The sequence below is a fragment of the Paenibacillus sp. S28 genome (assembly GCF_016624415.1).
GTDB lineage: Bacteria > Bacillota > Bacilli > Paenibacillales > Paenibacillaceae > Paenibacillus_AQ > Paenibacillus_AQ favisporus.
This window is the reverse complement of sequence record NZ_JACVTM010000017.1, coordinates 57,672-115,342: the sequence shown is the minus strand read 5'-3', so window position 1 is coordinate 115,342 and position 57,671 is coordinate 57,672. Positions and strand designations below refer to the sequence as shown.

Here is a 57,671-nt window from a genome sequence, read left to right as displayed (position 1 = left end):
ATCTAAGGAAGGATCGAAGTCTTTGGCATGGATCAATCCCGTAAAGCCGAACGAATTCGTTTTGTAGGAAATCAGCTGCGCCTTTACCGGGTCCAGTTGACTCACGCTACCGTTCAGTAAAAGGTAGGATTCAATAAACTCTTCTTTCACGGCACTGTTGATGATTTTTCCGTTATGGATATAGGTAATGTAATCCGCGCACTTTTCCAAATCCGATGTAATATGCGTTGAGAACAGGATGCTGATTTCACCCTCTGCGACGAGCGATTGAAAAAGATCGAGCAGATCGTCCCGGGCGATCGGATCCAGCCCGCTTGTCGGTTCATCGAGAATCAGAAGCTTTGCGCCATGGGATAAGGCAAGAGCCAAACTGTACTTTACTCTCATCCCTGTTGACAACTCGACGATTTTTTTGTTTTCATCCAATTTGAATCTTCTTAAATAATACGAATAAATTTCATCATCCCAGTTGGTATAGAACTTTTTGACCACTTCCGTCAAGGCTTTTATTTTGCTCCGCGTATAAAAGTCGATGCCGCCAAACGCATATCCGATGTCCTGCTTCAATTCGATTTCGTGTTCGGCAATGTTCTTGCCGAAAATCCGCACTTCACCACTGTCGATATGAATCAGATTCAAAATCGATTTGATCGTCGTCGTCTTTCCCGCCCCATTGGCGCCGATAAATCCCATAATATAACCTTTTTCCAGCTGAAACGTCACGTCATTCAACTGGAAATTCGGATAGGTTTTGCTTAAGTTTCGAATGTCTAATGCCAGCATACCGTTCCTCCTCGATAAATTGTGTATATCGTGTATGCACAATATATCATCACAGCATTGCTCAAGTCAATGGATGGAAAGCGGAATGTTAAAAGTTTTTATCCAAAAGGCATGAATTTAAAACCGCCCGGCGTTCTCCAGAGGTTGTATCGCATACAAAAAAAAGAAAAGCATCGCCGCGTCGGCGCTGCTTTTCTTTGGGTCTAAAGGGTTAATATTGGCCGCTCCTTGTTCTGGACTGGTGAGAGGAAGGATACGGCGGAATGGCCGGAGTTGCTTTATTTGGACGGTAAAAACTCGGTGGTAAATACGTTGGCGATCGGCTCCGCTTCCTTCAAAACGCCGACTTCGACGAGCTGCTTCTGCACCTCTTCCCACCGCTCCTTCGTCATGGTACCGACGCCCTGCTCCGCCCCGTCACCGCCGAATACGAGATCCATCTCCTTTTCGGCGCTGTACTTCATCATATCCAGATCCATATCCGGGTTTTGCTCGTGGATGGCTGGATTGACTTCCTCGGCGTGGTTCTTGTAGTAATCCCACCCTTTTACCGTTGCTTCAACGAACGCTTTGACTTTGTCCGGATGCTCCTTGATCATCTTCTCGGTCGTAAAATAGACGTTGGCGTAAAGGTTATACCCGGAATCCGCGATCAGCAGCGTGCCGGCGTCAACTCCCTGTTTTTCCAAAGTATAAGGCTCGGATGTGATGTATCCCTGCGTCAAAGCGTTAGGGTCGTTCACAAAATTGACCAACGATCCCGTATACTTCAGCTCCTTGACCTGATCCAGCTTATATTTGCTTTTCATGTACAGCCAGAAACTCGCCGTCGGAGCGACGTAAACCGCATGTCCGTTCAGGCCGGAGAAGTCCTTGATTCCCGCTTCCTTGTGATAAATCAGCACCTGCGGGCTCTTCTGAAACGAGGCGGCGATGGCTACGATCGGAATGCCCTCCTGCCTTGCGACCAGAATATCGTCGCCGTTCGCGATGCCGAAGTCGGCTTTGCCGGAAGCTACGATCTGTGTGGAGGATACTTGCGGACCCCCGGGCGTCAGCGTCATGTCCAGCCCCGCGTCCTTATAAAAGCCTTGCTGGACGGCCGCGAAGTTGCCGCCGTGTTCCGGTTCGGCGAACCAGTTGAGAACCAAGGTGGATTTCTCCAGCTTCGGCTCTGCGGAAGCCGTCCCCGTCTTTTCCCCGGAGGATGCTGTTTCCGGAGCTGCCGTTTTCCCCGAACAGGCGGCCAGCATTCCCGTCATCAATACGGCGCATAAGGACAATGCCATCATCTTCTTAACACTGCGTTTGTTCGCTGTCATTTTCGTTGCCATGTTACCCATCCCCCTTAGGACTTGACTTTCTATGCCTATCATAGGAGATACGTCAAATTAGCGTCAACAAATATGCCGTCGTTTTGTAATCACGAACAAAAAATCGAATTAAATGTGTAACGGACGCCTATCCCCTAACATAACCACCTTTAATTTGTGAATTATTCTTACATGAACCTAACTAAATTGTATCTGTCTTCACCCGCCCGGGCCCGTAAATTCCAAAATTCCATTGGCACAATCAAACAAAGCCGTTTGCGCTTTTTGACACCCTTAGTCGAAAGGCAAACGGATGGATGGCGCCTGAACCTAACCCACTCGCGCTTCTTCATACGCGTCTAATGCCGCCCGCACCGCTTCACCTGCTGGTAGCTTTACGCCGTTCCGGAGCAGTACCGCCTCCAGCGCACCCAGCAGGTGCAGGATATTTGTCTGCCTGCAGCTGTATCCCATGGTGCCGATCCGCCAAATCTGACCCGCGAGCGGTCCAAAGGAGCTGGCAATTTCGATGCCGAATTGGTGCAGCAGCATCGCACGTACCATCTCCCCGTCTACGCCCTCCGGAATTTGCACGCAGGTCACCATCGGCAGCTTGGACAGCGGGTCGCCGTACATGGACAGTCCCATCGAGGTCAGCCCGGCCATCAACGCGGATTCGTGCAGGCGGTGCCGCTTGAAACGCGCCTCCAGTCCCTCGGCCAGCACCAGGCGAAGCCCTTCATGAAGCGCATACAGCATGGAAGTCATCTCCGTATGATGGTTCAGCCGCTTGGGACTCCAGTAATCCTGCAGCTGGGCCAAATCCAGATAATTGCTCTGGATGGGACTAGGCCCAGGCGGAGCCTCCTGTAGCGGGAGGGAAGCGGCATTGCTGCGCAGTCCCCGCTCAATGCGTTTGCGGGCAACAATTTTCCGCTCTGCGCGGTCGTTATACGTTATCGGCGCCATGCCTGACGGAACGGACAGGCACTTTTGCGTGCCGCCGATGACCGCGTCGAGCTGCCAGGCGTCCGTATCGACCGCCGTGCCGCCAATGGTTGCTACGGCGTCGACGATCAGCAGCGCGCCGTGGCGACGACAGGCTTCGCCGATCCCGGCCAGCGGCTGCATCCGGCCCGTGGAAGTCTCCCCGTGCACCATGGCGACGACATCCGGCTGCTCGCGGCCGATGGCTTCGATCAATTCGGCAGGGTCGAACACAGTCCCCCACGGCTTCTCCTGTGTAATAACCCTGCCGCCGCACCGCTCGGCGATTTCGTGCAGCAGGTGGCCGAAACGCCCGTAGATCGGAATGAGCACCCGGTCCCCCGGCTCGATCAGGCTTGCCATCACGGCCTCAATCCCGGACCTCGACGTACCGTCTACGGGATACGCCCACCGGTTGTCCGTACGAAACAATTCGCGAAGCATTCCCATCGTTTCATTCATCAGCTCCGTAAATGCCGGATCGAATTGACCAAGAATCGGATAAGACATGGCCCGCAGCACTCTCGGGTCGGCTTCTACCGGTCCCGGCGTCATAATGATGCGCGAAATCGGCACAAATTCATTCCAGCTTCCCCCGGATACCCTATTCATCATCCATCCACTCCTGTCGTATAGGCAAGCTCATGCAGGCAGGCTGCTAAAACTGCCGCTCCTTCCGCAAGGTGAGCCGGCTCCGTGTATTCCTCCTTGGCATGGCTGATCCCGCCCCGGCTCGGAACGAATAACATGGCCGCGCGGCTGACGGCGGCCATCATTTGCGCGTCGTGTCCCGCGCCGCTGACCATGCGCAGGTACGGCAGACCCGCCTCCATGCACAGCCGCTCGATCCGTCCCGCCAGTGTACCGTCCATCGGGACAGGCTCTGTCTTCAGCCAGCAGTCGGTCTTTACCTGCAGCTTTCTTGCTGCGGCTATCTCTTGGAACGTTTCAAGAGCGGACTCGCCGAACTCGTTCAGCATCCAACTCTCGGTATGACGGATATCCAAGGAGAAGCGTACCTCACCGGGAATGACGTTCGGAGTATTGGGCCAGGCTTCGATCCGCCCGACGGTCGCTACCACTCCGTTACCGGCCCGCTTCGCCATTTCCTCCACCCGGACGATCATGTCGGCCGCTCCGGCCAGCGCATCGGCACGATAGGACATCGGCGTCGTTCCCGCATGGTTGCTGTTTCCCGTCACCGCGATTCCGTACCGGCGCTGTCCGACGATCGATTCGACCACGCCGATTCGCCGTCCGGCTGCCTCCAGCACGACGCCCTGTTCGATGTGCAGCTCAACGTAATCGCCGATGTCCCTCCGGCGGCAGTCGGGTTGGCTCCCGTGTCCGAAGCCAGCTGCTTTCATGGCCTCATCCAGCGATATACCCTCCGCGTCGTAAATGCCGGTTCCATCGCCGATCCGGTAGCGGCCGCCAATACTGCCCGAGCCCCAATACGTTAAGGGGAATCGGCTGCCTTCTTCCTCGCAGAAGGAGACCACTTCGAGCGTACGGACAGGCATCCCGAACCGCCGCTTCAAATAGGACAGCGCGGCGATACCGGCGGCGATGCCTCCGGCTCCGTCATAGTCTCCACCGGCGCGGACGGTATCCACGTGGGAGCCAGTCAGAACCACGGGTAGATCGGGACGGGTGCCCGGCAGCCGGCCGTAGAGGTTCCCGACCCGGTCATAACGCACCTCCAGCCCCGCATCTGCCATGCGGTCGGCCAGCAGCCGCTGCGCCTCCTGCCAGGACGGCGAATACAGCAGCCGGGTGACGCCGCCCCCGGGTTCGCGCCCGATTCGGCCCAGATCTTCCAGCAGACGCATCATATCGGCAAAAGCACCAGATTCAGCGGCAATATTCATGGCGCCACAACCTCCCCGCTGCGGCCGGCAGTGTGCGGCTTGAGCGGTGTCAGCCGCCGGCCGGCACCCGGACTCACGATTCCTCCCTCCGACGTATAGACCAGGCGGCCCCGGCAGTACGTCGCAGCTACGGAGCAGCTGAAAACCCTGCCGATATATGGGCTGTGCCGGTGGCGCTGCAGCAGATCCTCTCTGTGCAAGACGTGCGGAGACGATGGCTGAATCAGCACCAAATCGGCATCCATTCCCACCTGAATTTTGCCTTTGCGGCGGCCAAGGCCAAATCTTTCGGCCGGACGTTCCGACAACAGCTTCGAGAGCTGCGGAAGCGGAATCCCCCGCTTGATCCAACCTTCCTCCAGCATTAGCAGCAGGGTGCTCTGGGCACCCGCGATGCCGCCCCATACTTCAAAGAAGCCGCCGCCTTCGGTCACGGCCTTCATCGCTTCCGGGCAGGGTGAGTGGTCGGAGGCAATGAAATCAATCGCACCCGCCTTAAGACGTTCCCACATGCCTTCTATTAAAAAGGCCGAACGGAGCGGCGGCGCACATTTGGCCGCCGGTCCGATGCGGATCATATCCTCCTCGCTCAAAGTCAGATAATGCGGGCAGGTCTCCAACGTTACGTTAAGGCCGCGCTGTTTGGCATCCTGAATCAGATCGACCGCTTCAGGGCTGCTGATGTGAACGAAATGCAGGGGGCATTCCGTCTCTTCCGCAAGGGCAAGTGCGGAGGCTACCGCCTCGAGTTCGGCTTCGACCGGGCGGGTCAACGCATAAGCTGCCGCATCGGTCCGCCCTGCGGCAAGGGCCTCGGCGGTCAGGCGTGACGTCATTTCGTCGCTTTCAGCATGCAGTGCAAGGAGGCCACCGAGACCGGCAATGCGCCGCATCCCTTCCCTCAGTTCGTCCGCCCCTACCTCACGGAATCGTCCCTCCCCTTCCCCGCCGGGATTTGACATGAACGCCTTGAATGCGATGACGCCAGCATCGGCCAGCGCTCGCAGCTGGTCCATTCGCCCCGGCACCAGTCCGCCCCACAAGGCATAATCCACCGCCGACCGGCCTTGCGCCAATCGTTCTTTGTGCCGCAGCGCATCCAGCGTAACCGTCGGCGGGTTTCCGTTCAGCGGCATATCCGCGTACGCCGTGCAGCCACCGGCCGCGAGCGCGGCAGAGCCCGTCTCAAACCCCTCCCAATGTCCAAAGTTTGGCTCATTGAGATGGACATGCATATCCACCACGCCGGCCATAACGATCTGGCCGTCCGCTTCTACAATTTTCGAAGCGGACATCCCCGAGATGCGGTCTTTGATTTCGGTGATCTTTCCATCGCGGATGGCGATATCCATCTTTGCGACTTCGTCCTCAAGCACGACGTTTCCGCCGCGTATGATCCATTCTTCGTGCGCATCCATGCTTCGCCCACCCCTTTTCTATCAGCTTCCGCGGTACGTGCTGTACCCTCCCGGCGCCAGCAGCAGCGGGATATGGTAATTTTCATCGCCGTTAGACACCCTGAACCGGATCGGAACAAGATCCAGAAACGAAATCTCGTCGGCCGCCGCCTGTTGACGCAAATAATCGCCAACCCAAAACGTCAGCTCATATTCGCCCCCGGGTACCAAATCGCCGTCCCACAGCGGCTTCGAAAGACGCCCATCAGCTCCCGTTATACCGGTTGCCAGCAGCCGTCCCCCTACCGCTTCCAGCAGCCGGAGTTCTACCTTAAGGCCGCTTGCAGGCACCGCGCGGGACGTATCGAGCACATGTGTCGAAATCCGCCCGCTCATCCGGAACTGACGGTGCCTTCAGCCGGCTCCGGTGCGGCAATTAGATCTTCCCGGGTCATCGAAAAGCCCTGAAAGCCGAATGGCGGGCGCGGTTCGGTAAAGACCCCGGATGACAAGCCGTCCGCAGGTTCCACGACCGTCTCCCATGTCCGGTTGCTCGTTTCAAACCGGACTTCGGCCAGCTGCGGAAACCGGATCAGAATCCGCTGCCCGATCAACCAGATCAAATGCTGGATCGACGGGGTCGCGAATTCATAAAAGACGTTCTGGGCAATGTCGCGTATCTGCTGGACGGGCACATGCTTGCCTGCCTCCGGATGGATCGCATCCTGCGGGTCGTCATATCTCCAGCGGATATCGAGAAATATAAAGAGCGGCCGGTCATAGGCATCAGGCAGCGTCGTGTATTCATCGCGTATAAAGCCATAGAATGAACTGCCGCTGACTTTGATCAGCTGCAGGTCCGACAAGCCGCTCCACGCCTCGTCGAGATCATACCCCTCGGCGCCGCGCGCCAGCTTCATCTCCGCGGCGGCATGATCGTTATAGGAACGCCTGTACACGAGACGGTTATCCAGAAACCCTCCCGGGCCCGGCACCGGCAGAGGAAGAAAGGGAATCCGGTTGGCTGACAGCCGCACGGTGTCGATATGGCCGTAAGTCTCCATAAACCGTACGGCCAAAAAATGCAGCAGCGCTTCCGTCGTCCCTCCTTCAAAGGTTGCAGCTTGGCGCAAAATAAAATTTTTCATGGAATCGGTGGCCACCAGCTGCGCGTTGTCCCCGTCGGTGAACGAAGTCAGCAGAGCGTCACCGCTGACCGCAAAACGGATGTTATGGGCAAACAAAATATTATCCTCCCCGACAAAGGGAGATTCCGGTATTGGGGCCGCTTCCAACGGCTCTGCGTAAGTCCTGTAAACAAGGACGTCTCCTTTTCCGTAATAAAGCGTGCGTCCGGAGTTTATTTTTAGCATGATTAGGTCATCCTTTCTGTTCGTGGCTGCGATCCGTGACGATCCGCCCCAGCCTGATTCGCGTAATTCGGGCAATCTCGTGCAGCGCTTGCGTCCATTCGCGCTCCGGATCATGATCCATTCTTTGCCGCATCGCTTGCGCGATGTCGTCTTTGGTGCATCCGGTTACGGCCATAATGAAAGGAAAACCGAATTTGCTTACATACTGCGCATTCATGGATGCAAAGGCTTCGTATTCCTCCCCGGTCAGCTGATCCAAACCCGCGCCCCGCTGCTCTTGAGCCGAAATTGCTGTGACTTGCATGCGCGTGGCAAGGTCGGGGTGCGCCTTAAGCAACGCCAGCACCTGAGAGTCAGACGCTGCGTACACCTGCTCCATCATCCGCTCATGCAGCTCCGCAGCCGATGCGAACGGCCGCAGCTCCCATACCTGCTCCGCCACCCAAGGCGAATGCTCGAAGACGCCGCCCAGGTGCCGGACGAACGTTTCGGCCGTCCCTTCGTTCAGTTCGTTGATCGTGATCATATGCGCGCATCCACCTTCCCTCCGGGGCCGAGCCTTTCCCGGATGATCCGTTCCGATGCTCTCCGGACCGACCTTAGAATCGCCGCGTATCCCGTACAACGGCACAGATTGCCGGACAGTGCTTCCTCTACCTGTTCCTGCTCCGGATCGGGATGTTCATCAAGCAGCGCAATGACGGTCATGATCATTCCCGGCGTGCAGTAACCGCATTGAAAGCCCCCTTCCTCCAAAAAGGCCTGCTGCACGGGATGGAGTCCATCCCGTCCGATGCCTTCGATCGTCGTAATGGACCGGCCCTCCGCTTGATACGCAGAGACCAGGCAGCTATTGACCGGCACGCCGTCCATTTGCACCATGCAGGCGCCGCACCGACCGATGTCGCATGACCGTTTCGTCCCGGTCATGCCCAAATCGTCACGGAGAATGTCGAGGAGCCGTCTGGACGGCGATATGTTCAACGACACCCGCCCGCCATTGATCTCGCAGGTCCACGGCTTCAGCCGGATACGATCCTTTTCGGATTTCATACCGTCTCCCCCTTTCTCCCAAGGAAGGATGCATCTTGCAGCAAAGCCGGATTCGCAGGGAGTTTCTCCAGCCAAATTCCCGTCGCCTGCCGGACAGCCGCTGCGATGGCCGGCGCAAGCCCGACAGAGCCGATCTCGCCGATTCCTCTCGGCCCGTGCTCGTCGCCTTCCGGCAGATCCTCGATCGGCAGCACTTCGACGGGACCAGTTAAGTCGGCTGCGGTCGGAATGAGATAGGTGTCGAGGTTTCCGGTTTTGTATATCCCCTCCTCCATGACGGCATCCTCGCTCAGCGTAAAGCCTAGCGCCATCCCACTCCCTCCTTCGATTTGGCCGAGATAGCCCTGCGGGTTCATGACCGGGCCTGCGGCCACGGCATGGAACTGGTCCAGCAGTCGAATGCGCCCGGTCAACCGGTTCACCTCGATCCTGACACAAACCGCGGCATACGAATATAAATAGTGAGCTCCGATCCGCGTGGTAGGGGACACAGGGTATGCAAAGCTCGTTTCGGCACGGATGGGATCCTTCCCGGCGGCGGCCAGTTCCTGGTACGTCATCACCTGCTTCTGCGTGTAAATGTCGTAAATACCTCCATTACCGATCCGGAGACATTCCGCCGACACACTCGCAGCTTCGGCAGCGGCGGCAAGCAGCCGTTCTGTAAACGGCTTCTGCATACGCTTCAGTGCTTGCCACATCATGCTGGTCACGCGGGACGCAGTGCTGGAGCCGCTGTCCGGCACCGCATCGGTATCCCCGATGACGATCCTGAGATCGAAAGCGTCCAGACCGTACATCTCGACCAGCATTTGCTCCAGCGTCGCGAGCAGCCCCTGTCCGCATTCTTCGAAACCGAACGCGACTTCCACCTTCCCGTCTTGCGCGAGTAGAAGCCGGCCGCCCGACGGGTCGGGAATGCCATAACCAAGGCCTGCACCATGCATGACGAAAGCAGCTCCGACGCCGGTCTGAATCCAGGGCGGCCGGTTCCCGCTTTCCGTGAGATGTTCCCGTTCCTGCCACAACCGTGATTCCTTCAAGGCATTCCATACTTTGAGTGCCCCGCCAGTCACCGAAATCGGCTGACCGAAGGGTCCGGTCCCGTCCGGCGGAAGCAGGTTGATGCGGCGGAATTCCCATGGGTCCATCCCGAGCGCCTCGGCGAGACGGTCCATCTGGCCCTCCAAAGCAAAAAGCGCCTGATTGCCGCCAAATCCCCGAAACTCGCCGGACATGCCGTTGTTTGTGAACACCGAGATGCTTACGGCATCGACGGCGCCGAAGGCATAAGAACCAACGGCATGCTCCGTCGCAAAGTTCAGCACCTCCGCACCCAGCGTGGCGTAAGGGCCCGTATCGGCCAGAACCCTGACCTGATGGGCAAGGATACGTCCCGATGCGTCCGCGCCAGTTTTCATGCGGATGGTCATCGGATGGCGCTTCAGGCCGGCCCGTACCGATTCCATGCGGGATTGGTGAATCTTCACCGGTTTGCCCGTCACCCTGGCGAGAAGCGCCCCGTACGGCTGGACGTTTAATTCGTCCTTCCCGCCGAAGGAGCCCCCGATCGGGCTGGACACGACTCGGATCGACTCCGGCGGGACCGCCAAAATCCGCGCCAGCTGCAGCCGGTCCATCAGGCCGTGCTGTGTAGGAGAGTAGACGGTAAGTCTCCCATCTTCTCCCGGAACGAACAGCCCGCCTTCCGTTTCCATATAGGTGTGCATCTGGCGCGGCGTCCGGTAGGTCGCCTCCACGATATGAGCACACATCCCGAACGCCTCGTCGGCATCGCCACGGCGGTACTCGCTCCGGTGAAGCAGGTTGCCTTCCTGATGAAGCTGCGGCGCACCTTCGGCCAAAGCTTCATCAGGCTCGGTAAGCACCTGGAGCGGCTCGTAATCCACCTCGATCAGCTGAAGGGCGTATTCAGCGACTTCCGGCGTAGCCGCTGCGACGGCCGCCACGGCATCGCCCGTATACCGGACACGGTCCTCGCAGAAGACCGGCTGATCGGCGCGAGCGATGCCGAAACGGTTCAGCCCGGGCACATCCTTCCAGGTCAGGACCGCCTCCACGCCGGGCAGCGCCAACGCCCGTTCCGTCCGCACGGACCGGATGGCCGCATGCGGATAAGCCGCACGCAGCACCCGGCCGTATAGCATATCCGGCGCGCTCATGTCGGTCAAATACTTGAGCTGCCCCGTCACTTTATCCGGGCCGTCCGGACGCACCCTCCAGCGCGTTCCGCTGCTGGATCGGTTCAGCATAGCGTCTCCCCTCCTTCGGATGCAGTCTGTTGAAGCAGCTGCCACAAATCTACGGTGATCAGCGATGCTGCCGTCTTGCGGCGGTAGGATTCTCCGGCGAATATATCGCCAGCCGGTCTGTACTCTTCCATGACCCGTTCATAAACGTCCGTAAGCCGGCTCAGGTCTGCCTTGCTCCCTTCCAGCCATTCTTCAAGAGCGCCAAGGCGGGCTGGCTTTGCTTTCCCACCGCCTGTCGCGATCTTCACCTGCCGGAAACAGCCGGCGGCATCGATTTCCGCAGACACTGCCGTCGTAACGAGCGACGGGGAGAAGGCTTCGCGTCTCCCTACTTTGTGGTAGACCGCGGTCCGAAGCAGCGAAGGCAAGCCGTTATCGCCGCCCGATGCCTGTTGGATCCCGGTCACATCCGCCCTTGCAGGAAGCCTGATCGTCAGCAGGATCCGGTCAGGGTCCAAGGCATCGGCGGCACGAAGCTCCAGCCATTCCGTCAAAGGCAGCGGCGCCACGGGGCCGTGTTCATCCTGCCATTCCAACTCTGCGTCATAGAGGAGCAGCGCCGGCAGTACGTCCCCCACGCCAGAGCATACGTTACCTCCAAGCGTCGCCACGTTTCGTACGGACGACGCTGCCGTGCTGCGGATGGCTTCACCCACCAATGGGTAAAGGCTGGCTAGGCTCGGATGTCTCCGGCATGTCCCGAGGGTCACCTGGGAACCGATGCATAATCCTCCGGCCTGCATGAACACCTCCCGTAAGCCGGTCACACGCTGTAGGTCGATCCAATGCGGGGAAATACTCCGTGTTCCGGCCTCCCATTCCGAACGGAGGAGTGTGCCGCCAGCGACATAGTCCGCTTGCTGACCAAAACGGCGTTTCAGCCAATAGGCTTCCCGGGCATCTGCCGGATGCCATACAGTCGGTGCACTCATCACCGGGTTGAAGGCAGCATCCATGGCCATCTCTCCTTTGCAGTGTCTTGAATGCATCCTGGTGTTTAAATGGAATCGATTGGTTGGTTTTTCACACTATACGCCGCCACCTTGTTTGTGTAAATAAACTTAACTTCGATTTAGGAGTCATGCACAATCACGTTCGTTCGCGTTGTGCCCGATGCCAAAATTGGGCATGACCCATCAGATTTATGTCATCATTTCTTACACATGGGGAGATGCTGGTTCGTCTGAAGCGTCCATATTCGTTTTGCCTCCGCCCACTCTTCCAGCGTGTCGATATCCAGTACAAGCAAAGGATCGGCAGGGGCCAAGCGGAGCCCTTGAAACCGCGAAGAATCCAGAAGGCGCTTCGCCCCCTGATCCCCTTTCAGTCCGGCAGCCGCCTCAAACATCGTCGCCGACAGCACCGCAGGCGGCATCGCCTCCCTTCCCGCCTCGCTCATCACATAATCCAGCCCGGGAGCTGATCGCCACGCGTCGATCAGCTGCATCAGCCAAGCCGGCGACACATACGGCTGGTCGGCCAACGCCACAAGCACAGCATCGGCACCTGCATCGGAAGCAGCACGGATGCCGCACTGCAGCGAGAGCGCCATGCCTTGATCCGCTTCCAGGCAGACAGCGACGGCAATGCTAGGGCCGTCCGCTTGGTCTGCAAGGAGACCGGCGTCCAGCCATACCAGCGGATCTTCGGGATGAACGACTACGATCAACCCGCTCAGGCCGCTGTCCCGAAGCGCCGCCAAGCCGCTGCCGGCCAGATGCATACCTGGTGCAAGCTCCAAGGACTGCTTGCGGCAGCCCATTCTCCGGCTGCTTCCCGCCGCAAGGTATACGCCCATGATGCTCATGCATGCCGCCTTTCCCGAACAGCCGCCTCAGCGCCGCTCTTCCACTTCACCAGCCGGGCCGCGATGCTGACGGCGATTTCGGCGGCGCCTTCCGCGCCAATTGGAAGACCTGCAGGGGCATCCACGAAGTCCGGGATCGGCAGCTCACCAAAGAGCAGCCCGATCCTCCGAGCGGAGCCGATGACGCCGACGTACTCCGGCTGCAGCGGGAGAAGGCGCTGCAGCATCTCTCGGTCGCGGCGCAAATGATGGCTGGCAAGGACGACGTAATCGCGGATGCCGATGCGCAGCTCCTCAACGATCCTGCCGGCATCGCCAACAACCGTTTGGGCCAGCGGGAACCGCTCCCTGCTGCACCAATCCTCGCGCCAATCCGCCACCGCTGTCGCAAATCCGATGGAGCGCGCCATCGCCTCCAGCGCCGCCGCTTCCTCCCCGGCGCCGAAAATGATAAGCCGGCGGCTCGGAGCCAGCCGGGTCGCATAGAAGAACACTCCCCGACCTGCAACCGATTCCTGTATGGGGCCATCTTCCTCCAGCCGGTAATCCATCTTTTGATCCGGGCGGAGTTCCCGAATGAGCCGGACAGCCGTCCCCTGTAGGACGATTTTGGCCGCTTCCAGAAGCAACGCTAGAAGGCGGCCTTCGATCGGCTCCAGCAAAATGACCATCTCACCTCCGCAGCCCATGTCCTCTCCCCAGATCGGGTCGACGCCAGGCTCGGTATTATAGCTCACCCATTCGAACCGGCCGCGCTCGAGAATCCAGGGAACCCTTGCAGCGAGATCCGCTTCCAGACAGCCGGGGCTGATGCTGCCGATGCGGTGTCCATCCGCGGCCATCAGCATCATGGCTCCGGACTTGCGGTAAGCATGGCCGCGCACCGATACCAGGCTCGCAAGCACGGCCGTCCCCTCTTCATTCTGCACGTACCGGAGAATGCTTTCCGTCTCCATCCGAACTCCTCCTTACATGCATTTTCCTAAAAATACAGCGATCCTCTTCCTTGAAGAAGGATTACAATCTATGGAGCAGCTTTTGCAAGGCCCGGTTCGCTCCGGCGAGTACCCGCGGCTTATCCAGGGTCAGCACCTGCCTTCCTTCCATCACAACTTGACCGTCGATCATCACCATTTCAACATCCCCGCGGGTGGCGGCGTAGACGACCCGTGAGAACCAATCCGCGTCAAAGGAAGGATAGACGTGATAATCTTCCAGGTCCAGCAAAATCAGGTCTGCAAGTTTCCCCGTCTCAATGCTTCCGATCTTCCGTTCCATGCCAAGCACTTCTGCTCCGCCAATCGTGGCCATTCGCAGCACGGTCCTCGCGTTCATGACCGTCGGACCGTGACCCACCTTCTGCATGTATGCGGATAATCTCATTTCCTGAAACATGTCAAGGTTGTTGTTGCACGGGGCTCCGTCCGCGCCAAGGCCGACCGGGATACCGCTTCGCATCAATTCCGGCACTTCTGCAATCCCGGATGCCAGCTTCAGGTTGGATCCCGGACAGTGGGTGACTTTGACGCCGCGCTCGCGGATAATCCGCTTTTCCTCGTCATCGAGCCAAATGCTGTGCGCGAGCACAAGATTCGGTCGGGCAAGGCCGATATGCTCCAGATAAATCACGTTCCGCATCCCCCGTTCGGCCTCGACCATGGCGATCTCGCCCCGGTTTTCCGACGCGTGCGTGTGCACCAGAACACCGTAATGCTCTGCCAAATCCCGGACTTCGGTCAGCAGGCGCTCCGTGCAGGAGACGACAAAACGCGGGCAGAACGCATAACGGATCCGCCCCCCGGCAGCCCCGTCCCACTCTTGCAGCAAATCGACGCTTTCCCGGAGGGAACGATCCGTATCCTCCTGCAGCGCCAGGGGTACCTCATCGCCGTGATCCATCATCACTTTGCCGGAAAACGCCCGAATGCCGCTTTCCTCGATCGCCTGAAAAGCCATAGAGGTATGGTGCACGGTCTCCATATCGAGAATGGTCGTCGTCCCGCTGCGGATCAGTTCGCCGAGGCCAAGCAGAGCCGAATAGTACACCGACTCCTCGTCATGTGCGGCTTCGAGCGGCCAAATTTTTTGTTTTAGCCAATCAATCAGCTCCAGGTCGTCGGCCCGTCCGCGAAAGAGCGTCTGGCATAAATGGATGTGCGTTTGCACAAAGCCGGGCAGCAATACTTTGCCCCCGGCTTCAATCACCCGGTCGGCTTCGCTCGGCGCGCCGGGTCCAATATGAGTAATGCGGTTGTCCTCAATCCGAACATCGCCATGGATAATTTCGTCGGCCGGATTCATTGTCATGATGATGGCATTGCGTATGATCGTCGTTGTCAAAGGCGCTTCCCCCTTCTTGTACGGAAAGTCCGGGAGCTGCCGCACGAATGCCGCTTCTCACGGACACGATTCTTCCTTCGCATTGCCCGGCTGCTCAGCCCATTTTCCCCGGATTCAGGAGGCCGAGCGGATCGTTATGCCTCTTACGTTCCTGCATGCCGGGTATTGCCCCGCGTCCACCATTGTCCAGCAGCCAGGTATGGGGATCATAAATTTCCACGCCGATGGACCGGCAGGTGTCTATGATATGATACAGCCGTTCTTCCGTGCTGTAGCGGACGACGGGCAGGCCGTTCGGCTGGAGTTTGCCCCTCGAGCGGATCCATTCAAAATGCAGCAGCATTTCGTCCCCGAACATCGATTTCAGCGTCCGGATCTGCTCCAAGTAGCAGTCCTGCTTGAAACCTGCTTGCAGGTAGGTATAAGCCGGATCACGCTTCAGCGCCCAAAGCGTCGTATGGTTCCAGGTAAAATCGGACAGACCGATCGATTTGCGGTACTTCTCGGGGTCAATGACATAGCCGATTTCCCCGCCGTAAGCTGCGGCAAGTGCCGGCAGCGCTTCGGCAGCATGCCCGGCGATTTCGGTAAAAACCACCGATTTGCCGTGTGCGATCACTTTTTCCAGTGGCTTGAAGAAGGAGGGAATCGGCCACTCCATCGGCGTGATCAGCCGTTTGGGGATGGCTGCTTCCTCCGCCAGCGCTTCCCCGAATCGGACCGCATCTTCCAGGCGATCGAAGTTCACCACCACCTGTGCCCACTCGGTCCGGGGTGCCAAAGGGATGACCAGCTCGGTGACGATGCCCGTCGTCCCGTAGTTATGAATATAGTCCTTGAGATCCTCGCCGTGGACTCGGAGAACCTGCGGCTCCTCTTCCATCGTCAGGACGGTCGCCTCCAGCACGTTGCCGTCCCACAGGTCGCCCCAGGTAATCGACCCGACGCCCCCGGAGCCGCCGCACACGAACCCACCGACCGTCGCCTTGGCGAAAGTGCTCGGATAAATCCGCAGCTCCTGCCCCTGCTCCCGGGCCGTCTTCTCCAGGACGCCGAGCTTGACGCCGCACTGTACACGGGCATAGCCGCTGCCAATCTCCAAGATTTCGTTCATGCCGCTGAGGTCCAGCACCAGGCCGCCTTCGAGCGGGATCGCCTGTCCGTAGTTCCCGGTTCCCGCTCCGCGGACAGTGACGGGAATCCGATGCCGGTAAGCAATGCGCAGCGCTTCACGGATTTCATCGACCGTAGCGGGTACGAGAACGGCATCCGCTTTTTTGTCCTTCAGTTTTCCGCTCAGCACGGGGGAATACCAATAAAAATCCTTCGACAGCTTTTCGACCGCCGTTTCGTCGGTAAGCAGCTTCAGTGCGCTGAACGCTTCAGGCATTTCAGGCTTCCATATCATTGACATGAGGAACCACCCGCTTTCTTTGGATTCACAGCTAACTCCATATAGAAGAACATTTCGTGAGGACAATTTTTCGATTTCATAAAATGGTGCTAATCCGTTCCTGAACGACCGGATTCCGCAGGGGAAGCAGGGAGCCGATCCGGCATTCGGCCGTATCCCCATCCTGGATGTCTACCGATCCCGGTGTCCCGGTCATGATGATATCGCCGGGATAAAGGGTCATCATCCGCGAGAAATACGAGAGAATCAACCATGGGGAATAGATCATGTCGGATACACAACTTCTGTACCGGACCGATCCGTTAAGCACGGTCTGTATATCCAGTGCATCCAGGTCCCCGATTTCGTCCATGCCGACCAGCTCCGGTCCGAAACTGAAGAAGGTGTCATAACTTTTCGAGCGGCCAAGAAACCGCGGGTTGCGGGCATGGATGTCCTGGGCAGTCATATCCAGCGTCGGAACGATGCCAGCAAGTACGTGCGGCGCCTCTTCGGGGCTGACGTGCTTGCAGGTCTTACCGATCACCAGACCGATCTCCGCCTCGGCGGTAATGCGTCCGGCCCCGTCCGGAAGAAGAATGGCCTCGCCCGGGCCGATCATCGTGCTTGCTGGCTTCAAGAAGCAGATAGGCTCTTGCTCCGGCGGCACCACGGCCATATCCGCGGCCTTTTTCCGGAAATTCGCGCCAACGCCCCAGACATTGACCGCACCATGATACAAGGGGCCAAGATGTGCCTGCTCCAGGGGAACGGAGGGGATGGCGGTCAGCACCTCCTGCCCTCGTTCCCGCAGCCATCCGGACAGCGCCGCCGCCTCGCCGGTCCGCAGCAGTTCCAGAACGGTCGTCGGCCAAGCCGTTCCAAGCGATTCATTGATCCCGGTTAAGGGAAATACCCGATTGCCTGCGACGATGCCCGCGCTGCCTGGCCCGCTTCCCGCCAAGGTTATGAGCCTCATCGCTCGGCTCCCGCTTCCGCCTTGGCCCGGATATCGCCGAACTCGAATTCGCTCAGTTCACGAAACACCTCCGCTAGAATGTCGGTCACCCGTTCCTGAATGATGCTGCCTTTGGCTGCCGTCGCCTGGGTCGCATCGCCGCATATGCCGCTGTCGGAAATGTCCGCCATCCGCCAGGCGAAGCGTATTTTCCCCTCAAGGGTCAAAAATTTCTGCCCGGTCATGGACGGGGTCTCCGAGACGAGCCATTGATCCTGCACCCATCCCGGTTTGATGGCCTTCACGATCGACGTTTCGTAGTCCCCGCCATGAATGCCGTATTCCAGTTCATCGGCGGGCATGAGATCCTCCGCACCTCCCAGGGAGGAAGGCGATAAATAAAAGACGAGCATATCGTGGCGAATGCGGATTTCCCGGGACACCACGTTCAGCAAGTCGGTATTGCCGCCATGCGTATTAAACAGCAGCAGCTTATGGAAACCGCTCAGCCGCAGGCTTTCGGCGATATCCATGATCACGCTCTGCAGGGTCGTTGCCGACAGCGAAATGGTTCCCGGCAGGCCGAGATGCTCATTGCTTTTGCCGTACGAAACCGGCGGCAGCAGCCACACCCGCGCATCGGGCTTCAGCTTTTCGAGCGCCAGGGTCACCGTAGCCTCCCCGATCAGCGTATCGGTCATGACCGGCAGATGCGGTCCATGCTGTTCGATCGCGCCGACCGGCAGAATGACCAGCGTGCTTTCCTTGGGAAGCTCCTTGACCTGCTTGCTGGTCAGCCTTGGCAGGAATCTCTCCTCCCAGGCTGCTCCTTCGTATCGTGTAAACATCGGCATGTTCCTTTGCTATTGGATTTGGTTGATCACTGCCGCGGCCGCGGGCTGCATCGACGCCTCGATATCCGCTGCCCATCGAAGCAGCTTCAGGTCCTGTCCTCTGCCGGCAATGAGCGACAGCCCGACCGGCAGACCTTCCGTCTTTGCCAGCGGCAGTGTAACTTGCGGCAGCCCGCCCAACCCGGCGATGCAGGACAGCTGCAGGATCCGCGTGCGCGTCATTTCAATTTCCTCACCGGGCAGTCCGATCACAGGGGCTCCGCAAGGCGCTGTCGGGATGACGAGCACACCTTCGCTTCCGAGAAGCGCCTCAAGCCGGGCAGCAATCGCTTGCTGAAGCTGGCTCGCTTCCCGGTACGCTCCCTCTGAAATCGTGGCGGTCCAGGCAAATCTTTCGGCGATGCCGGGACCGAATCGGGGATGCTGCGCCGTGATCCATGCGCCATGGGCAGACCATATTTCGTACCCCTGAATCGTGCGGAATATGCCGGCCCACGCCGCGAGTTCCCCGTCCGTCAAATGGATGGATTCGAACGCTCCAAGCGATCCGAATGATTCGAGCGCACCGCGGAGCGACTCGGCGCAGCCGGGCTCGGCAGCTGCCCACGCTTCAACCGGCAGCATCATTCGGGCGAATTCCCCGCCGTCATCAAGCGGTTCCTCGAGAAGCACGCGGCCGACCTGCAGCAAGGTGCTTGCCCGGCGTGCCATCCAGCCGACCGTGTCAAAGGCCGGAGCCAGCGGGATGACGCCGTCCATGGGGACGCCGCCGTGCGTCGGGCGAAATCCGCAAATACCGCAAAAAGAGGAAGGAATCCGCACCGAACCGGCAGTATCGGTGCCAAGGCCAAAGTCCACTTCCCCGGAGGCAACGGCGGACGCCGAGCCGCTTGAGGAACCGCCGGGAATATGTCCTGGAGCGATAGGGTTCGGCGGCGTGCCGTAATGCACATTTTCCCCGTTCAGGCTGAACATCAGCTCATCGGTGTGAGTCATCCCACGAAGCTTTGCTCCGCTGCCGAGCAGACGTTCCACGGCGACCGAATGCTTCACGGCAGGCTTGTGCGTGTTAAGCCAATCGGGATTGCCGGCAGCATTGGTGTGTCCTGCTACGGCAAAAACGTCCTTTACGGCAAAGTTGAGCCCTTGAAGGAGACCGGCTTCCGCGTGTCTCGCCTCCGTTCCCAACCGAATCCACGGCGTGCATTCTTGCTGCATACGAGTTCCTCCAATCGTTATGAGTTCGCGGGAGCGGCCGCTCCCGGGAGAGCCGCTCCGCGCAGCACCGCCAAATCCTCCTCGTCCAGGCTTGCAACCGGACCTGACTTGATCAAATCGGAAAACTTCTCGTCGGGCACCATGGTCGTAAGAACATAGAGCCTGCCCTCACCGGTATTTTTGACCTGATGGTTGTTGCCGGGCGGAACGACGAAAAACGATCCTGTGCGAATCCCGGTTTCCATATCGCCTACGATGGCAATGCCTTCTCCGGCCAGCACGTAAAAATACTCATACGCTCCGCTGTGCTCGTTCGGCGGCGTCTGTCCGCCGGCGTCGAAAATTTCCACAACGGACACGAACGGCACCTGCGCTCCGTCGCACAGCATGACAAACTTGTTGGAATCCTTGCTTGAAATTTTGCGTACCTCGCATTGCTCGAAATGCCCCAGAACCAGACCATCGATCATATCAATTCATCCCTTTCTTTTCGTGTGCAGGCCTGCAGCAGATCCTCGGAACCAGCAACAAAGCCATAGCACTGTTTGATATTGTATAAGGCAGCCTCCGTGCAGTAAGCCGGAGAACTTGTCGCGCAGCAGTCTTCCAGCAGAATGGCGTCGTATCCGAGGCAAACGGCGTCCTGAAGCGTATGCATCACGCACTGGTCAAGGTTGACGCCGGCAAACAGCAGCGTCTTCACGTCCAAATTGCGGAGAATGCTGTCCAGCGGCGTATCCCAAAAACCGCTGATACGGTATTTATCCACCCGGATATCCCCGGGCTCCGGTACCATCCGATCAATCAGCGCCGCTCCCCAGCTCCCCTGTTCCAGCACCTTCGAGCCCGTATCCGGCAGCGGGCTGCCGATCCCATGGCTGACACCGTCCGGATTATATACGTGGAGCACCGAAGGGCTTAAGTTCATCCGGTCCTCCCGATTGCCCCAGTTGACCCACAGCACCGGAACCCCCTGTTCGCGAAGGACCGGAAGCAGCCTCTGAAGCGGCTTGGCGGGAGCCAACAGCGGGGCGGTATTGACTCCGATAGAGTCCAACCACCCGCCCGGGCTGCAAAAATCGTTCTGCATATCAATGATGATGACGGCAGTTTTGGCGAGATCCAGCGTGATCCGCTGCGGCAGCGCCGGCAGGGTCACGGTGACGAGCGGTTTGGGATCGCTCCTGGACAAATCGGCCAGCTCCTCCGACACGTTCCAGTAATTTTTCGAATTCCCCAATTTGTGCATGGGAACTCCCCTCCTTTGTTGCAAACTTGCCGCTCGGCTTGGCGGATGCAGTTAGCCGGCGATGGCCGAGTCATGCCAGGAACGCAGAAGCCGGTTCGACAGGGCATTGATCAGCAGGAAAAAGACGATGCCGACCACGGCGGCCGACAAGCCGCAGGCGAACAAATACGCCGTCTGCATCCGGGTCGCCGCGACCGTAATCGCGTAACCGAGCCCGCCGTTCAGCCCGCCGATGCCAGCGATATACTCGCCGACGATGGCCCCGACGACCGACAGGGAGCAGGAGATTTTGAAGCCGGCCAAAATGTAGGGCAGCGCTGCCGGGAGTCTGAGCCTCCAGATCGTCTGCATCTTCGTGGCGTTGTACAGATAGAACAGATTCTTCATGTTCTGCTCGGTCGAGTCTAGCCCGATCAGCGTATTGGACAAAATCGGAAAGAAACTGATCAGAAAGGCGATAATAACGATGGCGTTCATACCGGCCCCAAACCAGATGACGATGATGGGCGCAATCGCCACGATCGGGATCGTCTGCAAAATGATCGCGTAAGGGTACACGCTCCGTTCGACCGTTTTGGACAGCGCAAGCAAAATGGCAACAGCCACGCCGAGAATGGCGCTAAGGGCAAATCCCAAGACCGCCTCCATGATGGTCGTGCTCACCGACACCACCAGATTGTGACCGTTCTCCGACACCGCTTGAACGATATCGGACGGCTTGGGCAGCAAATACTCTGCGGTGCCGGTCAGCCGCAGCACCATTTCCCATACAAAGACGACGAAGACGAATACGCTAAGCGGCGGTACGACCCGAGACACAATTTCCCCCCAGACGTGGCTGCCGCTGCCGACACTCCTTCTGACCATAGGCGCGGCCGGCGAAGCCTGTTTCGCCGCATCGGTAACCGCGCTCACTGCTGCTTTTTCCATGACCTCAACGACTCCTTTCGTAAGTGGCATGTTTCCATACACTTCTAAATTTCCTATTATCCAGGAAAGCAAGCACCGGCTTCTGCGAGCCTCAGTGATTCAGCACTTCGGTTATGCTGCGCACATACTTGCCGAACTCGGACGTGGTCCGGAATTCATCCGTACGCGGATACGGCGCCTCAATCGGCACGATATCGGAAATCTTCCCCGGCCGCGGCGTCATGACGACAACCCGGGTTGATAGAAACACCGCTTCGAACACGTTATGGGTAATGAAAAGCACGGTCATCTTCTGATCCTGGCGCCAAATGCCCAGCAGTTCATCCTGCAGAGTCTGGCGGGTGATTTCGTCCAGCGCGCCGAACGGTTCGTCCATCAGCAGCAGCTTCGGCCGGGCTATGAGCGCACGGGCGATCGACGCCCGCATCTTCATGCCTCCCGAGAGCTGTCTCGGCAGTACTTTCCGGTAATCCTTGAGCCCAACCAACTCCAGCACGCGTTCGCCTTCTTCGTTGCGAGCCTTTTTCGGAACGCCGCGGAGGGTAAGCGGCATCGTCACGTTGTCCAGAAGCTTTGCCCAAGGCAGCAAGGTGTGCTCCTGGAATACAAAAGCGATTTCGTTCTGCTTCCGCGCTTCGCGGGGCGTCGTACCGAGGACCGATAGCTGGCCGGTCGACGGCTCGGTCAAGCCGGCTATCATGTTAAACATGGTCGATTTTCCGCATCCCGACGGTCCGACAAAACAGAGGAATTCACCCTCCCCCGCTCGCAGATTAACCTGCTGAACGGCAACCGTTCCATTCGGGTATACCTTGCCGATCTGGTCCATGCCGACCAAAAGCTCGGGAGCGCCGGGACTTCCGGGCGGCTGCGGATTTGCTGCGGTTTGCTGTGCTGTATACATTTCCAGCCCTCCTCCAATCCTTTATGTAATAATAAATAACATCTACGCCTATGCTGCTCAATGAATATCCGTTGTTTTTGTGGTTAATTACAATAAAACGTATTTCTTTTGGGTTCATTTACGAAAAGGATGATCATTAATGTCATGTTATCTAACACAAAAAAAGCCCGGAATTCATCCGGACTTTCATGCAATACCTCGGCGATCGATGCCACCCTCTGCCGTTACCGGTTATTTCAAAAAACTTTGGGCCTTCAGGGCCTCCGCGCACAGCGCCACGCGCCGTCCGAGCCGGCCGGCCATTACCAGTTCGCGTTCATCCGGCTTGAGGCTGCTGTCAGGACCCGCCAATGTGGAAGCTCCATAAGGAGAGCAGCCGATCGGATCGGCGGTCAAGTATTCCGGATTTTCGGAATAGGGCAGCCCGACCATGATCATGCCAAAATGAAACAGCGGCACCATCGACGTCAGCACATTCGCTTCGTGCCCGGTATGGATCGATCCGGTGCTCGTCAGCAGACCCGCCGGTTTGCCTTCCAGGCTCCCGTCGGCGCACAGGTCCCCGGCAAATTCCAGAAACAGTTTGACCTGCGCGGGCATAGAGCCGTAATACGTCGGAAATCCCCAGACGATGCCGTCCGCCCATCTTAAATCTTCGTTCGTGGCCACCGGTATGTCCTGCTGCCGGCGCATTGTTTCTTCGTATTTGGCGAAGCGGTCAACCGTCTTAAAACGGGTCTTCAGCTGCGAAGTTTCGCCTGGCTCCCCGTTGCAGTGCTTATCCTGATAAGGGGTCCGGTTACGCTCTGATTCCAGCTCTGGAATGCGGCAGATGCGGACATCGGCTCCCGCCCTGCGCGCACCATCAGCGGCCGCCCGCGCCATGTCCAAGACATGGCCGTATGCGCTGTAATAAAGCACCAATGTGCGGCTCATCCTCATACCTCCTCATTGCATGGTGGATACGGTGCATGCCTTCAAACGGAGAATCATAGCGTGAGCGCACGTTTCTGGACAAAGTCGACTCGTTCGCACGAGTCTTCCCAATAGCCCTGTAACAATGCGGAGCTCCATTTCTCCTTCGCCGGGGCTGCTTTCAGACAGGTGCCGCCGCGCCATACCCAGCGGCGTTCCGGCAGCATGGTCAGCAGTTCCTCCGGCGTCCTGGCGTCAAGCGCCACAAAATGGGCCGGGTTCCCCGGCAGGATGCCGTAACCGTCTGCGCCCGTTACACTGGCCGGGTACTCGGTGATCATCCGCAGCACTTCGCGCATCTCGGCAGGACTGCCCATATGAGCGGCATAGGCAGTAACCAGGCCGATCAGCAGCAGGTCCCCCCTTCCGAACGGATGAAACGGGTCATGCATATTGTCTGAAGCCGCCGCCAGCGGAATGCCGGCCGCCAGCAGCTCCTTGACTCGGGTGACCCCCCTGCGCACCGGGAAGGCGTCATGCCGGCCCTGCAGGTACAGATTCGCGCCGGGAAGAGTAACGGCGCCCATGCCTGCCTCGGCCATAAGTCCAATGATCATGGCGGCATCCTCGTCCTTCATGGCGGCTAAGGAGCATAAGTGCCCTGCCGTGACCTTTCCCCTCCAGCCGTATTCCATCGCGCGTCGGGCGATATGGATTGCCGTCCGCTGGTTCGGATCGTCGCTCTCGTCCGTATGCAGATCAACCGGGCAGCCCAGCTTATCGGCCAAGGCGAACAGCCTGTCGATGTCGGGTTCCGGGTTGGGGGAAAGATGAGGGGCACCGCCCAATCCCGTCACGCCCATCGCAACCGATTCCTCGGCCGTATCCAGCGCCGCTTCACTGAGCTCAAAATAAGGGAGCAGCGGGAACAGCTGCAGCTCTGCATACGGCTTCAGCTCCTCTTTGACTTCAAGCGCAGCTTCGATGGTGCGCATCGCGACGTCTTTTCCATGCTTGACGTGAAAATCAAGATGGCTGCGCAGCACCACCGTTCCGTAAGAAATGGACTGCAGCGCCGAGCGCATGATGCGTGCTTTGATCTCCTCCTTGGAAAACCTCGGGGCGGCTGCGGCGTAATTGACGACCGCTTCGCCAAGCGTGCCGGAGACATTCCCGACCTGCGGGAGCGAAAAAGCTTTATCCAGATGCATATGGGCATCCGCGAAACCCGGCAGAACGATTTTTCCCTTTGCGTCGAGCAGCAGCCGCGCATCCGCAGAGGATCCGTCCCATTTGTCCAGGCACACCGCTTCAGGAGCCTCCACTTCACCGGTTTGGGCCGTCACTGACGTCCACTTTCCGCCGCCGATGGCCAGTGTGTACAGCGTCTCCTCCGATTGCAGCGGCAGGGAGGCGTTGAAGATCACCACTTCTTGTTCCATATCAATCCCACTCCTTTTATCCGTCGGTATTTATGTTTTCTACTTCTGCACACTCGTGCGCCAGGCTCTGAGGACATAAAGGACGTATTCGATCGACCCGGCTGGGCAATAAGCGTTTGAATTCAGGCTCCCGCTCCGCTGTCACGCAATGGTTCATTTCATAATCCGCTTTATTCCGAGGTGTCACCAAGAATCGGCAGCTGAAGCCACGAGGCGTCTCCACTGGCATCCACCGCCACTGTGGCAATCTGCAGCGCATCCGGCCCTTGGCGTGCGGCTTCCTGCAGCGGAATGCCGTTGGGGTGGCGAAGCAGCAGCGGGTATGCGCTGCCGCTCAGCTCCAGCCGGAGCATCGAACCGACCGGGAGCTCGGCGGCCAGCTGCCGCATCCGGATCGTCGCCGTCTCCCAACCGCTGATGCCGCCGGATGCGCCGATCTCCGTGCGCCCCACGGACAGAAACCTCGCTTCGCCCGCTGGTGTGACCTGCGTGAGGACGGCCGTAAGGTCGGTAGGACCGTCCATCACCTGGCAGGAGACGGTTACCTCCGGTGCGCCGAGGATCCGCAGCGGCGCGCCGACAGGCTCCCCGGTATACACCAGGATTTCGAAGCGGTCCTGCTGGGCGCTCCGGTCCTGCGGCAGCACCGAGCGAAGCGGCATCGGCAGGCGCGCGTCGTAGACGAACACGTCCGCCGCCCGGCCGGGCTCCGCGCCTGCGACCGCAGCGAGCCGACCGCCGCCGGAAGCCCCGTTCGCAGGCAGCTGCGTTCCGGTTAAATACCACCGGCTGTCGCCCTCCGCTCCGGCCGGATACGCTTCGGCTTCGACCCAAACGCCGCTGCCGGCTTCATAATAACGGACCGGCTTCCGCTCCTTCAGGGCTGATCCGCCTTCGCCCTTCAGCCAATAGTCGAACCAGGCCAGCTGTTCCAGGTGGATATTGCCGTCCGCCTTCGGTCCGTAGTCCGTTCCGCCTGCTTTACGGCCCCACGGAATATGCGTCCATGGCCCGACCACCAAACGGTGGAAGCAGTCCGGCCTGCTCTCCTGTGCTTGCAGTGCATTGTAAGACTGAAGCGTACCTTCCAGCAGAAAATCGTACCAGCCCGCGATATGCAGCGCCGGAACCGGCTGTTCCTTGAAGGCGTCCAGCCAGTTCAGCCGGGACCAATACTCATCATAAGCGGGATGGTCCAACCAATCGAAATAAGCGGGGAGGTACGCTTCGAGCAGCGGGTGCCCCTGCGCCAATGGCAGTTGGGCCAGCACACCGGAAGGATCGCTCATCACGCGCGAACACGCCACTTCGGCTTCCGTGTCGCCCTTCCTTCTCGCCGTATCCCTGGCCAGCTGATAGGCCCAGGGCAGGCAGCTCTGCAGATCGAAGCTGCCGAATGTGTACATCCAGCCGTGGTACAGGTCGGCCGCAGTCATCGCAGGCGCGATGGCAGCCAAATGCGGCGGATGCTGCGAAGCGGCAGCCCACTGCGTCGCTCCCTGGTAGGAAAAGCCGTACATGCCGACCTTTCCGCTGGCCCCTTCCAACCCGGCGGCCCATTCGACCGTATCATAGCCGTCTTCGGCTTCGCTCACGAATGGCGTGAACTCTCCCTCCGAATCCCCGCGCCCCCGTACGTCCTGAATAACGACGATATACCCTCGCGCAGCATACCAAACGGGATGGGCGTATGTAACCGTTGAGGCGATTTTCCGGCCGTACGGCTGCCGCATCAGCAGTACCGGGTATGTTCCTTCCTCCGCCGGACGGTAAACGTCGGCATACAGCGTGATGCCGTCCCGCATGACGCAGGCTGCTTTCCTCTCCACTTTCACATGTCCGAATTCCACGGCTGTCCCCCCAGTGCGATCCTGTTTTTCGTTAGATGTTACATTTTATAACAGACAATACAGGAGTCTACAACGGTTCAGAAGGCATCTTTGTGACGAAGCACAATAAATAGGCCGATGTTTGGACATCGGCCACAAGGAACCCGTTAATTTATGTCATATTTCATAACTTCTTTATGAGATGGAGAACTACCAGCCGATCGCCGCTCCGTCGGAGCGGGGGTCCGAGCCGCCGATCCGAAAACCGTGAGCATCCAGAAGGATCGCCTGCGCATGCCCGGTTAAGGCATCCCAGTCGCCGATCTTTCGAACCTCATGCCCCATGGCGGCCAGCCCGCCGAGCACCTGCTCCCCCACCCTGGCTTCCATCTTCAGTTCCGTGGAGGCTTCGCCCCATGTCCTTCCCCACACCCAGCGAGGTTCGTTAATCGCTTCCTGAGGGTCCATTCGGTAATCGACGATCCGGGTCAGAAGCGCCGTCTGCGTCTGCGGCTGTCCTTCTCCTCCCATCGAGCCGTAGAGCAAATAAGGCTTCTGGTCCTTGAGCGCAAGGGCAGGCATCAGGGTATGAAAAGTCCGTTTCCGCGGTTCAAGCCGGTTGGCGGAAGACTCGTCCAGGGAGAAAAACGAGCCGCGGTTCTGCAGCAGAATGCCCGTTTCCCCAGCCGTCACGCCCGATCCAAATTCAAAGTACAGACTTTGGATAAAAGAAACGGCATTGCCGTCCCCGTCCACTACAGCGGCATACGCCGTATCGCTGCCGAGCGGTTCGGCGGTGAGCGGAGCGGCCGAATCGCGGCTTATGCGTCCCGCCAATTCCATGCAGTAGCCCTTATCCAGAAAGCGATCCACCGGAATATTTCGGAAATCCGGATCGGTGAGCTCGAGGTTGCGGTCGCGGAAAGCCAGCTTCACCGCCTCGACCAGTACGTGGTAAAATGCTACCGAACCGTGCGGAATACTGTTAAAATCAAAATGTTCGAGCATTTGCGCGATCACGATGCCCGTAAACCCTTGCGAATTCGGAGGAAGCTGATACAGCTCAAGATCGCGATAGGAACCGGTGAGCGGTGTAACCCAATTGCCCTCATGATCGGCGAAATCGTCCGCCAGCAGCAGCCCGCCGGACTTCCGGATGTATGACGTGATATCCCGGGCTAATCCGCCCCGGTAAAATTCGTCCCGGCCATTCGACGCGATCCGGCGCAAACTTTGGGCCAAGCCGCTTTGGATCCAGCGGGTGCCTGCCGGCGGGACACCACCGCCTCGCAAATACGCTGCAGTCGAATAGGGATTCGCTGCCAGCAGTCCGGCGCACAGCTTCGTATTGGCGTACTGGCTGCGGGATACCGGATAGCCCGCTCCGGCGTAGGTCATTGCCGGCTCAAGGACGTCCCCAAGCGGCAGGGTACCATACTCCCGCAGAATGGCGCTCCAGCTGTCCACCATGCCTGGAACGGTCAGTACGCTGCGGATCCCCCGCGTCGGGATGGCCTGCTCGCCGGCGTATGCCTCCGGCGATGCCTTGTACCCCGAACGACCGCTTCCGTTGTAACCCCGGACTGCACCCTCTCCGGGACTGTACAACAGCCAGAAAGAGTCGCCGCCCAGCCCGGTCATATGCGGATACACGACCGCCAGGGTACTGCTGACGGCAACAGCAGCGTCGAAGGCATTCCCGCCCTTTTCCAGTATTCGGGCACCCGCGGCCGATGCCAGTGCATGGGGGCTGACCACCATCGTTTTCGTGCCGATTGAAGCCTGCCTCATCACTCATCCCTCCTGCATCCTTAAATTGTTAACTAAATTAACATGCAGCAGGATTTTTTGGCAATAACTACTTTTCATCCTGAGGGAAAACCGTTATAGTGTAAATTTAAATAACATCAATGCCGCGCGGATGATCACCAGCTTCGGAAACGGTCCAACTCCCTTTCCCATGATGCCAGAGCTTTGCCTATAGAATGCGACCCTCGCATCCTACCCGAATCCGAGATGAAATGTCAGAACAGTTGAAAGACAAGGAAGGAAGTGCACCATGCTGAAAACATACGCAGAATTATCCCTCGCCATGTTCCGGACCGGAATTCTCGGGTATGGCGGCGGTCCGTCGACCGTCCCCCTCATCCGGCACGAGGCCGTCTCCCGGTACAGGTGGATGGCTGATGAGGAATTCGGGGAGGTGCTGGCCATCGCCAACACACTGCCCGGTCCGATCGCGACCAAGTTGGCCGCCTATCTCGGCTACCGCCTGAAAGGAACGCTCGGTGCGCTGGTAGGCCTGCTCGCCCATATTCTACCCACTGCGGTTGCGATGATCGCCCTAGTCTCTTTTATCGACGTATTCAGCTCATCCCGCATCATCCATGGCATGATCGAAGCGGTCGTTCCGGTCGTGGCCGTCATGCTGGGTCAAATGTGTTACGAGTTCGGCGAAAAGGCAGTCAAAGGCCTTGGCAAATATATGGCGCTCGCCTGCGGGGTCATCGCGTTTGTCCTGCTCGAGTGGGTGCAGCTGCACCCGGCGATCCTGATTGCGATCGCGCTGGCCTACGGCTCGGTACACTTTAAAGTCATGGGCAAGCTGAAAGAAAACCGCAAGCGGAAGGAGGAACGCCGCCATGGAGACATGGATTGAGCTCCTCATCGGCTTCTTTCTAGCCAACGTATTCGGTTACGGCGGCGGCCCCTCCTCCATCCCGCTCATGTACCGGGAGATCGTGCCGCATTACCACTGGCTGTCGGGCGCTGAATTTTCCAACATGCTCGCTCTCGGCAATTCGCTCCCCGGACCGATCGCGACAAAGATCGCCGCTTACGTCGGCTATGATGCGGCCGGATGGATGGGGGTGCTTGCCGCCGAAGCAGCCACCGTCGTGCCGTCCGCCGTCGCCCTAATCGTATTGATGCGAATTTTGCAGAAATACAAGCAGTCTCAGGCTGTCAAGGGCATGACGCTGCTCGTGCAGCCTGTCATCGCCGTCATGATGCTGCAGCTCACCATTCAAAGCTCCAAAGAGTCGATACTCTCCATCGGCTGGATCCAATTCGCCGCTATCGCCCTCATCTCGTACTGGCTGATGCAGCGCCGCAAAGTTCATCCCGCGCTCGTCATCGTGGGCGCTTTTGTTTACGGAGGCATCTTTCTGGGAAGATAGTCCTCCCCTCCGTAGCCCTGGCGAACCCGGACGGCCGTCCGATTCTATCCCCTGTTGCAGTAACCGCCTTTCCTGATGATTGAATTCAATCCGGTACAGCCCTTCCCCAAGGGCTTACCTTGTACGTTTCGGGTTTCGACAGAGTTCAGTTGCGAAAGGATGATGACTGTATGTATTTGACCATCGAAGATGCACTCACCATTTACCCGCTTTCTGAAGGTAAACTGACCGCAGGCCGCAGCGGTTTGAACCGCATCGTCAAATCGGTCAACGTGATGGATGCACCCGATATTTCGGACTGGGTCCGGGAAGGGGATATCTTGTTCACAACGGCTTATTTGATCAAGGACAATCCGGCGGATGGGGTCCGCCTGCTGCAGAAGCTGGTCGACAAAGGGGCGGCGGGAATCGGGATCAAGCTTGGACGGTTCTGGGCTTCGGTCCCCGACGAAATGCTGCAGGAAGCAGACCGCCTCGGTTTTCCCCTCATCGAGCTTCCCTTTCCGTTTACGTTCTCGGATCAAATGAAAGGCTTGTTCAATGCCGAATTGCAAAAGAACACGCTCCTCCTGCAAAACGTCCTGGACAAACAAAAGGAGCTCATCCGCTTCGCCTTATCCCCTGTTGATACGGGCCGCCTGTTTGACCGGATCCGCGAGATTCTCGGCGTGCCCCTGGCCGTCACCGGCATGCGCGGCCAAACGCTTTTCAGCACCCTGACCACAGACGAAATGCAGCTGCTCAAAAAACGCCAGCTCAAAGATACGCCGCAGTGGCTCCGCTGTGAGCAGGGAAGACTGCTGTGCGTGCCCTTGAAAAGCCCCGGCCAGGAGCATGATTTTAACAGCCGGGCGATTTTCCGGCTTCCTCCCGGCATTCCGATGAAGGAGGAGGAAGGGCTGTACCATCAGGCGGCCGAAATTATCGGCTACCATTTGAACGCAGTCGAACGCAACGATCTCACCCAATCGACCCAGAACGAATTTGCGGCAATGCTGAAAAACTACCTCAAGCAGCAAGTCTCCGCCGAAGCGCTCGTTGCCTGTGCTTCCAGCCACGGCATCCCTTTCGGCAGCGGTTCTTTCCAGTGCGTGCTTACCACATGCGATCCCGAATACACCGGCCGGACCGACCATCTGCTCAAGAGCGTCAAGCAGGAATTCCATTATCATCCGATGCTCAAGGATTTATCACCTTTGCATTTTCAACTCGAGGACACCATTCTCTCGATCTTTCCTTCTGAGCTCCCGCGAAGCTCCGGCAAGCTGCCTCAGCTGTTGACACGTGTCTTTTTCGAGCTTGCCGCCAAAGCCGGCAGGCATCTGCGCATGACGGTGAGCCATATCAAAACCCGGCCCGATCAATTGGAAGCGGCTTACCGTGAATGCCAGAACGCCCGCGACACGGCCTCCCGGCTCAACCTGGACGCTTTTGTCGTCGAGTTTGCCAACGTGGAAATCTCTTATATTTTCCAATCCGTCCCGGTTCATAAAATGCGGCAGTTCGTCGAAATGGCATTGGCCCCGCTTCAGGACCGAGCCCCCGACTCCGCCCAAGAGCTGCTGCGAACGCTGGAGCTGTACATGTCGAACAACGGACAGATCCACGAAACCGCCAAGCAGCTGTTTATACACCGTAACACCGCCGCCTACCGGCTCGAGAAAATCAGTGAGCTGCTTCAGGTCGACTTCAAGGATTATCACCACCTGCTGCGGCTGAAACTGGTCCTGATGTTCCGGGATATGCTGCGGACGTAAACGGAAGACCGTCCGCCGCCCAACAAGCAAGCACGTTATAAATTCGCAACAAAGCATCCTCTTAGACCGGCCGCTCCGGTCAGGAGGATGCTTTTGCGATAAGGCGGTAAATGTCAGGCGCAAGCCGCTTTTTTTCCGGTATAGATCCGCAGAAATGATGGTTCAGGTAGGTATGGTCTAGATACGAATTTGATAATGTGTACTATTGTGAAATTTTCATATATTGATTTTTTAATATATTTAAACCGGTTAGTCCTCAGCGATCGTTGCGTTCATGTGTTGGATCAAGCGGCTGAGCACGTCCCCGTTGTTTCGTATTCTTCCTTCGTGACCGGTGTAAAAGCATCATGACCGTTTTAGCCGTCAACAAATAAACCGGAGTATATAAGCAGGCAGAGGCAAGCGTATGAAATACGCTCGCCCCTAAACCTGCATTTGTTGTGAATTTTTCATATAATGCTATTTTAACACCTCAGAGGGCTTTGATCACTCGCAGATGCTTGATTCTGAATCTGTTCTTTCCTATCCTGACAGTTATCGAAGTCAAGCCTCACCGCTCATACGCTTCCAATCAAAGCCGATTGCCCGCAGGAATGCTCGTGCGATCAGCATGTGGCCGGTCAGGCTCGGATGCACCCGGTCCGATGCGATTGCAGTAGGGTGCACGTAGCCCAACATCGGCTCAAACACCGCTTGCGTGTCCACGAATAGCGCTCCGACACGTTCTGCAACCCTGTGGGCCGCCCGGCCGTACTCATCCATCCGCCGTCTCATCCCGTCCTCGGCGCTGCGTTCGATATAAAACGGAGTCATGATGACAAGCCCTTTCAAACGCGGGCGAACCTGCTCTGCCAATTCGGTCAAAGTGTGCTCATACTCTTCCAACAGCACATGCGATTCCTGAATCGCCGGCTGGTCGAACTGCCGCCACACGTCGTTGATGCCGATCATAATGGACAGCCAATCCGGCTTCAGATCCAGTACGTCCGTCTGCCACCTTTCTTTCAAATCCCTGACCGTGTTGCCGCCGATTCCCATGTTCGTGACCCGCAGGTTCAGCTCTGGATACGCCGTCTGAAGCAAGGTGTCCACGAGCGACACATACCCTTTGCCTACGCCTTGAAACAACCCTTCCCCGTAAGGGAATTTACGCTCGCAGTCCGTAATCGAATCGCCGATCATGACCAGGCGCTGTCCTTTGTCCATCTTCATCTTCGCGCTTCCTCCCATCTTTTGTTCCTTTTACTCCCTCTTCTACGCATCAAGCAGCACAAGCCGAATCGTTTTCACTTCAAAAGGACGGAAATCCAGCTTGAGCTTCCCTTCAGCAACCGGCAGATCGGCCGTCACTTCCTCCAGCATATTGGTTTCGTACGCTGTTTTGACAGGGAGGTCAAAGGTGAATCCGCATGATACGGTGGCACCTTTGCATTCATAGGCCCGGATGATCCAGTCTCCCGATCCGTCTTCGGCAAGCTTGACCGTCTCTGTAATTACGCTGGCTTGATCCGATTGCAGGAAAGATTTATGACCCACCTGGTTTCCGCCGTGCACGAGGCTTACCGGATAGTTCAGCTCATACGCTTCCTGAACGACGGGACTGTCCAGAAATGACCCGTTCCATACAAAGAATCCGTACGTAAACTTGTGCGTTCCCTGATCCGACGTTTCGTCCGGATGCGTCGGCGAACGAAGCAGCGTCAAGCTCATCGTGTTGTCCTGCACGGCGATCCCGTACTTGCAATCGTTCAGCAGCGCAAAGCCGCGGTTCGTCTCCGCAAGCACCGCCCACTTATGCTGGCATACTTCGAATCGGTCGGCATCGTGGGGCCTGGAAGCATGATTTGGCCGTTTGACGTAACCGAACTGAATTTCCTGTAACGATTCGTTCGCATGGACACGTACAGGAAAATCGACCCGCAGCATTTTGTTCTTCTCATGCCAATCTACCGTCGTATGAAACTCAACGCGGCGGCTGCCGGCCCGGATCCGGATATCCTGAATTAATTTGGATCGATGAAGCATGCGCTCAACGCGGATATTGGCAAACAGGGGCCCCTCTGCGGTGACATAGACTTCGGCCTTCTCATCCAACTCGACCGGAGCAGCCTGATAGCCGCGGTCGATTTCCCACGCATCAAACGCCGACGGCTGATCGCGGTACATCTTCATGGCGTTGCAATGTCCCGCCGTCCATTCCGTTCCGGTTTCCTTGTCCAGGATGCTGACGATCTCGCCGTATTCATTTATCCCAATGGCTAAGTATTCGTTCTCCAGATGCGACTTTGTAGCGGTTAGGACAGCTTGTCCCGGCGCTTCCGGCGTTACGTCTGCCGCAGTAACCGTATATGCCGCCCATCCCGCAGACGGCGTTTCGACTTCCGTGTAACAATTGCCGTCATGCCGCTGCACAGGGAGCGTTTTTCCGTCCAGGTCCGCGATACCTTCTACGCCTTCGGGCAGGGCAACCAGCTCTTTCCTTGCCCAGGAGAGCGAGTTAAACACCGTAACACCGGAACGTCCGCTACCCGCAAGCACCTCTCTTGCGCCGGAAGCCATCGCATCGATGAGCCCTTTCAATTCCGTCAGCTCTGCCTGCGCTTCCTCATGGACGCGGTGAATGGACGTGCCCGGCAAAATATCATGGAACTGATGCAGCAGCAGCTTCTTCCACAACCGGTCCATCTCCTCGTACGGATAGGCCCGGCGCTGAAGCAGGCTGGCGGCGGCACCCCACATTTCAGCCTCGTGAAGCCCGACCTCCGCCTTCCGGTTTAACCGCTTAATCTGAGCCTGCGTCGTATAGGTTCCCCGGTGCGCCGGATAGTACAGCTCCCCGACATATTTGGCATCCGGAACACCTCTTTCGATCTGATCCTCAAAATAGTCGATCGGTGAGCCGTGCACCGTACGCGGCACACCCTCCAAATTTTCAAGCCGGCGGAGGAATTCCAAGTCGTCCCGGTTCGCCCCTCCCCCGCCGTCGCCGTGGCCGAACTGTACGAGTCTTGTCGCAATGCCGTCCTTCTGCACCCGATTATTCCATTGCCGGATAAGAAACGATGGATTGACCCGAATCGGAAAATCGCCATAATCCAGCAGATGGGTCAGCACCTGCGAGCCGTCGATCCCTTCCCAAAGAAAGGTATTGTACGGAAACGGGTCCGACACATTCTCGTACGTCTGGAACATTTTCACGGAAGCAAAATACCGGAGTCCGCAGCCCTTCATAATTTGCGGCATGTTGCCGGAGTATCCGAACACGTCGGGAAGCCACAGCATTTCGTTTTCCTTGCCGAACTCCTCCTTGAAAAAGCGCTTGCCGTGCAGTATTTGCCGGATCAGGCTCTCCCCGCCGGGCAGATTCGTATCGGATTCCACCCACATGCCGCCTTCCGGAATGATCCGTCCTTCCTCCACCGCTTGTTGGATGCGTGCGTACAACTCGGGATACAGGTCCTTGGCAAGCTGGAACAAGTACGGCTGGCTCTGGACGTAGCGGTAATCGGGATACTCCTCCATGAGGGCAAGCTGATTGGACATCGTCCGGGCGATTTTCCGCTTTGTTTCCTCCATCGGCCACAACCAGGCGATATCGAGATGGGACTGCCCCATGAGGTACAGCAAAGGCGCCGTCGATCCGTTTACGCATTCCAGGAGCGGCGCCATCCGCTGCCGGCAATTGCGAACGTTATCCGTCAGCGCATCCTTCGCAAGCCCCCAGTCGATCGTCCGGACGACCTCCGTCAGCCCGCGGTCGATTTCCGCCGCGCGCAGCGAATCCGGATCGATATGATTTCTGACTTGAACCAAACATTCCAAATCGATATAAAATTGATAGATTTCCTCTTCAAAAAAGCAAAGCTGCGATTCCCCAAGCACCGGCTGGATGCCCGAATGGCCGGCATACGCCTCGGCAGCGACTTCAAACCGCTCGCCGGCCTTAGCGCTGCGTGTCAACGTCACATCATGGTGCTGAAGATCCAGCGCTCCCCGTACGATTCCGTTCACGTAGACCGTCGCCTCCGAACCGAAATCAGCCCGGATGACCAAGCGTTTGCCCTCGGCTTCCATGGGAGCGGTAACCGATGAGCGAAGCCATGCATACATCCAGTCTCCGCCCCACCGGTCGCCCGGCTCGATCGCCTCAAATCGGTTACTCTCTATTTCTTCGCAGGATAGCCGCTCCTTCGTGACAAAGCAGGTAAAATCGACCGGCGAGACCACCGTATAAATGTAACGGTTTTTATCCTTCAGCAGCTTCTCAACATGGTATAGAATCTCTTTTCTCTTATCCAAATGACGGATCACATCCTATGAATTGATCTGGGTTGCAGCGGATGCCGCTGTACCGGAGCGTGGCGAGACCATGCTGCTGCAGCGACAGGTTCACACGAGAGGACGGCCGGATCACGTCCGCCCAGGATCCAAGGGGCATATGCCCCTTAATCCCGCCGTGGTATCCGTGTACAAAATACGATGTTACGCCCGCTCCATCGGACTTATTTGCCTCCCGCACCGATTCCGGCAGCGGAGAATACGCGATCGAACCCGGATTTGGAACGGCGAACCAGCTGTTCCGGCGTGTCCTCCGGCATGACAGGCGTCAGCACTTCCTGCGATACGATACCGTCATATCCGATGCGCTGCAGCCCTCTTAAAAAGCCCTTCAGGTCGATGACGCCTTCCCCAGGATACAGACGCCCGTTATCCAGCACGGCATCGACCGGCAGATCCGGTGCGTCGTTGATATGCACATGAACGATCTGCTGCGGCTGCAGCCGCTCGATGTCGTCTACGGAGAGACCGTTCGTATACCAATGATACGCATCCAGCAGCAGGCCGACATTCGGCTCGCCGATCGCTTCGACCCAGTCCAGCGTCTCTTCCATCGTCCAGATAAAAGGGTATTTCCACGCCGTCCGCAGATGATGCGGACCGACGAATTCCAGTCCGAGCCTAATGCCATAGGCGCCGAGGATTTGGGCGCAGGTGCGGAGGCGCCGGGTGGCGACCGCCATGAAGTGCGCCGGTTTAGCGTCGGTCGATGGCAGAATGTACGTGCAGCAGCGCGTACATCCCAGCGCCCGGGCCGCGGCAGCCGCTTCCGTCAGGCCGGGAAGCCCGGCGAGGAACTCATCCTCGCCCGCCCTCCATTCCACAGGCAGGCCGATCGCGCCGATGACGACTCCGTGCCGCTCAAGCTCGGCCGCAGCCCCCTCTGTTCCCAATTGCTCGATCAATCCCCGGGCATCGATGTCAACCGCTTGAAAACCGCCCTCACCCGCCAATTCGATGAACCTCTCTTCACTTTCGACTGCTCCCAAACCGGCAAGCGTCAATCCCTTCAGCATGTGATATTCCTCCTCACTGTTGTTTAAAAAAATCTCCATCCCATTGCAATATGCCTGAGCAACCCGGCGATCTATTAACCACTCGTTCCCTGGACCGGTGTCAGCCCAAGCTTCGGATTGGCCAAGTCGAGCTTATACATGACCTGATTGTAGTTATAACGCGGCGTCGGGACATGATTGGTGAACGTATTCGTATACGTGCCCTCGAAGTAGATGATCCGGCCGCCCTCCTTATTGAAAAACTTATGCTGGGCCACGTTATAAAAAGTATAGTTGTTATGCGTGACGATCTTTTTGGCCGTGGTCCAAGGGCCTTGAGGCGCGGGAGCTTCCGCGTACCAGATTTCTCCGAGCACGGAGGACTTGCCTTGCATCTGCTGCCCGATCATCACGTAACGCTGCCGGTAATCGTTCCATTCGATGGAGCTTGAAGCGATTTGGACCTCTTCGCCGGCATCGGCGTCTTTTAATTGAAAGTAGGTCGGATCGTCCGCCTGGATCAGCCCGGCATCGATCAGCTCCTTCTCCTGAACCTGGGTGAGCGGCGGGGTGTTCTTTTTCCAGCCCCATACGAGCTGGCCGTCCGCGCCGCGTTCAAGGGACGTTTGGGCCCCGTTGTAAGTCGTTCCCGGCATCAGGCACGTAAACGATTCGTATTGGGTATAATCGGTGATGGCATCATAGCTTGCCGCCACGCGCAGGTTCGGCATCCGGTGTTCGGTAAAAAGCCAGTATCCCTTGCCGCCCTCCTCGTAATAAGCCGCCTGGCCGCCCGGATGGCGCCAATCGTCTTTGGAAGGGAACTGGACGACCTGCTCGAACTCCTTCTTCTCGTCGTTAAAGGCAAGAATGCCGAAGGCGCTGAGCTCGGGATTGTGCGTGCTGTACCCGGCGAGCAGGCGTTCCTGCCCGCTGCCGTCTTTGGCGGTCATCAAGCCGAACACCCAGGCGATGCCGGCACCGTCAGGCAGCTGGGGAACCAGGCTTTTAACGAAACCGTCCTCTTTCGTAAAGTAATCCAAATCGATGCCGGTATCGGGATCGAGACCCCCTTTTTCCGGCAGCTTCGATGTAGCACCCGTCACACGGAAGTTCCCAAGGGGATAAGCGGGTCTGTCCGTATCGCCCCAGAACCAGTACAGCCGATTGCGGTACTTTATCGTTTGGACGGAGTCCTGACCCATCACGAGCCCGTTCAGGAGCGGCTCCTTGACCGGCGGCTTCTGGCCAAGCAGGACGCTGTCCCGGTAGATGCCCTGACCGGTGACCCGGTATAACCGCTCAGCTATGTTGAACCGGTCCATTTTCAGCGTCACGCTTCCGCCGGGCGTCACTTCAACAGCCTGGCCGCGGTAACCGAACATGTCTGTCGGCACCTCATAGCCGTCGCTCGACATATGGAAAAAGACCGTTTGATCCATCAAGCCCGGCTCATTGAAAGCCACGACACCTGCGCTGTCCGTATAGTACAAAATATTGTTCGTCGTCTTCAGTTCGACCAGCGGAATCCCCCGACCCGTCTCGGCATCCACGACTTTGATCATAAACGGCTTCTGAACCACTTTCTTAGCGCTGCTTACATCCGGCATGGCGCTATTCCCTTCCGCCTGAGCCGCCATCGCGGCGCCCGGCGCCGTCATGACCGTCAGCATGACACAGGTCCAGATGCCCGCGCTTTTCCAAGGCTTCCATTTCATTTCGTTTACCTCCTGGGCGGAGTGCCCTATTGGGATCAGCGAATAATGTCCGCTTCCGCATCAGCCGTCACTTGCGGTTCTGAACTGGCTCAAGACCAAGCCGCGGATCGTCAAGATTCAGCTTGTACATGACCTGGTTGTAGTTGTAGCGCGGTGTTGGCGTATGGTCTGTATACGTATTCGTATAGGTCGCCTCGAAGTAAATGACGCGTCCGCCGTCTTTAAAGAAGAACTTGTGCTGGGCCGGGTTATAGAAGGTATAGTTGTTATGCGTAATGATCTTCTTCGCCGTCGTCCAGGGGCCTTGGGGCGAGTCTGCTTCCGCGTACCACATTTCCCCGAGAACCGACGTTTTGCCCATCACCTGCTGTCCGATCATGACATAGCGCTGACGGTAATCATTCCATTCGACGGAGCTTTGGGCCAGCGAAACCTCTTCGCCGGTATCGGCATCTTTCAGCTGATAGTAGCGCGGGTCGTCCGCCTTGATCAGGCCAAACCCGATCAATTCTTTTTCTTGATCCTGGGTCAGCACCGGGGTGTTCTTCTTCCAGCCCCATACCAGCTTGCCGTTCTGGTCGCGCTCAAGGGACGTATTCGCGCCGTCGTAAGCCGCTCCCGGCGTCAGGCACGTAAACGACTCGTATTGGGTATAGTCGGTGATGGCGTCGTAGCTGGCGGCCACACGTAAGTTCGGGATCCGGTGCTCGGTAAACAGCCAGTAGCCCTTGCCGTTCTCCTCGTAATAGGTCGCCTGACCGCCCGGATGGCGCCAATCGTCCTTGGAAGGGAACTGGACAGCCTGTTCGAACTGCTCCGTCTGATCGTTGAAGACGAGGATGCCGCGCGCAACGATGTCAGGGTTTAACGTCGTGTAACCCGTTAGCAGACGCTCTTTTCCCGTGCTGTCCTTTGCTGTCATCAGACCGAAAATCCAAGCCATGTTTCCTCCGTCGGGAAGCGTCGGCACCATGCTTTTGGCAAATCCGTCCTCTTTGGTAAAATACTTCAGATTCACGCCGACATCCGGATCAAGCCCGCCGTTTTGCGGCAGCTCCGACGTCGCGCCCGTCGTGCGGAAATTTCCCAGCGGGTAGGCGGGTCTGTCCGTATCGCCCCAGAACCAGTACAGCTTCCCGTTGTATTCGATCGTCTGCACGGAATCCTGGCCCATAATCAGACCGTTGATAACCGGCTGTTGAATCGGCGTATTCAAACCGAGCAGCAGACTGTCCCGATAAATGCCCTGGCCGGTCACCCGGTACAGCCGCTCGGCAATGTTGACCCGGTTCATCTGTAGCGTAACGCTGCCGCCAGGCGTAACTTCGACCGCCTGCCCGCGGTTGCCGAACATGTCGGCGGGAATTTCGTAGCCGTCGCTGGACATATGGAAGAAGACCGTCGTATCCATCAACCCCGGTTCGTCAAATGCCACGACGCCCGCACTGTCCGTATAATACAAAATGTTATTCGTCGTCTTCAGCTCAACCAGCGGAATGCCCCGGCCCGTCGCGGCATCCACGACCTTGATCATGAACGGCTCCTGTACCTTTTTTAGCGTGCTGCCTGTTTTTTGCTCGACGCTACTTCCTGCAGCCTGGGCCGGCGTAACGCCCGGTGCCATCGTGACTAACAGCAGCGCGGCGCAGGTCCATGCACCCGCCTGCTTCCACATTTTCATCTTCAATACCATCTCGGCTTCCTCCCGACTTCTTGTCGATTTGTCATTGGTGGAATGGTCTCGATGCTGTTGGTTAGGACGTTTTGGACTGGACTCTTTGGGCCGCATCGTTGTAAATCTTCAACACTTTGTCGATATCGCCCATTTTTTTAACCTGATCGATAAATTTCGGCCAGTTGTCAAAGCTCTGCTTCCCGGCGACAAACTTTGCCTGCTCTTCCGTAACGAACGTTTTGATCGGATTCATGATCTCGGATATTTCCTGGCTTTCGTCCGGTGTGAACTGGATGGCCGGCTCGCTGTACCACGAAGGGACATAATCGTTGTTCGGCATTGGCAGACTTGTCAGATAAGGCGACTTTTCAAGCGGGACTTCCTCATACTTGCCGTTAAATACGGTATAATCCGTTGCGGCAAAATCTACAAATGCTCTGGCATCGTTGACCATTTGCAAACCCGGGTTATAATTTTTGCTTGCCCGGATCCCGTACTTATCCCCTTCCAGCCATGGATCCTTCGCCGTTTTAAACGAATCCATAAAGGTCGGATTGCCGTCTTCTCCAATTTTGTAGGTCGTTCCTTCAATTCCCCAAGTCACGAGCCTGATGTTTTCGTCGGAATACTGTAAATCGATCAGCTTGATTAATTCTTCCGGATTTTTGGCTTTAGAGCTGATGCAGAACGTGGCCCAGCCCAGGTCCGGGGTATTTCCGTTCGTCGCTTCCTGCCATGCCTTTCCGTACTTCGGATTGTCCGGGTACAGCGAAACTGCAAATATTTTGCCGTCATCCGCATTCCTTGTGTAATCTCCCGGCTCCGTAAACCACTGGGTCAGCCACATGAAAGTATCGCCATTCATCGCCTTCTTCCGGATCGTGTCGTCCGTATCAATCGTATACTCGGGATCCAGCAGCTGCTCCGAATACAGCTTGTTCGCGAACTGAAGGGCGTCTTTATACCCTTCATTAAAAATGCCGTACACGTATTTGCTGCCATCCCAGTAAATGTCGTCCTTGATGTGATTCGCCGAGAAGAGCGATCTTAAACTGTTCCATTTCGTATCCACCGGGTACTTATCGGGATACAGCTGTTTCAGCTTTTTGGCCGCGTCATAAAATTCATCCAGCGTTACCGGAATTTTGATGTTGTTCGCTTTGAATACATCGTATCTGTAAGCGGATACGTTTTGAATCAGCAAGCCTTTATCCTCCGGAAATCTGGGTGTCGAAGTTTCTTTGAATGAGTACATTTTCCCTTCGGGATTGGTCACACGCGCCATGCCGTTCTTCACCTTGCTGAGATAGTTCATATAGTTGGGCATTAAATCCTTATACTGGCTGAGCTCAAGAATTTGGCCTTGTTCAGCCATGTCCGTGATATCGTAAAATAATGGCGTGACGAAAAAATCCGTCAAATCGTCGCTCGCAATCATGAGCTTTACTTTTTCGTCATATTCCGATGACGGAATATAATTAAACTTAATATTCAGTTTTTTGCCCAGCTTGGCTTCCATCTGCTTTTTCCATTCCTTGCCGATCATGCTGTTCTCGTTATCCACCCCGCTCGACGGAAGCGTGACAGAAAAAGATAACGTGTCGCCATCCGCAGAATCCTTGGAAGTCTCGTCGGACTTGGAGCAGGCCGTTACGGAAAAGGCCAGCATGCAAGCCAGGATCAGGCTGAGCATTTTTGCTTTTTTAACCATCCCAATTCCTCCTTGAAATTTGATTATTTTAATATGGCGTAAAAGAATTTTTCCTCTTACATCCATGTTGAACATATGTTGTCAGCCCTTAATCGCTCCCACTAATACGCCCTTCGTAAAGTGCTTTTGAAAGAATGGGTAAATCGCCATAATAGGGAACATCGTAATGATGATCACGCTCATTCGGATCGCCTTCGGATCAAGCGTTGATCCCGATGAATTGATGGCCACGTTACCGGCGCCCACCCTGCCTTGGATCGCGTTGGTATCCAGCGCAAACAAATAGTTTCGCAGAATCATTTGCAGCGGATACTTATCCTGATCCTTAAGATAGATTAGCGCTTCAAACCAGCTGTTCCAGCTTCCTACCAAACCAAACAAGGCAAATGTCGCAAGCAATGCCTTCGACAACGGTAGGACGATTCGGAACAGGACGACGACATCGTTGGCTCCATCCATGACCGCCGATTCTTTCAGCTCTGCCGGCACATTCGAAAAGAAGGTTCGGAACAAAAACACATTGTAAGCTCCAACCGCGCCGGGAAGGATCATGACCCAAACGGTGTCAAGCAGATGCAGACTGCGCATCAGCAGGTAAGTAGGAATTAAGCCCCCGCTGAAAAACATGGTGATCATCAGAAAGATGGTGATAAATTTCTTTCCCGCGAATCCGGGAATGGTCAGCGGATAAGCCAGCAGCGAGGTAAACAGCAGCATAATACCGGTAGAACCTACCGCGTAAAGGATGGAATTCAGATACCCCTTATAAATGAGCGAGTCTTTAAATACGTCTGCGTAAGCCTGTACGGTAAAGCCTTTCGGCCAAATCGTAACGCTTCCCGAGGCGATGTACTTCCCGCTGCTGAAGGAGGTAGCGATAATATTCAGAATGGGGTACAGCACAACGACAAGGATCAACAGCATGATGAAAATATTAAAGGCGTCAAACACTCTGGAACCGAAGCTGATTTTTCTCAAGATTATCCCCCCTAAAACAAACTCGTCTCCGAGACTTTGCGGCTGACCCAATTGGAAATGTACAAAATGACAAAGGAGATGACCGACATAAATAATCCGATGGCCGTGGTGTACTCGTATCTTGCGCCGAGGATCCCCTGACGGTATACATACGATCCAATGACGTCAGCTACGCTGTAAGTTTCAGGCGAATACAGCAGAATAATTTTCTGAAAATCGGATCCCAGAATTCCGCCCAAGGCAAAAATCAGCAGAATGATCGTTGTCGGTTTGATCGAGGGCCAGGTAATGTGCACGATCTTTTTCCACCGGCTCGCTCCGTCCACTTCCGCCACATCGTAATAGGTCGGGTCGATCCCGCTCAAAGCGGCAAGGTAAATGATTGTTCCAAAGCCAACCCCCTGCCATATGCCGGAAGAGATGAAGATCGTCCGGAAATAACCCGGCTCCAGCAGAAACATGATCGGGGTGCCGCCGAAGTATGTAATGATTTGGTTGAAGAGGCCGTCTCTCGCCGTAAAGTCCTTCAGCATCCCCGCAACGATAACTACCGAAATAAAATGAGGAAAGTAAGAAACGGTCTGGACGAATTTTTTAAAATGCTTGTTTCTCAGCTCGTTAAATAACAAGGCGAGGATAATAGGTGCAGGAAACGACCACAGCAGCGTATACAAACCTAGAAGCAGCGTGTTTTTTAACACACGGAAAGCCATCGGGTCATGAAAAAACGTGGTGAAATATTTAAAGCCGACCCAAGGACTTCCCATAATCCCCTTTGATGCGTTGTAATCCTTGAAGGCGATGGTGATTCCATACATCGGAAAGTAGCTGAAGACCAGCACCGTGATCATACCGGGCAACACCATCAGGTACAGATATCGGTGTTTCCACAGTTTGGACCATCGCTTTTTATTGGTTGCCGCCAACATAAACACCCCTTTTCTAGTTACTTCAAGTCATCGTTTGAACTCCGGCCGTTCTTCACCGAAAAACCACTTCGGATACGATCGCTTTTGAAAGCGCATTCAATTCATGCTGTTAAATACCTTCTCCCCGAGATCGAAACGCTTTCAAACAGGCGTGCAAGCTTAAATCTCTGCAACGGTTAAGACGGTTAGACAAAACTTAAACGTACTCATCAAGCAGGTAAAACCATATGCATTTTCCCCGGAGTTATTATGCTAAGCGAAGGATATCACATACTAATTTGTCCGTCAATATATAGATTTATGATTTTATTACAACGTTGTTAGTATACCATTCATTCACACCAGTACAAATCTGATATTTCCGGATAAAATCAACAATTTACAAGATAAATCGCATAGACAACCTATCTACTCGACCCGGATTTATACAATAAAGTTGAGTTAGTTCGCACCACTTGGTATACTATTTAACAAACAATGCGTTATAATTAAGTATATGTCCATATAAGAGGTGACCCTGCATGAGCAAGAACGATACAACATTGCCCAAGTACCAGCTGGTGAAAGATTATGTACTGTCGCAAATCGAGAATAACGAACTTGGCAAGGATGACCGGATTCCGAGCGAATCGGAGTTCTCCAAGCTGCTGGACGTCAGCTCCATTACGGTAAGGAAAGCATTGGCGGAGCTCGTCAATGAAGGCGTCATCTACCGGATCAGGGGAAAAGGCAGCTTTGTCGCCAATCCGGCGGAACCAGTCAACCAAACGTCCAATTACGTGACCTTTATTATTTCCGGCAATGATATGTACGACAGTTCGTATATGAAGATTATCAAAGGCGTGCAATCCTTTCTAAACCAGCAGGGATGCAAACTTATCATTGAATTTGTGGAAAATGATGTCGAACAGGAGCGGGAGCTGATCCTGAAGCTGATTCAGTCCGAGAACCGCGGGCTGCTGATTTATTCCGCCAATCCCGACGCGGCAAGGGAGTACCTCAACGAAATCCGGAAGAAGTCGATCCCGTTTGTCATGCTCGACCGCTTTCCTGCCGGTTATCCGGTCAACTGCATTACATGCAATAACCATGACGGCGCCTATGAGGCCGTTGCGTATTTAATCGCCCAGGGCCACCGAAAGATCGGTTTCGCCGCATATGATTTTCATCTGAGCACCGAGGTCGAACGGTACAATGGATACCGCCATGCCATGGCAGACGCCTCGCTCGGGCCGGATGACGATGTCTTGTTTCTTCAGCGGGAATTAGATTATGCGAAGCTGCTGCAGCAAATTCAAAGAGGCGAGCTCACCGCCCTGTTTTGTGTCAACGACAGACGCGCGCTCGAAGTGATCGGGCAGCTTACGCAGCAAGGGGTCAGCATTCCGGAGCAAATATCGATCATGGGTTTCGATGACGTAGAAAGCTCGAAATATGCCAAAGTATCTTTGAGCACCGTCAATCAGCCCTTCGAGATGCTGGGCTATGAAGGGGCAAAACTGCTGTTTGAGAGCAGCAAAGACATGTCCGGCGGATCCAAAAAAATATTGCTGTCCACGGAGCTCGTCATCCGCGAGTCGATCCGGTCCAACGTAGAGCCATGACGCTCTGCTTTTCTATTATGAATTTTTCACATAATGAATTGAGCTAACCACAAATCAAAAAGGGAACGGCCGCCTAAGGCCGTTCCCTTTTCCCTTTCAGGAGATGATGTTCCTGCTCTATATGATACGTTCATGTCATGCTGCTCTTTCTTGCAGGAATTAACTTTGTCCGCATTAACCCAGCTTTGCCTGATCCGCCAGTGTGACGGATGACTGCCGCGTACCGTGCAGCTCGAACAGTATGATTTCGTTCCGGCCTTCGCGCAGCAGCGGTGCCGGGATATACAGCGTGGACTGCGGCCCAACCTCCCAGTACCGGCCGAGGTTAAACCCGTTAATATAAGCGACGCCTTTTGTCCAGCCTGTGACGTCCAAGAAGGTATCGGCGGTTCCGCTTACCTCAAAGGTGCCTCTGTAAAATGTCGGGGTATTCTGGCTTGCAGCATCCAAGCCGGCGGCATCTTCTTCCTTCAGATGCGGAACAAAGGCCAGCTGGTCCAGGTTGTTCAGCGGAAGCGTGTGAATCGTCCATCCGAACAAAAACTGATTGCCTAACCGGACCCCTTCGGTAATCCCTTTCGGGTCGTGCATGTACGGCCCGTAATTAACCCTTCCGAGGTTCTCCACCAAAATTTGCAGCTTCGCGCCGCCGGCCGGAATCGTCAGCTTCAGGCTGCGCTGCTCATCCCAGCGCTGCACGACGCCCCGGTACTCCCCGTCGACAAAAATGAGTGCACGGTCCCGCACTTCCTGCAGGATCAGGTCGGCTTCGCCGCGTGGCCCGGAGACGAAGGTCGTGTACAGGATAAAGCCGTAGTCCTGATCCAGCTGCTCCATCGTTTCCGGCACAGCCCGCTCCACCGCGTCAGACAGGTCAGATAGCGAGTCGAATAAGCCGACCCGGTCGGTCAGGCGGACCTCGCCGTAGCTCTTCTGCTCGATCGGATCGGGAAGCTGCAGTTCCGGCAGGTCCACGTATTTGGCCAGAACGTCGCGGACCGCATAAAATTTCTCTGTCGGCTCTCCCCATTCATTCAGCGGGGAATCGTAATCATAGCTGGTGACGGTCGGCGCGTACCCTTCTTCCCCGCAGTTCGCGCCGTTGTAAAAGCCGAAGTTCGTCCCACCGTGGAACATATAGAAGTTGACCGAAGCGCCGGCCGCCAGCATGTCCTCGAACACGCGCGCAGCATCCGCCGCATCGCGGGTATGATGCGGCTTGCCCCAATGGTCAAACCATCCGTTCCAGAACTCCATGCACATATACGGCTTGTCCGGCTGATAGGCTTCCAGTTCCTGAAAGGCTTCAACCGCACGGGACCCGAAGTTGACCGTCTCCAGCACGCCCTCCACCATGCCGCCCTGCAGCATAAAATCTCCCGGCCCGTCCGAGGTGAACAGCAGCACGTCCACGCCGCGGGATGTAAGCCCTTTCTTCAAATGGTTCAGGTACGCCTTGTCATTGCCATAGCTGCCGTATTCGTTCTCGATCTGCATCGCGATGATCGGCCCGCCGTTCGTGCTGAGCAGCGGAACCAGCTTCGGAATCAGCACGCCATAATAAGCATCGACGTGGCCCAAATACCGGTGGTCATTGCAGCGAAGCCGGATGCCCGGTTCCTTGAGCAGCCAGGCGGGCAAACCGCCGAACTCCCATTCGGCGCAAATATACGGGCTGGGCCTTACGATGACATGCAGGCCGAGTTCACCGGCCGTTTCGATGAAGCGGACGAGATCCGTCCCGTGATCGAACACGAACTCCCCTTTTCTGGGCTCATGGATATTCCAGGCCACATAGGTCTCCACCGTGTTAAAGCCGCAAGCCTTCAGCTTCGTTAACCGGTCCCGCCAATACTCGGGAACGACCCGAAAATAATGGATCGCCCCGGAAACCAGGCGGATGGGCTCGCCGTCCCACACAAACTGCTTGCCTTGAACGCTTAGTACACTCATCGTTTCGCCTCTCTCATGAATGGGATTTGGAGGTTACTTTCTTTCCATTTTTTTATGATAAGCCTCTGTCATCTCATCCGCAACCTGTTTCAGTGTCGGATCGCTTCGGAGCTGCTCGATGAGCTTATCGTAGTTTTCGATCGTATCCTTGCCGATGATCACTTTGGTGCGCATATCGCTCACTTTTTTCGAAATTTCCGGATAGTATTTATTGTAGGCTTCGGAGTACAGCTCGTTGCCCGGGTTCGGTGTTTTGATTTGTTTGCGCTCATTGACGATTTCCACATTGCGGTTGTATACGTCGTCCGGCATGCCGACCGCTCCGATCGACATATCGTCGCTGATGAGGTGGATCAGGTTGTTCATGTTGCCGTCGCCCACCTGGTCCTTGGCTGCCTGCGGCGTCGGGATTTTGCGGCCGTTCTCGACCGTGTAATCGACGCCTTCAATGCCGTAAGTTGCAAGCTCATTGCCTTCCTTGCCGTAAGCGTAATCGAAAAATTCAAGGATTTTCTTTACCTTGGCTTCCGGCACTTTTTTCGGTATCAGGTACACGCCGTAATACGGCGATCCGGATGGCGTATATTTCTCCCCTTCCGCATTTTGCAGATAGGTGATCGGCATGTAATCCGCCGTCGGCACCACTTCCCTGATTTTGGCGCCCGTCACCCAGGCATGGTTCATCGACTGCGACGTGCCGCCCGATTTGCCGCCGCGGATCAGGTCGACCGTCTGGGAGTACTTCAGGATTGCGAAATCTTTCGGGAACAGTCCGGCGTCATACGCTTTTTTGATCCAGAGGAGCGCATCCCGCGAAGCGTCTTCCGTAATCGTCGGCACCAGCCTGTCGTCCTTCAGCTTCCAGGCACCCTGCACGCCGTTGAACACCCCGTACACAAAGCCCATCGTATCACTGTTGGCGGCATACGGAATTTCGTCCGCCTGGCCGTTTCCGTTCGGGTCCTTCTCCTTGAACGCCTTCAGCACGTCGAAAAATTGGTCCATGGTGGTCGGGGTCTGCAGTCCCAGCTTGTCCATCCAGTCCTTGCGCAGAATCGGGAACGCCCCTCCTCCATAGCTCGGGTAATAGCGGGGAATGCTGTAATTTTTGCCGTCGACCTTCGAATCCGTCCACATTTCGGCGAGCGCGGGCTGACTCAGGTTCGGGTAATCCTTGATGAACGGGGTCAGATCCCAGAACACGCCTTGGCCAATCATTTTTTGCAGCTGCGGATTCAGCAGCGATTCCACGAACGTCACCTCCGGCAGATCGCCGGATGCCAGCATGACATTGATCTTCTCCTCGGACGTTGTCGGCGACAGCCAGGTAATATCCAGCTGCGTGTTCGTGCGCTTCTCAAATTCCTTCCAGATCGGATTCGTATTGTCGATAAACTCCGTCGCGTAATTCAGCGTTTGCATCTGTATCTTGGTCGGGGCCGAAGAATCCGCCGAACCGCTTTTACCCCCGCCGCTGCAGGCGGACAGCAGCAGGCTGGTGCCCACCGCCACAACGAGCGTTTTGATGAACCATTGCCTTGCTCTCTGTTCTGCTTGTCTTTTCATAGAGAATAACCTCCTTTGGATTTACCTGTTATATATCTTCATTCCTTGACCGAGCCCACCATCGCCCCTTTGGCGAAGTGCTTCTGGAGGAACGGATATACAAGCATAATCGGAATCGTCGCAATGACTACCGCGGCCATTTTGAGCGTCTCTGTCGGCATCTGCCGGTTCATGGTAACGCTGATATTGGCGTTCTCGCCGCCGCCCATCGTCGTCGGATCGACGAGCATATTTTGCAGGAGCACCTGCAGCGGCCATTTGTTCTGCTCATTAATGAACATGATCGCGTTGAAATAGGTGTTCCAGTACCCCACCGCAAAAAACAGCCCGAAAGCGACCACCGCCGGCAGCGACAACGGAATGATAATCCGCCAGAACACGCTGATTTCGGTGCAGCCGTCGATCCGCGCAGCCTCTTCCAGGCTGTCCGGGATGCTGTCGAAGAAGCCTTTCATCAGCAGCACGTACCAGCCGCTCGTCAGCGACGGCAAGATCAGCGACCAGACGCTGTCGATCAGGCCGAGGTTTCGGACCACCATGTACAGTGGCACAAGGCCCGGCGTAAACAAAAACGTAATCAGGATCATGACCATCATCGTCCTGCGGAACCGGAGCCGGCGGACCGAGATGGCATAGGCCAGCCCCCCTGTCACCAGCAGGCTCAGCAGCGTGCCCACAGTCGCCAGAAACAGGCTGATCAGGACCGAATTGACGAACAAGCCGTTGCCGAGCAGATAGCGGTACGCGTCCAGCGACCAGTGATGCGGCCACAAAATCAAATCCCTCGTATAATACTCTGTCGGATCCGTAAACGAAAGCACAATCGTATAATAAATCGGAAACACCATGGCCAGGCTGAACAGAATCAGCAGCCCGCCGTTGGACAGGCTGAACAGGCGGTCTTTCCAGGTCAGGGACAGTTCCATCCGCTGCAACTCTCCTTTCGAAGTTTTACCTTAATACAAGCTGTCTTGACCCAGGCGTTTAGCCGCCTTGTTCGCAAGGACGACCAGGACGACGCCGACGACCGATTTGAACAGGCCGATGGCCGTGCTGTAGCTGAACTCGCCTTGGCGAATGCCGACCCGGTAAACATAGGTATCGAACACTTCGGCCACCTCCGTAACCGCCGCGTTCATCATCAGGTACACCTGCTCGAAGCCGGTATCCATAATCGTGCCGAGGCGCAAAATGAACAGGATCATAATGACATTGCGCATCGCGGGCAGCGTAATATGCCACATCCGGCGGAACCGCCCGGCACCGTCCATGACAGCTGCTTCATACTGCTGGGGATCGACGCCCGCGATCGCCGCGAGGAAGATGATCGTACCCCACCCTACTTCCTTCCAAATGGACTGAACCGTCAGCATGCCCCAGAAATAATGCGGATTCGATAAAATATCGACGGTGCTCCTCCCGCTTGCCTCCAGCAGCTTGTTGATCAGCCCTTCTGACTGGGAGAACATCAAATACGTCAGCCCGTAAATCAGCACCCAGGACAGAAAATGCGGAATATAGATCAGCGACTGAACCGACCGCTTCATGATCTGATTTCTCACTTCGTTCATCATCAGGGCCAAAATAATCGGAGCCGGGAAGAAGAATACCAGATTCATCAGACTGATGCCCAGCGTATTGCGGAGCAGCATCCAGAAATCGGGGTTGGAGAAAAAGCGGACAAAGTGCTCAAATCCGACCCACTTGCTGCCCATGATCCCCAGGTAAGGGGAATAATCCTGGAAGCCAATGACCAGATTCGTAATGGGGATGTACTTAAAAATAATGAAAAACAACAGCCCCGGCATGGCCAGTAAATACAAATACTTGTCGCGCCGAAGATCCGGCCACAGCCTCCGCTTCTTCAGGGTGATCTCCCTTAGCGGGGCAGATTTCCCCGGGGCGGATCGCCGCTCGGACTGCCCGCCCATCGATGTTTCGCTCATCGCGCTCCCTCTCTTTCGTCAAAAATGTCGGTCCCCTGCTTGCCGGTCCGCGGCAATCGGGATGGCTGGCTGCTGCCCGGGTTAATATCCATCCGGAGGTTGTGAGCCTGCCGCCCTGTGGCCGCTTATGTGAATCATATTAGGGAGCGGCCGGATTTCCGGCAATTCGATTTTCTTTCCCGTTAGAACAGGCGCCACACCCATGGTCATGCCCTATTCTTTAATCGAAGCGGCCGAGGCCGCTTTCGATCAATCATTTCCGCATATCCGTTTCTGGGGATTGCACTTTTTTGACTGGCGGAAATTCATGGGTTACAGGTCTATTCAACCCCGCTGCCGTTCGTTATGATAGACATACTATCGTCATAATCAAGATTCAGGGCGGAAGCAAACGAGCGGGAGTGGATACCATGTTGAGAGACTACTTGGCGAAAAGGTTCGCATCGAAAGGGACCGTATACTGGAGAAGCATCGCGCTTGCGATCCTGCTGACCTGTATTCCGATCACGATCGTCAGCTGCATTGGCGGGTATGTCGGCAACCGGTACCTAATCCAGCAGTATCAGCAAAATAACGAGATCATGCTGCGGGAATCCGTGCGCAGAATCGACGGCCAGTTCGCCCAGCTGGTACAGTACGCCCTGCATATGATGGCCAACCCCATCTTTAAGCCCGCGATCGCGGACATGAACTATGTCGATGAGTTCGAAAAAACCCAGGAACTGCTGGACACGATGTCGCTGATCGAAAACGGGGAATCGCTGATCGATCAGGCTTATTTGTACATACCGAAGCAGAATGTGCTGCTGCAGCCCGTCCTCGGCCTGCGCACGCTGGACGATCCGGCAGATCGTGCCGTTTGGAACAGTCTCATGAACGGGGATAAGGGCATTTTCTGGACGAATCATCTCACCCGGCCGTTTGGGCGCAGCGGCTCCAAGCATGCGATCGTCATGAAGCTGCCTTTTAACGGCCAAACCTCTTACGGGGCGCTCGTCCTCTACGTCAACCCGGCCATGCTTCAATTGAACGTGACCCCCGACCAGGCGGCCTATGTTCTCGATGGCAGCGACGTAGTCATTGGTCAGTCGGATGCCGCTAAATCGTATCCCGAGCTGCTGCCGCGGATCATGGAACAGCTCGGCTCGACCAAGCGCACGTATGACAGCCAGTCGCGCTTTCAAATCCGTGCGGATCATGAGCAGTTCCTCATGAATGCGGTTTCTTTTGAAAAGATGAACCGGATCTGGACCTTTGTGACGGGTACCCCGTCATCCAAAGTCACTGCGCCCAACAGTGCGTATACGCATGTGGTGGTCGTCTACTGGATCGTGTCTCTCATCGCCGCGCTCGGTCTGAGCTGGTTTGCGTCCAACCGCTTCTATCAGCCGTTCCGCAAAGTCATGGATCTGGTCAGGGACGGCAAAACGGATGAAGACGCCGACCCGTCCGACGAAATGGCCTATATCGAGGCAAAATGGCAGCAGTACCGGTTTGCCAACGAGTCGCTGCAGAGCCGGCTGGATCAATCCACTCCCAAAGTCAGGGAAGCGCTGATCAACCAGTTTGTGCTGGGACAAGCCGCCCATTTATCAGAGACGGAAATGATCGAAAAGCTTCGCGCCCTGCAGCTCGACGTGACAGGCTGCCTGTTTTCGGTCGTGGTCTGCCAGCTGCACGGACTTGACGGTCACAAGGCTCCCCTGACAGAAAAGGACAGCCAGCTCATCACCTACGCGGCCATCAACATCGTCGGCGAAATATCGGAGGCGTCGGCCGCCTATGTGCATACGCTCGATTTGCTCGACGGTTCGATTGCCGCGGTGCTGATATTTCCGGAAACCGCCGCCATGGACGATGCGCGGGACGAACTGCTCCGGCTTGGCGGGGAAATGCTCCGCACGCTGGAGCATGTGCTGCGCATGCCGTCGACAATCGTCGTAAACGGCCCGGCGCCGCTGTGGATGGACATTCCTTACCTGCTGGAACAGTCGCGCAAAGCGCTCAGCTACCGCACGTTTACGTCGGAGAGCCAGCTGCTGGATGCAACCGCCGTGCTTGAGCAGGCCAATCCCGAAGTCGATTTTCCATACGATCTGGAGCAGGAATTTACGCATACGCTGAACCTCGGGCTGGAACGCGAGGCAGCCGACATCCTGGAGCGGTTCGTAACCGCTCTGAAAAATGAAGGCGCCCCGGAATGGGTCGTCCACCAGGGACTGATGCGCCTGAAGAGCAGCCTGTACCGGTCCATGCTGCAGTCGGGACATAACCCGTACGCCCTCTTTGACGGCGTCCAGCTGGAAGAAGAACTGAGGACGCTTAGGGACGCTGAGGCGTGTATCCAGTGGTTCGGTAAACGGGTGATTCGGCCATACATCGACATGCTGTCCAAGAGCTACCAGCATGCCATGAAGGATATCGTGGACCAGGTGCTGGCAACCATTCACGACAATTACATGTGCGATATCTCCCTTGAGACGTTCGCCATGGAAGCAGGAGTCAGCGTGTCGCATCTCAGCAAGGCGTTCCGCCAAATGACCGGCTCGAATTACATTGATTATTTAACGGCGCTCAAAATCGGCCGCTGCAAAAAGCTTCTGCTGACGACCGACCTCAAAATGATCGAAATCGCCAAATCCGTAGGCTATCAGCCTCCGTATTTCAACCGGATGTTTAAAAAGCTTGAGGGAATGACGCCTGGGCAGTACCGTCTTCAATTTAGCGAAACGAAGCTGGGAAAGGCTGAATAAGAGTGGTTCTCCCGGTCTCCGGGCATGCAAAAAAGGCTCCTTTCCGGAACTTGAAGTGTTCCAGAGGGAGCCTTCTCTATCGGGCAATTCATTAAGGTTAATAGCGCTTCGTCATGAGCCGTATAACCCCGGGACGCCTTACGTCAGGCTGATCTGCTTACGTCAGACCCACCCAGTCCCGCGGGGCCACTTCCTTCCAGCGCGCCCGGATCTCCTGGTACTTATCATGGCTCAGGCTCGTGCTTGCAAGCATCTCAGCGTTCTGCGACCAGCGCCCGGGCTTGTTCGTTCCCACGATCGCGGTATCCACCCCGGGCGTATCCAGCGTAAAATGAAGGGCATCCGCCACCGCCTGCTCGTTGTCCCGCAGAAAGTCATACTGCAGCTCTTTCAGCCGCTGCCAGTATTTATATGGGTAGGCGTTCTCGGGGAGCTTGTCGTAAGTCCAGGCTACGTTGGCGATCGGCCGCTTGGCGATGATCCCCATTCCCCGCTTACGCGCTTCGGGCAGCGTCAGATCGATCACTTCCTGGTCGGCGATGTTGAGCGACACCATCAAGCTGTCAAACACGCCGGTTTGTACCGCATACAATGCGTCAATCGAATCGCCGCTGTATCCGATAAACCGCGTCTTTCCCTGCTGCTTGGCCTTTTGCAGCACCTCGATCACCGCGCCCTGTCTCAGCACATCCTCCGAGCAGCTGTGCAGATGGATACAGTCGACGTAATCGGTCTGCAGCCGCTTCAAGCTGCGGTCGATGCTTTTCTCCAGCAGCTCAGGGTCCCAATCTTTATAATCCAAACCGGAAGCATGTCCGCACTTGGTGAATAAATAATATTCGCTGCGGCGGTTCGCCATCGTTTTGCCGATCAGCTCCTCACTGTCGCCGTAGCACTCCGCCGTATCGATCATGTTCAGTCCCGCATCAAGCGCGCTGCCCAGCAGCTGCTCGACTTTGGAAAGGTCCGTTTCCTTGCCGATCTCCGCGCCGCCAAAGCCCAAAATACTCACTTCCATGCCTGTATTGCCGAATGCCCGTCTTTCCATAATGAAATCCTCCCTGGTTTCATAATTGGATGCGTTCATAGATACGAAGTGACATTTACACAGTATATGAGATGTTTACCCGAAGCGGAGGGTTGCTAAACCGCTGGCATGGACGGTTCTTCCTCCCCGGCCCGCTCCGATTCAAGAAATGCTCGATTTCCCTGCCAACGAGAGCCTATGTATTCAGATCCATCTATAAACTGCTGAAATATTGGCTGATATTGCCATACTGCGGGTGAACCTTTTCCGAATACCGCTCGTTCGTGTAGCTGCCGATCACTTTCCGCCAGAAGGCCTGGGCCGGCAGATTGTTTTTGATCTGGGTCACCTTCCATCTGCCCTTGAACCGATCGAACAGCGCCTGCGCAGCCCAGGTTCCCATGCCGGTGCGGCGGTATTTTTGCATAATAAAAAACTCCGTCATGTAAAAGTCGCCTTCCATCGGGTCGTACAACCGGTCCACCAGCGCAAAACCGGCCGGCACTTTGTCGTAAGAAATCAAAAAAGCATGCTTGCCGGTTCCCCTGCGCCAGTACTCATCGATTCCCGGGTATTCGGGAAATTTGCCGTTATCATCCACCACGATATCCTGGTAGCGGGAAAAATCGTACATATACAGCTGCATCAAATTGTAGATCACTTGCCTGCGCTTATGCGGAACCAGGTCCAGCCTGAACTCCATAACTTCACCTTCCTATTTTCCTGTTCACGATCCTGACTTCATTTCCACTATATAACTTTGTCAACGGACGGGCAAGGTTATACGCGGACGGATTCCTTGACATATACGTAATTGAAGCGGACATCTGTTCGCACATTGTGTTAATATAAAAAGATACGAAGAAAAGGAAAGATGAGGGATGACGATGAACGTTCAAAAGGAACAAGACCGGAAAAAGCTCGACGACAAAGTGCTGACCATGCCTTGGTACGTCCAGCAATTTATCGATTACAAGCTGCCTGATCTGTCGCCGTCCACTTTGCTTGAATATATCCGGGATTACGAAACGTTCTTCAACTGGCTGCGGGCCGAAGGATTGTCCGCTGCGCCGGACAACGGCAAGGTAACGCTGGAAGAGCTGGAGGTGCTGCGGATGGAAGACGTCGTCAGCTATCGCTTGTATCTAACGACCCGCCGGGAGAGTGCCAACTCCAAAATTACCGTCTCCCGCAAGCTTTCTTCCATGCGCTCCCTGTTTCATTACTTAAGCCAAATTGCCGAGGATGACAACTTTTATCCGCTCCTGAAGCGCAACATTATGGCGAAAGTGGAGATCAAACGGATCCACAAACCAAAAGACACGGCCGCCAAGCTGAAAGGGAAGATCCTCGAGGAAGACGAGCTGCTGGAGTTTATCGGTTATATTATGGACGGCTACGCAAAGGATGTCGCCAATAACAAGCAGGCGCTCCACGCCCATGAACTGAATAAGGAACGCGACGCCTGCATTGCCAGCCTGATTTTGAATTCGGGGCTTCGGGTGTCCGAGGTCGTTAACCTGAATGTCGATGATCTGGACATGAACAACAAGATGCTGTATGTGTACCGGAAGGGCAATAACGACGAGACGTTCAAGACCCCGGTCTATTTCCGCGAGCAGGCCAAGGATGATTTGGCCCAGTACCTTACCCTTCGTCAGTCCAGATACAAGGTGCCCAAGCGGGAAAAAGCACTGTTTGCAGCGCTTCCGAACGGGCATCAGGAAGGCGGACGCATGACCAAACGGGCGATCCAAGCGATGATCATCAAGTATGCCAAGCGCTTCGGCAAGCCTTATCTCACCGTACATAAGCTCCGGCATTCCTTCGCCACCGACTATTATTTGCAGAACGATATTTACAAAACGAAGGAGCAGCTCGGCCACGCCTCAACCGAAACGACTGAGGTTTACGCCCATCTTACGGACAAAACGATGTCCGAGGCGATTGAGCGGAGGCTGGAACCGTAACGGCTTTAGGCGCGGTCACAATAAAAAGCAGCACTGCCGCATCCGGTATATTCAGGATGGGCGTGCTGTTTTTTTATTGCAAACGATTAGTTTCCGTTCATTCCGTCGTACCGTGCTTACTATGGTGAAGCAGCCATTCCGTGATCCGGCCGGTGTCATTGACGCCAAATACCGGAACGGAGCCCGGATGCACATCCATGCTCCCCTTCATCGCGTCATCGGTAAGCCAGGTGACGATCGCATTCACGGATGTTAATTGGGAAACGAGCGAATGGTCTTCCTGGCTGCGGACCATCACGAGTTTGGGGTACTCCGCCTGCTTGAAGCCCTCCACAAAAATCATGTCATATGCGGAAAACCGCCCGATGAGCTCGTCCAGCCCGGTTTCTGTTTCCTCGATCACGGCCGTACGCCGCGAGGACACAAGGGCGACTGCACCCGCCCCCGATTTCCGGTGCCGGTACGAGTCCGTTCCCGGATGATCGATGTCGAAATCGTGGGCGTCGTGCTTAATCACCGCTGTCCGTACGCCTTTGGCCGCAAGCAACTCGACGAGACTGCAGACGAGCGTCGTTTTGCCGCTGTTCTTATACCCGACGATTTGCCAGACGGGCGGTAGCGCTTCTTGCCGGCTCATCTCGATCCCTCTTTAAGCAGCAAAATTTGCACCTTGGACCCGGCCG

General features: G+C 56.3%; 48 protein-coding genes (2 of these 48 cut by a window edge). 6 read left to right on the top strand and 42 right to left on the bottom strand.

Translation table 11 applies throughout. From position 1 onward, the window contains the following. From IAE55_RS28320 to ggt, 26 genes are all read right to left on the bottom strand, one after another. Nucleotides 1-783, bottom strand: partial view of an ABC transporter ATP-binding protein gene (locus IAE55_RS28320; protein WP_145158918.1) — the 5' portion only. The gene continues 72 nt to the left of window position 1, outside the view; the window shows 783 of its 855 coding nt (coding positions 1-783); it begins with the start codon at nucleotides 781-783; its stop codon lies off the left edge, out of view. Between the two features lie 278 nt (nucleotides 784-1,061). Beyond that, nucleotides 1,062-2,117 (bottom strand): ABC transporter substrate-binding protein, encoded by a 1,056-nt coding sequence (locus IAE55_RS28315; RefSeq protein ID WP_200634496.1) that lies wholly within the window; start codon nucleotides 2,115-2,117, stop codon nucleotides 1,062-1,064. Between the two features lie 309 nt (nucleotides 2,118-2,426). After that, complete coding sequence (locus IAE55_RS28310; RefSeq protein WP_325168694.1) at nucleotides 2,427-3,698, bottom strand: pyridoxal-phosphate-dependent aminotransferase family protein; 1,272 nt, start codon at nucleotides 3,696-3,698, stop codon at nucleotides 2,427-2,429. Continuing rightward, the gene (locus IAE55_RS28305) at nucleotides 3,695-4,954 is read right to left on the bottom strand and encodes a Zn-dependent hydrolase (RefSeq protein ID WP_200634495.1); all 1,260 of its coding nucleotides are present in this window, start codon (nucleotides 4,952-4,954) and stop codon (nucleotides 3,695-3,697) included. Before IAE55_RS28305 ends, IAE55_RS28310 begins: the two co-directional genes overlap by 4 nt. After that, nucleotides 4,951-6,372: an allantoinase AllB gene (allB, locus tag IAE55_RS28300; protein ID WP_200634494.1), complete on the bottom strand. Its 1,422-nt coding sequence runs from the start codon at nucleotides 6,370-6,372 to the stop codon at nucleotides 4,951-4,953. The genes IAE55_RS28305 and allB overlap by 4 nt, the downstream gene beginning before the upstream one ends. A 21-nt stretch (nucleotides 6,373-6,393) precedes the next feature. Further along, nucleotides 6,394-6,747, bottom strand: coding sequence for a hydroxyisourate hydrolase (uraH, locus tag IAE55_RS28295; RefSeq protein WP_200634493.1), 354 nt, complete (start codon nucleotides 6,745-6,747; stop codon nucleotides 6,394-6,396). Beyond that, nucleotides 6,744-7,724 (bottom strand): factor-independent urate hydroxylase, encoded by a 981-nt coding sequence (gene pucL, locus IAE55_RS28290; RefSeq protein WP_200634492.1) that lies wholly within the window; start codon nucleotides 7,722-7,724, stop codon nucleotides 6,744-6,746. The genes uraH and pucL overlap by 4 nt, the downstream gene beginning before the upstream one ends. 7 nt (nucleotides 7,725-7,731) lie before the next feature. Beyond that, nucleotides 7,732-8,250, bottom strand: a complete 519-nt coding sequence (gene uraD, locus IAE55_RS28285; protein ID WP_200634491.1) for a 2-oxo-4-hydroxy-4-carboxy-5-ureidoimidazoline decarboxylase — start codon at nucleotides 8,248-8,250, stop codon at nucleotides 7,732-7,734. After that, on the bottom strand, nucleotides 8,247-8,777 hold the full coding sequence (locus IAE55_RS28280) for a (2Fe-2S)-binding protein (RefSeq protein ID WP_200634490.1): 531 nt from the start codon (nucleotides 8,775-8,777) through the stop codon (nucleotides 8,247-8,249). Before IAE55_RS28280 ends, uraD begins: the two co-directional genes overlap by 4 nt. Further along, nucleotides 8,774-11,050: a xanthine dehydrogenase subunit D gene (gene pucD, locus IAE55_RS28275; RefSeq protein WP_200634489.1), complete on the bottom strand. Its 2,277-nt coding sequence runs from the start codon at nucleotides 11,048-11,050 to the stop codon at nucleotides 8,774-8,776. The genes IAE55_RS28280 and pucD overlap by 4 nt, the downstream gene beginning before the upstream one ends. Beyond that, nucleotides 11,044-12,006, bottom strand: a complete 963-nt coding sequence (locus tag IAE55_RS28270) for an FAD binding domain-containing protein (RefSeq protein WP_200634488.1) — start codon at nucleotides 12,004-12,006, stop codon at nucleotides 11,044-11,046. The genes pucD and IAE55_RS28270 overlap by 7 nt, the downstream gene beginning before the upstream one ends. 194 nt (nucleotides 12,007-12,200) lie before the next feature. Next, complete coding sequence (locus IAE55_RS28265; protein ID WP_200634487.1) at nucleotides 12,201-12,857, bottom strand: nucleotidyltransferase family protein; 657 nt, start codon at nucleotides 12,855-12,857, stop codon at nucleotides 12,201-12,203. Continuing rightward, complete coding sequence (locus tag IAE55_RS28260) at nucleotides 12,854-13,813, bottom strand: XdhC family protein (protein WP_200634486.1); 960 nt, start codon at nucleotides 13,811-13,813, stop codon at nucleotides 12,854-12,856. The genes IAE55_RS28265 and IAE55_RS28260 overlap by 4 nt, the downstream gene beginning before the upstream one ends. 61 nt (nucleotides 13,814-13,874) lie before the next feature. Next, nucleotides 13,875-15,197, bottom strand: coding sequence for a 5'-deoxyadenosine deaminase (locus IAE55_RS28255; protein WP_200634485.1), 1,323 nt, complete (start codon nucleotides 15,195-15,197; stop codon nucleotides 13,875-13,877). Between the two features lie 94 nt (nucleotides 15,198-15,291). Continuing rightward, the gene (locus tag IAE55_RS28250) at nucleotides 15,292-16,611 is read right to left on the bottom strand and encodes an FAD-binding oxidoreductase (protein WP_200634484.1); all 1,320 of its coding nucleotides are present in this window, start codon (nucleotides 16,609-16,611) and stop codon (nucleotides 15,292-15,294) included. Between the two features lie 76 nt (nucleotides 16,612-16,687). After that, nucleotides 16,688-17,569 carry a fumarylacetoacetate hydrolase family protein gene (locus IAE55_RS28245; protein ID WP_145158897.1) on the bottom strand — a complete coding sequence of 294 codons (882 nt, stop codon included), beginning with the start codon at nucleotides 17,567-17,569 and terminating at the stop codon, nucleotides 16,688-16,690. Beyond that, the gene (locus tag IAE55_RS28240) at nucleotides 17,566-18,396 is read right to left on the bottom strand and encodes a creatininase family protein (RefSeq protein WP_200634483.1); all 831 of its coding nucleotides are present in this window, start codon (nucleotides 18,394-18,396) and stop codon (nucleotides 17,566-17,568) included. Before IAE55_RS28240 ends, IAE55_RS28245 begins: the two co-directional genes overlap by 4 nt. Before the next feature lie 15 nt (nucleotides 18,397-18,411). After that, a complete protein-coding gene (locus IAE55_RS28235; RefSeq protein ID WP_200634482.1) occupies nucleotides 18,412-19,620 on the bottom strand; it encodes an amidase in 1,209 nt (402 codons plus the stop codon). A 17-nt stretch (nucleotides 19,621-19,637) separates the two neighbouring features. Next, nucleotides 19,638-20,090 carry a cupin domain-containing protein gene (locus IAE55_RS28230; protein ID WP_234489932.1) on the bottom strand — a complete coding sequence of 151 codons (453 nt, stop codon included), beginning with the start codon at nucleotides 20,088-20,090 and terminating at the stop codon, nucleotides 19,638-19,640. Further along, nucleotides 20,087-20,869, bottom strand: a complete 783-nt coding sequence (locus IAE55_RS28225; RefSeq protein ID WP_200634481.1) for a cysteine hydrolase family protein — start codon at nucleotides 20,867-20,869, stop codon at nucleotides 20,087-20,089. The genes IAE55_RS28230 and IAE55_RS28225 overlap by 4 nt, the downstream gene beginning before the upstream one ends. Before the next feature lie 51 nt (nucleotides 20,870-20,920). Beyond that, nucleotides 20,921-21,799, bottom strand: coding sequence for an ABC transporter permease (locus IAE55_RS28220; RefSeq protein ID WP_200634480.1), 879 nt, complete (start codon nucleotides 21,797-21,799; stop codon nucleotides 20,921-20,923). 91 nt (nucleotides 21,800-21,890) lie between these two features. Next, a complete protein-coding gene (locus tag IAE55_RS28215; protein ID WP_145158886.1) occupies nucleotides 21,891-22,703 on the bottom strand; it encodes an ABC transporter ATP-binding protein in 813 nt (270 codons plus the stop codon). Between the two features lie 231 nt (nucleotides 22,704-22,934). After that, nucleotides 22,935-23,639, bottom strand: coding sequence for an NAD(P)H-dependent oxidoreductase (locus tag IAE55_RS28210; RefSeq protein ID WP_200634479.1), 705 nt, complete (start codon nucleotides 23,637-23,639; stop codon nucleotides 22,935-22,937). 53 nt (nucleotides 23,640-23,692) lie between these two features. Further along, the gene (locus tag IAE55_RS28205; protein WP_200634478.1) at nucleotides 23,693-25,060 is read right to left on the bottom strand and encodes an amidohydrolase family protein; all 1,368 of its coding nucleotides are present in this window, start codon (nucleotides 25,058-25,060) and stop codon (nucleotides 23,693-23,695) included. A gap of 170 nt (nucleotides 25,061-25,230) precedes the next feature. Beyond that, the gene (locus IAE55_RS28200) at nucleotides 25,231-26,910 is read right to left on the bottom strand and encodes a CocE/NonD family hydrolase (RefSeq protein ID WP_200634477.1); all 1,680 of its coding nucleotides are present in this window, start codon (nucleotides 26,908-26,910) and stop codon (nucleotides 25,231-25,233) included. Nucleotides 26,911-27,099: 189 nt separating this feature from the next. Next, nucleotides 27,100-28,680, bottom strand: a complete 1,581-nt coding sequence (gene ggt, locus IAE55_RS28195; protein ID WP_200634476.1) for a gamma-glutamyltransferase — start codon at nucleotides 28,678-28,680, stop codon at nucleotides 27,100-27,102. Nucleotides 28,681-28,948: 268 nt separating this feature from the next. On the opposite strand from ggt, the gene IAE55_RS28190 reads away from it, so the two are divergent. From IAE55_RS28190 to IAE55_RS28180, 3 genes are all read left to right on the top strand, one after another. Continuing rightward, nucleotides 28,949-29,548, top strand: coding sequence for a chromate transporter (locus IAE55_RS28190; protein WP_105442284.1), 600 nt, complete (start codon nucleotides 28,949-28,951; stop codon nucleotides 29,546-29,548). After that, entirely contained in the window at nucleotides 29,532-30,068 is a 537-nt protein-coding gene (locus IAE55_RS28185; RefSeq protein WP_200634475.1) for a chromate transporter, read from the top strand. Before IAE55_RS28190 ends, IAE55_RS28185 begins: the two co-directional genes overlap by 17 nt. A gap of 170 nt (nucleotides 30,069-30,238) precedes the next feature. Next, a complete protein-coding gene (locus IAE55_RS28180) occupies nucleotides 30,239-31,825 on the top strand; it encodes a PucR family transcriptional regulator (RefSeq protein ID WP_200634474.1) in 1,587 nt (528 codons plus the stop codon). Nucleotides 31,826-32,368: 543 nt separating this feature from the next. Here IAE55_RS28180 and IAE55_RS28175 read toward each other — a convergent pair. The 8 genes from IAE55_RS28175 to IAE55_RS28140 form a co-directional block, all read right to left on the bottom strand. Next, on the bottom strand, nucleotides 32,369-33,037 hold the full coding sequence (locus IAE55_RS28175; protein WP_200634473.1) for an SGNH/GDSL hydrolase family protein: 669 nt from the start codon (nucleotides 33,035-33,037) through the stop codon (nucleotides 32,369-32,371). A gap of 42 nt (nucleotides 33,038-33,079) precedes the next feature. Next, complete coding sequence (locus tag IAE55_RS28170) at nucleotides 33,080-36,124, bottom strand: alpha-mannosidase (RefSeq protein ID WP_145158870.1); 3,045 nt, start codon at nucleotides 36,122-36,124, stop codon at nucleotides 33,080-33,082. A 203-nt stretch (nucleotides 36,125-36,327) separates the two neighbouring features. Next, nucleotides 36,328-37,179, bottom strand: a complete 852-nt coding sequence (locus IAE55_RS28165; protein WP_145158868.1) for a sugar phosphate isomerase/epimerase family protein — start codon at nucleotides 37,177-37,179, stop codon at nucleotides 36,328-36,330. 74 nt (nucleotides 37,180-37,253) lie between these two features. Beyond that, nucleotides 37,254-38,876, bottom strand: a complete 1,623-nt coding sequence (locus IAE55_RS28160; RefSeq protein ID WP_200634472.1) for a hypothetical protein — start codon at nucleotides 38,874-38,876, stop codon at nucleotides 37,254-37,256. A gap of 67 nt (nucleotides 38,877-38,943) precedes the next feature. Next, a complete protein-coding gene (locus IAE55_RS28155) occupies nucleotides 38,944-40,569 on the bottom strand; it encodes a DUF4185 domain-containing protein (protein ID WP_234489931.1) in 1,626 nt (541 codons plus the stop codon). Between the two features lie 61 nt (nucleotides 40,570-40,630). Beyond that, nucleotides 40,631-42,262 (bottom strand): extracellular solute-binding protein, encoded by a 1,632-nt coding sequence (locus IAE55_RS28150; RefSeq protein ID WP_145158864.1) that lies wholly within the window; start codon nucleotides 42,260-42,262, stop codon nucleotides 40,631-40,633. Nucleotides 42,263-42,343: 81 nt separating this feature from the next. Next, the gene (locus tag IAE55_RS28145) at nucleotides 42,344-43,240 is read right to left on the bottom strand and encodes a carbohydrate ABC transporter permease (protein WP_105442276.1); all 897 of its coding nucleotides are present in this window, start codon (nucleotides 43,238-43,240) and stop codon (nucleotides 42,344-42,346) included. Between the two features lie 11 nt (nucleotides 43,241-43,251). After that, nucleotides 43,252-44,169: an ABC transporter permease gene (locus IAE55_RS28140; RefSeq protein WP_373309561.1), complete on the bottom strand. Its 918-nt coding sequence runs from the start codon at nucleotides 44,167-44,169 to the stop codon at nucleotides 43,252-43,254. A gap of 521 nt (nucleotides 44,170-44,690) precedes the next feature. On the opposite strand from IAE55_RS28140, the gene IAE55_RS28135 reads away from it, so the two are divergent. Next, nucleotides 44,691-45,773, top strand: a complete 1,083-nt coding sequence (locus tag IAE55_RS28135) for a GntR family transcriptional regulator (RefSeq protein WP_145158860.1) — start codon at nucleotides 44,691-44,693, stop codon at nucleotides 45,771-45,773. 174 nt (nucleotides 45,774-45,947) lie between these two features. On the opposite strand, the gene IAE55_RS28130 is transcribed toward IAE55_RS28135, so the two are convergent. Genes IAE55_RS28130 through IAE55_RS28115 form a run of 4 tightly spaced genes read right to left on the bottom strand, consistent with a single transcriptional unit; the run spans nucleotide 45,948 to nucleotide 51,238 of the window. Continuing rightward, the gene (locus tag IAE55_RS28130; protein WP_200634471.1) at nucleotides 45,948-47,726 is read right to left on the bottom strand and encodes a glycoside hydrolase family 35 protein; all 1,779 of its coding nucleotides are present in this window, start codon (nucleotides 47,724-47,726) and stop codon (nucleotides 45,948-45,950) included. A gap of 33 nt (nucleotides 47,727-47,759) precedes the next feature. Further along, a complete protein-coding gene (locus tag IAE55_RS28125; RefSeq protein ID WP_145158856.1) occupies nucleotides 47,760-49,292 on the bottom strand; it encodes an extracellular solute-binding protein in 1,533 nt (510 codons plus the stop codon). 38 nt (nucleotides 49,293-49,330) lie between these two features. Beyond that, nucleotides 49,331-50,218, bottom strand: a complete 888-nt coding sequence (locus tag IAE55_RS28120; RefSeq protein ID WP_145158854.1) for a carbohydrate ABC transporter permease — start codon at nucleotides 50,216-50,218, stop codon at nucleotides 49,331-49,333. A 30-nt stretch (nucleotides 50,219-50,248) separates the two neighbouring features. After that, nucleotides 50,249-51,238, bottom strand: a complete 990-nt coding sequence (locus IAE55_RS28115) for an ABC transporter permease (protein WP_234489929.1) — start codon at nucleotides 51,236-51,238, stop codon at nucleotides 50,249-50,251. 410 nt (nucleotides 51,239-51,648) lie between these two features. Here IAE55_RS28115 and IAE55_RS28110 point away from each other — a divergent pair, with 410 nt between their 5' ends. Further along, nucleotides 51,649-53,991 carry a helix-turn-helix transcriptional regulator gene (locus IAE55_RS28110; protein WP_145158852.1) on the top strand — a complete coding sequence of 781 codons (2,343 nt, stop codon included), beginning with the start codon at nucleotides 51,649-51,651 and terminating at the stop codon, nucleotides 53,989-53,991. A gap of 157 nt (nucleotides 53,992-54,148) precedes the next feature. Here IAE55_RS28110 and IAE55_RS28105 read toward each other — a convergent pair whose 3' ends face one another. Together IAE55_RS28105 and IAE55_RS28100 are read right to left on the bottom strand one after the other, a co-directional pair. After that, nucleotides 54,149-55,039, bottom strand: coding sequence for an aldo/keto reductase (locus tag IAE55_RS28105; RefSeq protein WP_145158850.1), 891 nt, complete (start codon nucleotides 55,037-55,039; stop codon nucleotides 54,149-54,151). A gap of 193 nt (nucleotides 55,040-55,232) precedes the next feature. After that, nucleotides 55,233-55,721 carry a GNAT family N-acetyltransferase gene (locus tag IAE55_RS28100; protein ID WP_145158848.1) on the bottom strand — a complete coding sequence of 163 codons (489 nt, stop codon included), beginning with the start codon at nucleotides 55,719-55,721 and terminating at the stop codon, nucleotides 55,233-55,235. A 184-nt stretch (nucleotides 55,722-55,905) separates the two neighbouring features. Between IAE55_RS28100 and xerS the strand changes: the two genes are divergently transcribed. Then, nucleotides 55,906-56,988: a tyrosine recombinase XerS gene (gene xerS, locus IAE55_RS28095; protein ID WP_145158846.1), complete on the top strand. Its 1,083-nt coding sequence runs from the start codon at nucleotides 55,906-55,908 to the stop codon at nucleotides 56,986-56,988. Nucleotides 56,989-57,085: 97 nt separating this feature from the next. Here xerS and mobB read toward each other — a convergent pair whose 3' ends face one another. After that, on the bottom strand, nucleotides 57,086-57,625 hold the full coding sequence (gene mobB, locus IAE55_RS28090) for a molybdopterin-guanine dinucleotide biosynthesis protein B (RefSeq protein WP_145158844.1): 540 nt from the start codon (nucleotides 57,623-57,625) through the stop codon (nucleotides 57,086-57,088). Then, nucleotides 57,622-57,671, bottom strand: partial view of a molybdopterin molybdotransferase MoeA gene (locus IAE55_RS28085; RefSeq protein ID WP_200634470.1) — the end only. The gene runs 1,225 nt beyond the window's last position; only the last 50 of its 1,275 coding nucleotides appear in the window; its start codon lies off the right edge, out of view; its stop codon occupies nucleotides 57,622-57,624. The genes mobB and IAE55_RS28085 overlap by 4 nt, the downstream gene beginning before the upstream one ends.

Bases quoted from the DNA above. Each gene is read 5' to 3' on its own strand.
- IAE55_RS28215 (WP_145158886.1), bottom strand. From the start codon at position 22,703: ATGTATACAGCACAGCAAACCGCAGCAAATCCGCAGCCGCCCGGAAGT.
- IAE55_RS28310 (WP_325168694.1), bottom strand. From the start codon at position 3,698: ATGATGAATAGGGTATCCGGGGGAAGCTGGAATGAATTTGTGCCGATT.
- IAE55_RS28115 (WP_234489929.1), bottom strand. From the start codon at position 51,238: ATGAGCGAAACATCGATGGGCGGGCAGTCCGAGCGGCGATCCGCCCCG.
- IAE55_RS28245 (WP_145158897.1), bottom strand. From the start codon at position 17,569: ATGAGGCTCATAACCTTGGCGGGAAGCGGGCCAGGCAGCGCGGGCATC.
- IAE55_RS28130 (WP_200634471.1), bottom strand. From the start codon at position 47,726: ATGAGTGTACTAAGCGTTCAAGGCAAGCAGTTTGTGTGGGACGGCGAG.
- IAE55_RS28305 (WP_200634495.1), bottom strand. From the start codon at position 4,954: ATGAATATTGCCGCTGAATCTGGTGCTTTTGCCGATATGATGCGTCTG.
- IAE55_RS28250 (WP_200634484.1), bottom strand. From the start codon at position 16,611: ATGTCAATGATATGGAAGCCTGAAATGCCTGAAGCGTTCAGCGCACTG.
- IAE55_RS28235 (WP_200634482.1), bottom strand. From the start codon at position 19,620: ATGCAGCAAGAATGCACGCCGTGGATTCGGTTGGGAACGGAGGCGAGA.
- IAE55_RS28205 (WP_200634478.1), bottom strand. From the start codon at position 25,060: ATGGAACAAGAAGTGGTGATCTTCAACGCCTCCCTGCCGCTGCAATCG.
- IAE55_RS28220 (WP_200634480.1), bottom strand. From the start codon at position 21,799: ATGGAAAAAGCAGCAGTGAGCGCGGTTACCGATGCGGCGAAACAGGCT.
- allB (WP_200634494.1), bottom strand. From the start codon at position 6,372: ATGGATGCGCACGAAGAATGGATCATACGCGGCGGAAACGTCGTGCTT.
- IAE55_RS28270 (WP_200634488.1), bottom strand. From the start codon at position 12,006: ATGGATGCTGCCTTCAACCCGGTGATGAGTGCACCGACTGTATGGCAT.
- xerS (WP_145158846.1), top strand. From the start codon at position 55,906: ATGAACGTTCAAAAGGAACAAGACCGGAAAAAGCTCGACGACAAAGTG.
- IAE55_RS28225 (WP_200634481.1), bottom strand. From the start codon at position 20,869: ATGCACAAATTGGGGAATTCGAAAAATTACTGGAACGTGTCGGAGGAG.
- IAE55_RS28280 (WP_200634490.1), bottom strand. From the start codon at position 8,777: ATGAAATCCGAAAAGGATCGTATCCGGCTGAAGCCGTGGACCTGCGAG.
- IAE55_RS28265 (WP_200634487.1), bottom strand. From the start codon at position 12,857: ATGAGCATCATGGGCGTATACCTTGCGGCGGGAAGCAGCCGGAGAATG.
- IAE55_RS28165 (WP_145158868.1), bottom strand. From the start codon at position 37,179: ATGCTGAAGGGATTGACGCTTGCCGGTTTGGGAGCAGTCGAAAGTGAA.
- mobB (WP_145158844.1), bottom strand. From the start codon at position 57,625: ATGAGCCGGCAAGAAGCGCTACCGCCCGTCTGGCAAATCGTCGGGTAT.
- IAE55_RS28185 (WP_200634475.1), top strand. From the start codon at position 29,532: ATGGAGACATGGATTGAGCTCCTCATCGGCTTCTTTCTAGCCAACGTA.
- IAE55_RS28260 (WP_200634486.1), bottom strand. From the start codon at position 13,813: ATGGAGACGGAAAGCATTCTCCGGTACGTGCAGAATGAAGAGGGGACG.
- IAE55_RS28110 (WP_145158852.1), top strand. From the start codon at position 51,649: ATGTTGAGAGACTACTTGGCGAAAAGGTTCGCATCGAAAGGGACCGTA.
- IAE55_RS28105 (WP_145158850.1), bottom strand. From the start codon at position 55,039: ATGGAAAGACGGGCATTCGGCAATACAGGCATGGAAGTGAGTATTTTG.
- IAE55_RS28190 (WP_105442284.1), top strand. From the start codon at position 28,949: ATGCTGAAAACATACGCAGAATTATCCCTCGCCATGTTCCGGACCGGA.
- uraD (WP_200634491.1), bottom strand. From the start codon at position 8,250: ATGATCACGATCAACGAACTGAACGAAGGGACGGCCGAAACGTTCGTC.
- IAE55_RS28175 (WP_200634473.1), bottom strand. From the start codon at position 33,037: ATGAAGATGGACAAAGGACAGCGCCTGGTCATGATCGGCGATTCGATT.
- IAE55_RS28120 (WP_145158854.1), bottom strand. From the start codon at position 50,218: ATGGAACTGTCCCTGACCTGGAAAGACCGCCTGTTCAGCCTGTCCAAC.
- IAE55_RS28155 (WP_234489931.1), bottom strand. From the start codon at position 40,569: ATGGTATTGAAGATGAAAATGTGGAAGCAGGCGGGTGCATGGACCTGC.
- IAE55_RS28140 (WP_373309561.1), bottom strand. From the start codon at position 44,169: ATGTTGGCGGCAACCAATAAAAAGCGATGGTCCAAACTGTGGAAACAC.
- IAE55_RS28230 (WP_234489932.1), bottom strand. From the start codon at position 20,090: ATGATCGATGGTCTGGTTCTGGGGCATTTCGAGCAATGCGAGGTACGC.
- pucD (WP_200634489.1), bottom strand. From the start codon at position 11,050: ATGCTGAACCGATCCAGCAGCGGAACGCGCTGGAGGGTGCGTCCGGAC.
- IAE55_RS28315 (WP_200634496.1), bottom strand. From the start codon at position 2,117: ATGGCAACGAAAATGACAGCGAACAAACGCAGTGTTAAGAAGATGATG.
- IAE55_RS28210 (WP_200634479.1), bottom strand. From the start codon at position 23,639: ATGAGCCGCACATTGGTGCTTTATTACAGCGCATACGGCCATGTCTTG.
- IAE55_RS28125 (WP_145158856.1), bottom strand. From the start codon at position 49,292: ATGAAAAGACAAGCAGAACAGAGAGCAAGGCAATGGTTCATCAAAACG.
- pucL (WP_200634492.1), bottom strand. From the start codon at position 7,724: ATGCTAAAAATAAACTCCGGACGCACGCTTTATTACGGAAAAGGAGAC.
- IAE55_RS28150 (WP_145158864.1), bottom strand. From the start codon at position 42,262: ATGGTTAAAAAAGCAAAAATGCTCAGCCTGATCCTGGCTTGCATGCTG.
- IAE55_RS28240 (WP_200634483.1), bottom strand. From the start codon at position 18,396: ATGTTTACACGATACGAAGGAGCAGCCTGGGAGGAGAGATTCCTGCCA.
- uraH (WP_200634493.1), bottom strand. From the start codon at position 6,747: ATGAGCGGGCGGATTTCGACACATGTGCTCGATACGTCCCGCGCGGTG.
- IAE55_RS28160 (WP_200634472.1), bottom strand. From the start codon at position 38,876: ATGAAATGGAAGCCTTGGAAAAGCGCGGGCATCTGGACCTGTGTCATG.
- ggt (WP_200634476.1), bottom strand. From the start codon at position 28,680: ATGAGGCAGGCTTCAATCGGCACGAAAACGATGGTGGTCAGCCCCCAT.
- IAE55_RS28180 (WP_200634474.1), top strand. From the start codon at position 30,239: ATGTATTTGACCATCGAAGATGCACTCACCATTTACCCGCTTTCTGAA.
- IAE55_RS28135 (WP_145158860.1), top strand. From the start codon at position 44,691: ATGAGCAAGAACGATACAACATTGCCCAAGTACCAGCTGGTGAAAGAT.
- IAE55_RS28100 (WP_145158848.1), bottom strand. From the start codon at position 55,721: ATGGAGTTCAGGCTGGACCTGGTTCCGCATAAGCGCAGGCAAGTGATC.